This window comes from Nocardia sp. MH4, assembly GCF_019266065.1.
Classification (GTDB): domain Bacteria; phylum Actinomycetota; class Actinomycetes; order Mycobacteriales; family Mycobacteriaceae; genus Nocardia; species Nocardia canadensis.
The window spans coordinates 1-54,910 of sequence record NZ_LPNR01000080.1 but is presented as its reverse complement, the minus strand read 5'-3'; the positions used below and the strand labels follow the sequence as shown (position 1 = coordinate 54,910).

Below are 54,910 nucleotides of genomic sequence, written 5' to 3'. Positions count from 1 at the left end.
CCGGCACCGGATCGGGACCGGGCCGGAGCGCCGCTACGGCACGGTTTCCGGTCGGCACCGGGCGCCGGGCGGGTCGGCCCTCGGGATCGACCGGCGCCGGGTCGGTCCGGGCCAGGCAGGGCCGCCCCACCCCGACGACACCGGGCGACGTGCGCGCCTCGGCGACACGCGACGCCGCTGCGGCGTCGGGGCCGTTGGTGACCGGCCCGGCGTTCGGTCCACCCGCGGTTTCCATCGAGCCGATCTCACCGGCATCTGCCCAGTTCACAGGCCCGCGGTGCCCGCGTCACAGTGTCGGTGATCCGCGGCGTCGATAGGCTGGGTCGCATGAGCGCACTCCCTGCCACGTTGGTGCCGGTCGCCGAGGACCTGGACACGGTGACCACGATCGGCCACGAGGACGACCCCATCGAGGCCGGCACGTCCGCCGTGGCGGTCGCGCGGCTGTGGGATGCGGTGCGCGACTGGTACGCGCTGGGAACTTCGCCGGCGATCCAGGTGTGCCTGCGACGCAACGGCAGGATCGTGCTGAACCGGACGATCGGTCACGGGTGGGGCAACGCGCCGAGGGACGCTCCCGACGCCGAGAAGATCCTGGCGACACCGGACACCCCGTTCTGTGGCTTCTCCACCGCGAAGGGCGTCGCCGCGACGGTGATGTCCATGCTGGTCGAGCAGGGCGCGTTCGCGCTCGACGACCGGGTGTGCGACTACATTCCGGAGTTCGCCGCGCATCGCAAGGACAGGATCACTATCGGTGCTGTGCTGTCGCATTCGGCGGGGGTCCCGTTCATCACGCCGCCCTACCGGGGCAGCGAGGTCGTGCCCGACGAGGATCTTGCCGTCGCGGCGCTCGCCGATCTCGTGCCGAGCTGGCCGCCCGGCCGCTTCCGGGTCTACCACGCGCTGACCAGCGGCCTGATCCAGCGACTGCTGGTCCAGCGGGCGACCGGCAAGCGCATGCGCGAGCACCTCGCCGAGCAGGTCCTGATCCCGTTCGGCTTCCGCTGGAACAACTTCGGCGTCGACCCGGCCGATCTCGACAAGGTCGTGCCGAGCGTGAAGACCGGTCCGCCACCGTCGCGGCTGTCGCTGTTTCTCGCGCGCAAGGCGCTGGGCGGGCGGATGGACAAGGCGTCCAAGGCCGACAACGACGCGTTCCTCACCGCCGAACTGCCCTCCGGCAACCTGGTGACCACCGCGTTCGAACTGTCCCGCTTCTACGAAATCCTCACGCGGGGCGGCGAACTCGACGGCATCCGGATCATCGACCCCACTACGCTCGCCGACGCGATCCGGCCGGCCGACCGGATTCCCGGTGCGGCGGGCCGGGTCAGCCGCGCAGGCTTCGAGTTGGGCGGTCGCCGATCGAAATTCGGCCGCGACACCCGATTCCACTTCGGCCGTAGCGGTCTGACGACCCAGTACGGCTGGGCCGACCCCGAACGCGGCCTCGCGGGCGCGATCCTCACCAGTGGCAAGGCCGCCACCGACACGAACCGCCCCTGGCAGCTGGTCACGCAGATTTCCGACACCTTGCCGCGCCTGGATCGCGCACCGGAGTGGCTGCGTCTCAGGTGAGCTGTAGCTCCCGATACGCGGTTCTCACAGTTCGATGTGATGGCTTCTATGGCATGGCGGTGACGTCCTCGGCGATCGCGGCGAAGGCGCGGGCGGCCGCCGAGTGATAGACCGTGCGGCGGCGCAGCAACTCCACCGTCCGGCTCGGGAGCGCGGGCACGAGCGCGACCGGGCGCAGGTCGGGGTGGGCGCGAGCGATGGCATCGGGCAGGACGGTGCCGAGCGTGCCCCGCCGGGTGAACTCGACCAGCGCGCTGATCGAATTCGCCTCGATCGCGACACGCGGGGCCACGTCATGGTCGGCGAGGTAGCCGTCGATATGGACGCGGGTCGCGAAATCGCGGCTGAGCAGCGCCAAGGGCTGGACCGCCAGATCGGCGATCGGCAGCGGCCCCGCGTGCGTGGCGAGGGCGTGGTCCGCGCCGACCACCAGGCTCAGGTGCTCGGTGAACAGGGCTGTGGCGTCGATCCCCGCCGTGTGGGTGCCACTGAACGCGATGCCGAGATCGATGGCGTCGGCCAGCAGGTCCTCTTCCAGCCGATCCTGAGTGGTCTCGGTAACCGACACGGTGACCATCGGATGCGCGCGGTGGAACCGATCCATCAGCGGACCGATGAGATAGGCGGTGAGCGTGGGCGTCATCGCCACCCGCAGGTGCCCCCTGGTCAGGTCCTGCACGTCGTGAACGGCGCGCTCCCCGGCTTCGAGGTCGCGCAACGCGTTACGCGCGTGTTCGGCGTACACCAGGCCGGCGTCGGTGAGGGTTACCGTCCGGCCGGAACGGTCGAGCAGCTGCACATCGAGCAGCCGCTCGAGCTGCTTGATCTGCTGGGACAGCGTCGGCTGGGAGATGTGCAGCGATTCGGCGGCCCGGGTGAAGTTCCCGTGGTCGGCGACGGCGAGCAGGTACCGGATATGACGCAGCTCCATGGCCATCATGATAGATAGCTTCTATCGAACCGCCGCAGGTCTGCGCGTTCGTCTATTGCGGCTCGGCGACGACCACCGTCCCGGTGGGCGCGTCGAGCAGTGCGACCGTGCGCGCGGCGGCCGCGTCGACGTGGACGCGCGGATGCTGCGGCGGGGTCGACTCGTAATACGTTCCGGGACCGTAGAACTGGCCGTAACGCAGCACGACACCACCCGCGCCGAGCACTGCGGCCTCGTGCGCGGCGATCACCGCGCCGCGGCCCGCGGGCGGCTGCCAGGCGATGCTCTGGGCGAGAAAGCGCTCCGCGCCGGCGGAGGCGGCCGCGGCCAGCAGATTCGCGGTGCCTTCGGTGCGGATGCGCGCGTTCGCCTCGCCGGAGCTCGCCAGCTCGGCGACATCGTCGGGGAGGTCGGTGAGCTGGTGCATGACCAGATCGGGCGCGAAGGCGGTGACCGCCGCGGCCAGGCCGGGCGCGTCGTAGACGTCGTGCACGATCGGTTGGGCTCCGACGGTGCGGATCGCCGCCGCCTTGCCAGGGGAGCGCGTCAGGCCGGCTACCTCATGGCCCGCGCCGATCAGCAACGGCAGCAATCGCGTTCCGATGACGCCCGTGGCGCCGGCGAGGAAGATACGCACGCCCCGACCCTAGCCGGGGCCGCGCGCCACGGGGCCGGTGGTCAGGCCCCGATCACGGCGTTCATGATCGTGCCCGCACTGGTCGCCACCGCGCCGCCCGCCATGGCGCTGGCGATCATCTTCGGCGACTGCAGACCGCCGCCGCTCCACTTCTCCCAGGCGAACCGGCCGCCACCGTAGGTGATGGCGGTGACGCCGGACAGCAGGATCATCCAGGTGAAGTACCGGCCCAACTGCAAGATCTTCTCCGCCATCGGCGGGGCTTCCGGCGTGGGATTGCCGACCTGCGCGAGAACAGCGCCGTCCAACACAGCCAGGATCATGCTCACGATCGTGCTCCTTCGTCGGATGTTCGTGGTGAAGCCGATGTCGAGAACTCGTGACGCGGTAGAACCCCAGATCCATTGAACATTCAACCTCAGGCCGCTTCGATGGGGTAGCCGACACTCCGCGACGATCATGACCGGCGTCACACTCGTCGGGCCGTGTCACCGTCGCGCCGTGCCCCTACTATCGACAGCGCGGGGCTTGTCCGGAATCGGCGCGACGAGGCGCTGACCACCACCTTCATCGCATATCTACCGTACCGCGAGGAGGGCACATGGCTTTCCTGATTTCCTTGATCGTCGCGTTTCTTCTGGTGACCGCAGCAGTGGTCGTGGCTTCCTACGCCACCGTCTCCCTGACCTATTGGTTTGAATCTCGACGGATCCGTCACGATCGGACGGACCCACACCCCGCACACTGATCACCGCCCCGCCGACCCCGATGCCCCCGCGACCGACACCGGTCCGCGGGGGCATCGCCGTAGCGCGGTCAGGACGGTTCCAGCCCCGCCTGGGTGGCGATCACCGCGGCTTGGACGCGCGATTGCACACCGAGTTTGGTCAGCACCCGCGAGACGTGGGTCTTCACGGTGGCTTCGCCGATGTGCAGGCGGCCGCCGATCTGCTGGTTCGACAGCCCGGCCCCCAGACCGGCGAGCACCTGTCGTTCGCGGTCGGTGAGGGCGGACAGGTCCGGCGGCGGCGCCTGTGTCGTCGCCGGGGGCAGCGCGGCGATCACCGCGCGGGTCACCTTCGGGTCGAGCACCGCGTCACCGTCGGCGACGGCGAGGACGGCACGCACCAGCTCGTCGCCACCGACGGATTTGAGCAGGAAGCCACTGGCCCCCGCCGCGAGCGCGCCCAGGACGTAGTCATCGATGGCGAAGGTGGTGAGCACCAGGACCTTCGCGGCCGTCTCGGCGACGACCGCCGCGGTGGCCTCCAGTCCGTCGACGCGCGGCATGCGCACGTCCATCAGCACCACGTCCGGACGCAGCGCGCGGGTCTGGCGGAGCGCGGCGACACCGTCGCCGGCCTCGCCGACGACCCGGATCTGCCCGGACGACTCGAGCAGCATGGTGATCCCGGCCCGGATCGTGGCGTGATCGTCGGCCACCACCACCGTGACCGTCATCGCTCCCCCAGCGGCAGCCGCGCGCGCACGCGCCAGGTGCCGTCCTCGGCGCCCGCGGTGAGAGTGCCGTCGATCGATTCGGCGCGGAAGATCATGTTGCGCAATCCGTTTCCTTCCCCCTCGGGCCGACCCGGCGGGATCGGATTCGCGGCCGTCACGACCACCCGGCCCGCGTCGCGGCGCACGTCGATGGCCAGTGGCGCGCCCGGCGCGTGCTTGGTCGCGTTCGCGATCGTCTCGCTCAGGATGCGGGTGAGCACCGCTTCCACCGCGGTGGACAGCGGCAGGTCGGGTTGGCGTCGCAGGGTCACTGTCCCGCCCGCCGCCTCGGCGGCGTCGATCAGCCCGTCCAGGGAGGAGAGCCGCGCCGTGACGGCGGTGTCGCCGGGGGAGGTCAGCAGGTCGATCGTCGCGCGCATCTCGTCGAGCGCGGCCAGGCTGCCCGCGCGGATCGATTGCAGGACGGCGGTATCACCGGGCTTCTTCTGCGCCACCTCGGCCAGGATCGCGACCGCCGACAGGTGACCGGCGACGGTGTCGTGCAGGTCCCGGGCGACCCGTCTGCGTTCGTCACCGAGCGCGGCCGATCGCTCGGCGTCGCGTGCCGCGAGTTCGGCTCTGGCCGCGGCGCGTTCGACCCCGACCATGCGGCGCGAGGCCCGCACCGACCGGGCGTAGCCCACCGGTGACCAGGTGATCGCGACACCGATCAGGACGGTGTAGATGGCCGCCCTGAGCCCCAGTACGGTCAGCGCCAGCAGAGCTCCGCCCGCGGTCACCGCGAGCGCGAACCCGGCGACCACCGCGCCGAGCCGATCCGACCCGGTGCTGACGGCCAGGTAGATCACGTCCGACAGCGCGATCCACAGCGGCAACGACGGTCCGAGTACGAAGTCACCGGCCAGCAGCACGACCATCAGCCCGAAGGCCAGGCCCGGCCTGCGTTGCGCGGTCAGCTGGATCGCGAAGGCCGCGCACAACAGCGCCAGCTTCGCGGCGGCCGGATACAGATCGCGATCCATCACCACCGGCCAGCCGCCGGCGACCCACAACAGCACCCCGACCAGGAACACCCCGACGGCGGCCGCGGTCGCGGTGTCGAACACCGCCACGAGCCGGGACAGGGACGGGCGGGCAGCGGGCATGCCTCATTTCAGCACACCGCGACCGCGCCTCGGGTCCCCCGAAAGGTGGACCACACCCGCGCCGTCAGCGGGACGACGACGCACCGGTGGGCCCGGCACAGTAGGGAAATGGACGCATTGAACAACCCCGTACTGCTGACGATCGCCGCGTGCGAGGTCGGTTTCTGGGTGCTGGTGGTGGGTGGTCTGCTGCTGCGCTATGTGGTGCGGCTGCGCCGCGCGGGCCTGATCACGCTGGCGCTGGTTCCGGTGCTGGACGTGGTCCTGGTGGTCGCGGTGGCCATCGATCTGCACCGCGGCGGCGAGGTGGGTTTCGCCCACCGGCTGGCCGGCATCTATCTCGGCTGCACGGTGATGTTCGGGCATCGGCTGATCGAGTGGCTCGACGCGCGCTTCGCCTACCGCTTCGCCGGTGGACCGCCGCCGGTGAAGGTGCCGAAGTACGGTCCCGAACGCACCCGCAAGGAGTGGGCCGACTTCGCGCGCTGGCTCGGTGCGGCGGCCATCGCCGGCGCGCTCACACTGGCGCTGAGCTACACGGTGGCCGACGCCCAGCAGCGCGAGCAACTCATGGGCGTGTTCGGTTCGCTCGGGGTGATCACCGTGATCTGGCTGCTCACCGGACCGGTGTGGGTCACCGGCGCACAGCGCGACTGACCCACACCGACCGATGCCCCGGGACCGATTCGGTTCCGGGGCATCGTCGGCTCGGGCTCAGACCGCGGCGGGCGCCTTCTCGGCCAGGATCTCCCCGATCCACGGCAGGACCGCCGAGCGCACGTCGACCGCGCGCGGGAGCAGACCGTTGGCGGCGAGCAGGTCGGCGGCGCGCTGCTGTTCGTCGAGGAAGTCCTCGCTCACCGGGTGCACGCCGAACGGGCGGCCGCGCAGCGCGGCTTCCCAGGCGTCCAGGTCGGCGGGCAGGTCGCGAGACCGCGCGTCGTCGACGAAGTACTGGGCGGCCGCGCGCGGGTCGGCGACGATCCAGGCGTCGGACTCCTGCAGCGCGGCCAGCACCGCCTCGACCGCGGCCCGGTTGTGCTCGGCGAGATCGCGGCGGGTGAACCACAGCGACGGGTGACTGAACACCGACGCGGTGTCGACCAGCGTGGTCAACTCCGTGGCGGCCTCGACCTCCCGCAGGCCGGGATAGGTGCCGACCCACGCGTCGAGTTCCCCGGACAGCAGCGCGGCGCCGCCACCGCGCACGTCGACGTCGACGGGCTCGACATCGGCCCAGCTGAGCCCGACCCGGTCGAGGGCGAACAGCAGCAGTGTGGTCTGCCACGAACCGTGCGCGATGCCGACCCGCTTGCCCTTCAGGTCGGCGGCGGAGGTGATGCCGCTCGCGGCGGTCGCCACCAGCCTGCCGTTCTCCACCCGCGGGCCGGAGATGCCGAGGTAGACGATGTCGCGCTGATTGGCCAGCGCGGTCAACGGCGGGGTGAAGCCGGTGCCGATGATGTCGTAGCCGCCCTCGGTGAACAGCCAGTCCGAGTGCTCGCCGGGCAGTCCGGTCGTGGGGTCTACGCGCTCGGCCTGCGGCAGGGCGCGCAGGTCGACCCACTCGACGTCGGGGATCGCGCGCTCCAGGATGCCCCGGTGGCGCAGGACGAACAGCGAGTTGTTGTGCGGGAAGTACCCGACGCGCAGGCTCATCGGGCGTCTCCGATCAGGCCGAGCCGACGGGCCTCCTCGGCCAGGCCGCTCCGGTGCCACTGCACCGCGAGATTGGAGGGATCGAATTCGACCGAGCCGCCGAGGGTTTCGGCGATGGCCTGATACTGCGCGCCCTCCTCGAGCAGGACGACGAACTCGGCCAGTTCCAGCAGTCCGGCCCGGCCGAGCACATTGGCACCACCGTTGGCCTCGAAGATCGCGACCAGGTGCGGGTCGGTCTCGAGCTTGTTCAGGATGAACTCGCCCGCCCCGATGGTGCGGTCGATGTGCGGCGGGATCTCCCGCGACAGGGTCAGCCGCTGGGAGGCGGCGTAGCGGATCGGCAGGGTGCGATGGGTCTGCGCCCAGCCACCGAGCCACGGGGTGTGGATGTGCACGACGGAGGTGATCTCCGGATGCGCGCGGAACACCTCGGCGTAGCCGGTCACGAAACCGGCGGATCCCTTGCCGGACAGCACGTGCCCGTCGAAGGTGGCGACGACGGGTTCGACGGTGCGCTCGGCCGCCCACGGGCCGGGCTCGTTGAGCGCGACGGCGATCTCCTCGCCCGGCACCCGCTCGACGAAGTTGACAGTGCCGTTGCCGGTGACGGTGCCGGTCTCGCGGAACACCCGGAACGCGGTCTCGGCGTCGCGGGTCGCCGCCGCGACGAAGGCCGCGACGGCCTCCGGCAGACGGGTTTCGGTGGTGGTCATCGAAGGACTCCTATGATTATCGGACCGTCGCGAGGACGGTGTCGGTGGACGGGGTGGTGAGCCGGGATCGGCCGAGCAGGGGCAGCACTTCCTCGCCCACCCGGTAGGCCTCCTCCAGGTGTGGGTTGCCCGCGAGGATGAAGGCGTCGACGTCGAGGTCGATGAGTTCGTCGAGCCGCTGCGCGACCTGCTCGTAGCTGCCGACGAGGCCGAAGGCGGGTCCGCCGCGGATCAGGCTGAAGCCGCACCAGACATTGGGCTGGACTTCCAGATCGCGGTAGCCGGTGATGGTCTCGGGCACCCAGCCGGCGATCCTGGCCGCGCCGACCGAGTCGCCCTGGGCGGCGCGGTTGGCGGCGTCGCGGTCGACGAAGGCCCAGCCCTTCTCGATCTCGGCCCAGGCCGCTTCCTCGGTGTGCCGGGCAACGACGTCGATGCGGACCGCGAACTTCGGTGTACGGCCGAGTGTTTCGGCGTTGCGCCGGACACCGTCGAACTTGGCGCGCAGGTCCGCGAACGGCTCGAGCCAGGACAGGTAGTAGTCGGCGTGGCGGCCCGCGGCGGCCACCGCGGCGCCGGAGGACCCCGAGAAGTACACCTCGGGGAAGGGCTGCCCGGCCAGACCGGGCGGCAGCGCGGCCCCGGCGGTGCGGAAGAAGCGACCGTCGTGGTCGAACGGTTCGCCGTCCCACACACCGCGCAGGACGTCGAGGAATTCGCTGGTGCGGGCGTAGCGGTCGTCGTGGGACACCTTGTCGCCCCACCACAATTGCGCCGGTCCCCCGCCGCCGCTGATGATGTTGTAGACCAGCCTGCCGCCGGTGGCGCGTTGCAGGCTCGCCGACATCCTGGCCGCCTGCACCGGGTGCAGGAACCCGGGCTGGAAGGCGACCATGAAGCGGTAGGTGGTGGTCTCGGCGGCCAGCGCGGACGCCACGGCCCACGGATCGTCGGTCACCGGGAACGACGGGAGCAGACCGCCGAGGAAGCCCGCCGATTCGGAGGCCTTGGCGACGGCGGCGACGTGGTCGAGATAGCTGTACTCGTCCAGGGCGCCGCCGCGGATGGCGGGGGCGAGATTGCCGGGACCGTAGCCGCCGGCGTTGCCGCGGTTGTAGCGGCGCGGGGTACGCAGGGAGGCGTGGTCGCCTTCCATGCCGATGCGCCAGTAGACGTCGATGGTCATGCGGTGAGCTCCTGCGCGGTGCTGAGGGTGCGGCCTGCCGGGTCGGCGAGGAACAGCAGGTGTTCGCCCGCGCGGTGGATCTCCTCGATCTGCGGATGACCGGACAGCACGAAGCTCTGCACGCCGGCGAGCTCGTAGACCGACAGCTGACGGGCCACCTGTTCGTAGCTGCCGACCAGGCCGATGCGCTGTCCGTAGCCGAGCGCGTCGAAGCCGGCCCAGCGGCCGTCGCCGAGAGCGTGCGCGGCCGCGGAATCGGTGCGGCCCAGCTCCTCCCACTGACGGTGCACGCGCGCCCAGGCCTCGTCCTCGGTCTCCCTGGCGATGATCGGCAGGTCGAGCGCCACCCGGACCCGGCGGCCCACGGCGGCGGCCCGCTCCCCCAGTTCCGCGGCGGCGCGGGAGATCCCGTCGAGCTCCTCGCCGAAGACGTGGACGTCGCCGTGCGCGGCCGACAGCTCCAGCGCGGCCGCCGAGGTGCCGCTCAGATGGACCGTCGGGAACGGCAGGCCGGACAGGATGCCACGGAACCCGCCGTCGATCACGTCGTAGTACTGCCCCGCGTATTCGAACCCGGTGCCCGCGAATCCGGCCGCGCCGACCTCGGTTTCGTTCCACACCCCGCGGGCGACGGTGAGGAACTCCGCGGCGCGCCGGTAGCGCTGGTCCCCGCCGACCTGGTCGCCGCGCGAGCGGGCCTCGGCGTCGTCGGTCTCGACCGCGAGCCGCCAGTTCAGCCTGCCCCGCGAATGCCGCTGCAGCGTGGCCGAGATCTTGGCCGCGTACACCGGTGTGCCGAAGGCGGGCTGGAATTCGACGGTGACCCGCGCGTAGCGGGTCGAGCGCAGCGCGGCGCCGGCGACGATCCAGGATTCCTCGCCGAGTGGATCATAGGGCGCGAGTACGCCGTCGAAGCCGTTGAGTTCCGCGGCGTCGACGATCTGGGCGAGATCGTCGAACGGGCCGAACCGGCCGGGACGCACATCGGTGGCCTCGGTGCGCGGCGCCTGCGGCCCGAATCCGCCACGACCGCGCAGCGCGGGGACGGCGCGGCGACCGTCGCCCCGACTGGGCAGGGTCCACACGAACTCGGTCATGCGGGCACCCGCTCGGCGGCGACGAGCTCCTGCGCCCGGGCCAGCGGCTCGGCGGCGACCCAGGATTCGAGGTCGAAGTCCGCGGCCAGGAAGCCGTGGGTGTAGAGGAACTGCTTCTGCACGCCGAGCAGTTCGATGCGTTCCTCGCTCAGCGACGGGTGCAGCCCACGATGGAACTCGTCGCCGTAGGCGGCGACGACACCCTCGGGGCCGGACAGCGTTTCGCGTTGCAGCACCGCGCGAACCCCGTCGAGGTCCCCGGCGGCCCAGTCGGCGGCGCGCAGGCTCTGCGCGAGGAAGCCGACGACGACCTCGGGCCGGGATTCGAGCAGGTCCGCGTGCACCGTGATCGGTCGCGGGGTCCCGTTGTTGACGCGCAGGTGCTTGGTGGCCGAGGCGTCCAGGTCGACTGCGACGCGCAGCCCGTGCTCCCGCGCGACCTCCTGCGCGCGGGCGCCCTTGACGTAGACGGCGTCGACCGTGCCCGCCAGCAGTTCCTCGACACCCCAGGTGCTGGACCGGCGGGCCGACTGGATCGCGGTGCGTACCTGCGGATCCCGGTCGACGTCGAGTTCGGTGACGCGCACGTCGGCAAAGGTCAGCCCGGCCGGGCGCAGCGCGTTGGCGAAACCGTGCAGCGCCATCGCCCGCGGGAAGCTGCGGGCCTGGTCCTGCGCCCAGGCGGGCACGCCGACCCGCAGTCCGGCCAGGCCCGCCGCGTCGGTGACCGGCGAGTCGGGGCCGACGAGGATCGCCTGGGATTCGTCGATCCAGGTCAGGCCGATCAGCCGGGTGGGCGAGCCCTGCGCCCGGGCCGCCAGCGCGGGCACGTTGCCGCCCTCGCGGATCAGTCCGGACAGATCGTGCAGGAAGTGGTGGCCGGCGAGTTCGGGGCCCGCGTCCTGCAGGACACCGAAGTCGAGGCCTGCGCTCGCGGCGGTCTCGCCGAGCCAGCCGAGGCTGTGCGCGAGACCGCTCGCGGTCGGCACGGGGCAGCGGGTGTACCACAGGGTTTCGGTCATGACAGGCTCCTGATGTGTGGTCCGACGCCGAGTTGGGCGAGGAATTGCGTTCGGTAACCGAGGGTTTCGGGTGCCGCGTGGTCACGCGGCCGGGGCAGGTCGATGGCCTCGTCGACGGCGAAGCGACCGTGGTCGAGGATGATCACCCGGTCGGCGAGCCGGATCGCCTCGTCGACGTCGTGGGTGACCATGAGGACGGCGGGGCGGTGCCGGGCGACGAGATCGCCGACCAGGTCCTGCATCTGGAGCCGGGTCAGCGCGTCCAGCGCGGCGAACGGCTCGTCGAGCAGCAGCAGTTCCGGTTCCCGGACCAGGGCCCTGGCCAGGGCGGCGCGCTGGGCCTCGCCGCCGGACAGGGTGGCGGGCCACTGGCCCGCCTTGCCGTCGAGGTGCACTTCGCTCAGGGCCCGCAGACCCGCTTCGCGCTGCGCTTTGGTGCGGCGCAGACCGACGAGCACATTGGCCAGCACCCGCTTGGACGGGATCAACCGGGGCTCCTGATAGACCGTGGTGCGGCGCGGCGGCACCAGCACCTCCCCGGCATCGGGCACCTCCAGGCCGGTGAGCAGGCGCAGCAGCGTGGTCTTGCCGGTGCCGCTCGGACCGAGCAGCACGACGAACTCGCCGCGCCGGATGGTCAGGTCGACGCCGTCGAGCACCGTCTTGTCGCCGAAGGCCTTGCGCAGCCCGGTGATCGAGACCGCCACCGGCGCCTGCTGATCGACCGCAGGCTCGACGGGCGCGGCCGCTGTCGTGGTCATCGGATCGCCACCTGCTTGCGCCAGGGCATCGCGTAGCGTTCCGCGAGCCGTACGAGTGCGTCGAACACCAGACCGAGCAGCGCGTAGAGCACGACGCACAGCACCATGTAGTCGGTGCGGTTGTATTCCTGGGCCAGCGTCACCAGATAGCCGACGCCCTCCTGCGTGCCGACCTGCTCGGCGGCGATGAGGCCGGTGATGCTGATCGACAGGCAGATCCGCAGCGCCATCAGGATGCCGGGCAGCGCGGCGGGCACGATCACCTCGGCGACCAGCCGGGTGCCGGTGAGTCCGAAACTGCGCGCGGCCTCGACCATCTTGCGGTCGACATTGCGCACGCCCAGATAGGTGTAGGCATACATCGGCGCGGTGGTCGCCACCGCGATGAGCAGCACCTTGTAGAGCTCGTCGATACCGAACCACGAGATGAACAGCGGGACCAGCGCGAGGAAGGGCACCGCACGCACGATCTGCATCGTCGAGTCGACCAGTTCCTCGCCGAGGCTCGACAGCCCCGACAGCAGCCCGAGCACCAGGCCCACCGAGACGCCGATCGCGACGCCGGCGGCGGCCCGGCCGAAGGAGGCCAGCGCGAAGTCGATCAGCCGGCCGCCGTCGAGCAGTTCCAGCAAGGCCGCCCAGACCGCGCCGGGGCTCGCGATCACCCGGGGCGAGATCGCCCCGCTCGCCGAGCCGACCCACCAGGCCGCCACGATGGCCGCGGGCAGCGCGGCACGCAGGCCGAGGGACAGCCACCGAGGACGCTGCCCGGTGACCCGGGCCCGCGGCGGCGCCAGTTCGAGGGTGGTCATGTCACTTTTCCTTCAGTGCTGCCAGCTGCTCGGGGCTGAGCTTGGAGCGCAGGTCGTAGAAGATGTCGGCGGCGGTGATCCGACGGCTGATCACGCCGTTGTCGGCAAAGGTGTTCACCACGTCGGCCAGGGCGGCGGCGTCGGATTCGGCGGGCAGGCGCGGCACGGTGACCTCGGAGCCCACCCGCACGGCGTCGGCGAGGCGGTCACCGGTCAGCGCGCGCGGACCGGTCTTGTCGAAGACGTTTTCGAAGTCGGCGGGCGCGGCCTTCTGCTCGGCGGTGAGTCCCTGCAGCACTTCCAGGTACTTGGCGGCGACGTCCGGGCGCTGCTCGAGGACCTCGGTGCGGAACACGACCACGGTGTTGTCGTGCGAGCCGATGGCCTTCTCGGTGACGATCTCGCGGGCGCCGGCGGCCTTGGCCTCCTGGTAGGGCACCAGGAACGAGGCCCAGGCGTCGACCTTGCCGGTGGCGAAGGCCGAGGCGGCGTCCTTCTGCTGCAGCGGGACCCTGGTCACCTCGTCGGCCGGAATGCCGGCCTGTGCCAGGGCTTTCAGGGTGATGTACTCGCCCTTGCCCGCGGGGTTGACCGCGATCCGCTTGCCGACCAGCCCGGCGACCGAGGTGACCCCGGACTCGGGGGTGACGACGATGCCGCTCTGATCCTGACCGGCGGGATCGGCCACGGCGACGATCTTGACGCCGACGTCCTTGGACAGCGCCCCCACGACGGGGCTGAACGCGGCGCCGGAGACGTCGAGCTCCTCGGTGTTGAACAGTTTCAGCATCGAGCTGAAACCCGGTGTGGTGCTGACCCATTGGATCTTCGCGCCGAGCGGAGCCAGGGCCGCGTCGAAAGTGCCGTCGCGCTTGCCGACCGCGAGCGGTCCGGTATTGCCCGGATCGGTGACCTTGAGAACGAACGAGGCCTGCGCGCCCGGTTCGGGCGTGGAGCCGGAGCCACACGCCGCGACGAGGGCGACGACGGGGACGATCGCGAGCGCGATCCTCGAGAAGGCCGGCAGCCTGCGGGACATCGGGGCTCCTGTGTTCGGGGAAGGGCGGGTAGTGCTTTCGCAGCGTAGGAGCGGCCCTGTCGCCGAACGAGGTATGTCTTTCCAAGGATCGGAAAGCTTGACAGCCGCCGATCGGGCGATCTATAGCCACTTCCGCGACAGACCCCCATCCCTTTCCGAATATCGGAAAGATGACGAGGCGTCTCGCCGAACCGCTGTGTTACCGTCGGCTCCGTGGAGACCTCCAGCGTGCAGACCGTGACCCGGGCCCTGTCGGTACTCGATTGCTTCCGCGGCGGCGAGGAACGGGGCGTCTCCGAGGTCGCGCGCGCCCAGGGCCTGGCGGTGAGCACCACCCACCGACTGCTCAGCGCCCTCGTGCAGGCCGGATTCCTGGAGAAGGACGCCGAATCGAGCCGTTACCGCATGGGTGGCGCGCTGGCCGAGTACGGGCAGATCGCCTACCGCCAGCACAAGATCTACCTCGCCGAGCCGTATCTCGAGCAGCTCGCGGCCACCACCGGCGCCACCGGGTCGGTCGCCACCCGCCACGGCATCCACGCGGTGTTGCTCGGCACGAGCCGCTGGCGCGAGAGCGACGGGCACGAGCTACAGGGCGTGCGCCTGCCGCTGCACGCGAGCGCGCTCGGCAAGGCACTGCTCGCATGGTCCGACGTCGACAACGACGAATTGCGTTCCCTTCCTTACGAAGAGGGCACCGAGCGGTCGGTGTCGAACGCCGAGGAGATGCGCGCGGAACTGGTCGCGACCCGGGCCCGCGGCTACGCCTTCAACGACCGGGAGCTCGATCCGGGCTACCGCACCATCGGCATGCCCATCCTCGACCCGCAGGGCCGGTGCCGTTTCGCGCTCGGCCTGCGTGGGCCGGTCACGCTGATGATCGACGAACGGGTGCCGTTCTTCGTCGAACTCGCCAAGGTGACCGCGGCCGATATCGCCGCCACCTTCGCCGCCGCCGCGGACTGACCGCGCCCCTTGGGTCCGTTCGGGTGCACCCGAATTCCTGGGACGATACTTTGTATTTGTTTAGTTGAGCTCATGAAGGGAGCGGTGGTGGCGACCGATACCGCAGGTCCCGCGGTCGGGCTGCGCTCCGAACGCGGCGCGATCCTGGCCTCGCTGATGATGTCGACGAGTCTGATCGCGCTGGACTCGACGATCATCGCCACCGGCGTCCTGACCATCACCAGCGATCTCGGCGGATTCGCGCTGTTCCCGTGGTTGTTCTCGATCTATCTGCTCACCCAGGCCGTGACGGTGCCGATCTACGGCAAGATCGCCGACACCGTCGGCCGCAAACCGGTGATCCTGTTCGGCATCGCGGTGTTCGCGCTGGGCTCGCTGCTGTGTGGGCTCGCCACGAGCATGGTGGCGCTGATCGCGTTCCGGGCGATCCAGGGCATCGGCGCGGGCGCGATCCAGCCGATGACGATGGTCATCGCCGCCGACCTGTACACCCTGCCCGAGCGGGCCAAGGTACAGGGCTATCTGGCCGGGGTGTGGGCCGGATCGGCGGTGCTCGGCCCCCTGGTCGGCGGCGCCTTCGCCGATTTCGCCAGCTGGCGCTGGATCTTCCTGGTCAACCTGCCGCTGGCGGCGCTGGCCGGGGTGATGCTGCTACGCAACTTCACCGAGCCGGCCCCGCGCCGGGCGCGCGGACACGTCGACTATCTCGGCGCGGCCCTGCTCACCCTCGGCGCGGGCGCGCTGATCCTCGCGTTGCTCGAGGGCGGCCAGTCGTGGGCGTGGAACTCCCCCGTCAGCCTGGCGCTGTTCGCGGGCAGCGCCGTCGTGCTGGTCGTCGTCGGCGTCGTCGAGCACCGCACCGCGAATCCGATTCTGCCGCTGTGGATCTTCACCCGCCGGGTGGTCGTCGCGGCGAGCGCGGTGTCGATGCTGATCGGCGCGATCGTGCTCGGGCTCACCTCCTATGTCCCGACCTTCGCCCAGGGCGTCCTCGGCACCACCGCCACCCTCGCCGGCCTCACCGTCGGCGCCCTGACCATCGGCTGGCCGATCACCGCCTCCCAAGCAGGCCGGTTCTACCTGCGACTCGGCTTCCGCACGACCGCGCTCATCGGCAGCGTGATCGCGGTCCTCGGCTGCCTGACGCTGCTCCCGATCGGCGATCACGCGAGTCCGTGGCAGCTCGCGGGCGCCTGTTTCCTCATCGGCGCGGGCATGGGCCTGGTCGCCAACCCGACGCTGATCGCCGCCCAGACCGACGCGGCCTGGTCCGAGCGCGGCGTCGTCACCTCGGCGACCATGTTCGCCCGCTCCATCGGCAGCGCGGTCGGCGTCGCCGTCTTCGGCGCCGTCGTCAACGCGCGGGTCGACGCGGCCGACCGCCCGGACCCCGGCGAACTCGCCGACGCGATCCACCTGGTGTTCGTCACCCTCCTGGCCATGTCGGTCGTCCTGCTCGCCGCCGCGGCCACCATGCCCGGCGCACGGCCCACCGCCCCCGCCGACGTCCAGGTCGACTGATCCCCGCTACGCCGCACGAGCATTCGGTCGCGGCACCGAACCCTCACTGCCAGCGGCCACGACACACGCGCTAGATACTGGGCCGATCGAACCCGCTCGGCCACACGAGCTCTCGGCGCAGTGCCGAACGATCGGACGCCACCGGCGGAGCTGCGCTGCACCGCCGGGGTGCGCGCCGGTAGGGTCGAGACGGTGTGGGGAACAGGGGATTCGACGGATCCGGCGGGGCGACGGGCGAATCGGGCGAGGTCGTTCGGGGCGCAGGCCGCGGTGTACGCCGAGCACCGGCCGGACTACGCGGCGGCCGCGATCCGGTGGGCATTGGCCCGGGTCGGGCGGACAGACCCGGTGGTCCTCGATCTGGGCGCGGGCACCGGCAAGCTGACCGACGGATTGCTGGCGGCCGGAGCGACGGCCATCGCGGTCGAACCCGATGCGGCGATGCTCGCGGAGCTGGTGCGGCGGTATCCGGCGGTGAGGGCGCTCGCCGGTGCGGCGGAGGCGATTCCGCTGCCCGACGACTCGGTGGACGCGGTGGTCGCCGGGCAGGCGTTCCACTGGTTCGATCAGGACAGCGCGTTCCCCGAGATCGCGCGGGTCCTGCGGCCGGGTGGGGTGTTCGCGGCGTTCTGGAATACCGACGACGACAGCACCGAGTGGGTGGCCGGGCTCAAGCGGATCTCCCGGTCGGCGGTGTCGTTCACCCCGTCCGAGACCGAGGACCAGCTCCCGGCGCATCCACTGTTCACGGCATTCGAGAAGGCGGAGTTCACGCACGCACAGCGACGCACCGCCGAATCGCTGGTCACGACGATCGGCACCCATTCGCACACCGTGGTGATCTCCCCGGAGCAGCGCACCGCGCTGCTCGACCGCATCCGGGACTACCTGCGCGCGACACCGGAGACCGCACAGGGCGAGTTCGACTTCCCGTTGCGTACCGAGGTGATCCGGGCGGTGCTGCGCGGATCACCTCGGCACTGAGCGTCAGCTCGCGCGTTCCGCCAGGCCACGCACCACGTCGACGACCTCGCCCGGCGCGAACTCGACGACCCGGCGTACCCGTGAATTGGCCACGGGCGCCAGGTCGACGACGATCGGCGCGCCCGGGCCCTCCTGCGCGATCGCGGTGATCCGGTCCTGGAGGAAGCCGCCGTCGGGGACGCCGACGCGAATGACGTCACCGACCGTGAGCGCCTCGGCCCGGACCGGGCCGCCGAACGCCGCGGTGGGATCGAAGGTGCCGCAGCGGGTGTGGCCGGTGGTCGCGCCGAGGCCGCGCTCGGCAATGGTCCACCACACCGTCGATTCCGGTTCGCCGGCCCCGACGCGCGCGTGCCAGGCCAGCACCCGATCGCGTTCGGCCTCGGCGGCCGCGCGGGTCTCGTGCAGGGAGACCTGCCTGCGGATCGGGGCGTTGCGGGAGCGGGTGGTGCCCGCCGCGCCGTCGATCACCAGGATCCACCGGGCGCCGACGGCGTCGTCGCGGCGGGCCGAGACCCGCTTGGCCAGGGCCAGTCCCGGCGTCGCGCCCAGCTGGTCGGCCGCCTCCTCGATGCTCGCGACGAGCCCGAGCGAGCGCAGCAGCTCGGCCGCCGACAGCTCCGAGGTCCCCAATTCCTGCGCCAGCGCGGTCATCGGCGTGCGCCGGCGCCAGCCGATCCGGGCGCAGTGTTCGTGCCGGGTGAACCACAGCCCGCTGCGGGTGCGGCGGTGCTGATCGACGACCACCGCCCACCAATCCCATTCGGGCTCGGCGACCAGCCTGCCGCGAATCCAGCGTTCCCGCTCGGCCGTCGGCACCCGTTCCTCGGGTGGCACGAAATTGCGGAGGGCGGCGCGCACCGCGGACTCGGTGCGCCCCACCGTCCTCGCGGTGCGCGCCAGGTCGGCCCCCGCGCGCAGATCGTCGGCCAGGACCCGGTATTCCGATTCGCGCCAGGTGGTCCCATGCCTGCTCGGTGGCTGCAGATCGCCACGGTCGTCGTCACTCATCCCCGTGCCCCCGTTCTCGCACCGCCCGGCCACACTCGCGCCGGGCTCGTTTGTGTGACCCTTCGACGATACCGGTGGGGTATGACAGAAAACGCTTGTCTGCCAGCGGCTTTCCAGCAAACGGAGGTGGTGCTCAGCCGGTGTGTGTGACGCCGCGGCGGCCGAAGGCGTAGTAGCCCAGGCACACCAGCGCCGCCCAGACCGCGCCGACGACCAGCGCGGTGCGCCCACCGTCGGTCCACAGCAGCAGCACCACGACCAGGCCGAGGAATCCCAGTGCGGCCCAGGTCGTCACGGGCGCGCCGGGCAGCCGGTAGTCACTGGCGGGCAGCTCCCCCGCCCGGACCTTGGCGCGATACTTCAGGTGGCACATCAGGATCACGCCCCACACGACGATGATGCCGACGGTGCTGACCGAGGTGATGTAGGCGAAGGCCTTGTCCGGCGAGATCAGGTTGACCACGACGCCGATGACCATCGCCGCGGCCGAAGCGCAGATGCCGGTGAACGGCACCGACTGCTTGCTCAGCTTCGCGAAGCCGACGGGCGCCTCGTCGCGCAGCGCGAGGCTGCGCAGCATCCGGCCGGTGGAGTAGATGCCGGAGTTGCACGACGACAGCGCCGCGGTGAGCAGCACGAAGTTGATGATGCCCGCGGCGGCGGGAATACCGATCTGCTCGAACACCTCCACGAACGGGCTGCGGCCCGCGTGGAAGGTCCGCCAGCTCGCCACCGACATGATCACCACGAGCGCGCCGACATAGAACAGGCCGATGCGGAACGGCAGCGTATTGATCGCCTTGCGCAGGGTGGCCTTCGGATCGCGGGCCTCCCCGGCCGTCACACCCACCAGTTCCACACCCACATAGGCGAACACGACGATCTGCAGCACCAGCAGGGTCTGCCCGAAGCCGTGCGGGAAGACCCCGCCGTCGGCCCACAGGTTGGTCACCGTCGGGTTCGCGGCATGGCCGAAGCCGAACACGAGCACGCCGATGCCGATCAGGATCATCGCCAGGATCGCGGTCACCTTGATGGCCGAGAACCAGAACTCGCCCTCGCCGAAGATCCGGACCGAGATCAGGTTCGCGGCGAACAGCACCGCCAGCACCACCAGCGCGGTCACCCACTGCGGGATGTCGAACCAGTACTGCACGTATTTGCCCGCGACGGTGATCTCGGCCATGCAGGTCGACACCCACACCGCCCAGTACGACCATCCGGTGGCGAAACCGGCGAAGCGGCCGAGGAATTCGTGCGCGTATTCGGCGAAGCTGCCCGACACCGGTCGATAGGTCAGCAACTCACCGAGCGCGCGCATGATGACGAAGATCGCCAGGCCCGCGGCCAGGTAGGCCAGGATCAACGACGGCCCGGCCTGCTCGATGGCGGCGCCGGAGCCGTAGAACAGGCCGGTGCCGATCGCGCCGCCGATGGCGATCATCTGGATGGTGCGCGGGCTCAGCCCCCGCGCGTAGCCCTCCGATTCGGTCGTCGGAGTGGGCGCCTGCACGGCTGCGGTGGATAGCCCGGGGCCGTCAGCTGACATGGATCGTGTCCTTCCGTCGCGTCGATCAGTCCTGCACGCTACCGCCCGGCAAGCGTGGCCCCAGTCACCCCCACCGCGGGCACGGAAATACCGGCCGCCGCGCACGAGTTGCCCCTTGCGGGGGTTCGTCACGGTCGAGGAGGCTCATGAGCGCGGTCACGCTGTCGGTTCTGGATCTGGCGCCGGTGCAAGCCGACGTGAGCGCGGGCGATGCCCTGCGCGCCACCACGCGGCTGGCCCAGCACGCCGAGGAACTGGGCTTTCGCCGATTCTGGGTGGCCGAGCACCACAACATGCCCGGCATCGCCAGCTCGGCGCCCGCGGTCGTGCTGGCGCATCTGGCGGCCTCGACCTCGCGCATCCGGGTCGGTTCGGGCGGGGTGATGCTGCCCAACCATCCGCCTCTGGTGGTGGCCGAGCAGTTCGGCACGCTCGAGGCGCTGCATCCCGGCCGGATCGATCTGGGGATCGGCCGTGCCCCCGGCACCGATCCGGTGACCGCGCGTGCCCTGCGCCGCAGCGCCGAAGGGCTCGGCGGCGAGTCGTTCCCCCGCGAGCTCACCGCGCTGATCGGGTTCTTCCGCGGCGCCGACGGCGAAGGCATCGTCGCCAGCCCCGGCCGCGGCACCGAACCGGCGGTGTGGCTGCTCGGCTCGAGCGGCTACAGCGCCCAGGTGGCGGCGGTCCTCGGGCTGCCCTTCGCGTTCGCCCATCACATCGCCCCGGACAACACCGCCGCCGCGCTGGCCCTCTATCGCGACAACTTCCGGCCCTCGGACGTGCTGAGCGAGCCGTACACGATCGTGGCCGCCTCGGCGATCTGCGCCGACACCGATGCCGAGGCCGACCGGCTCGCCGCGCCGCGCGACCTCGCCTTCGCCCAACTGCGCGCGGGCCGCCCGCAGGCACTCGCCACGCCGGCGCAGGCCGCCGCCTTCCCCGGCAGCGACGCCGAGCGCCGCTTCGCCGGGCAGCGCAAGGCCGGTCAGCTGCAGGGCTCGCCGGACACGGTGCGCGAACAGGCGGCCGCGCTGCTTTCCGCCACCGCGCCCGACGAGCTGATGCTCAACACCCTCGTCTACGACATCGACGCCAGGATCCGCTCGCTCGAGCTCAGCAGCAAGGCGATCAACGGCTGAGCCGGACCCGGCTCACAGCAGCCGGAATCCCCGGGTCTGCAACGACTCCCGCAGGCGGTGGCGGCCGTTGAGCGAGGCCACCGAGGCGAGCCTGGCCAGCACCCGCTCGGTCCAGGAAAACGGCAGACCCTGGTCGGCGTAGATCTCGCCGATCCGCTCCTCGTAGGTGTCGATCGGGGCGCGCTGACCGGCCAGGTCGTAGGTCTCCTGGTGCAGGACGGCGGCCTGCGGCAGGCGCGGCTTCACCCGGGTTCCCTCGGCCGGGTCGGGATGGCCGACGACCAGGCCGAAGACCGCGAACACGTGGTCGGGCAGCCCCAGCTCGGCGGCCACCCGCTCCGGATCGTTGCGCAGCGCGCCGATGTAGACGGTGCCCAGGCCCAGGGATTCGGCGGCGACCACCGCGTTCTGCGCCGCCAGTGCCGCGTCGATAAAACCGACATAGCTGGATTCGAGGTAGTCGGCGCCGTCGAGCGGCACGCCGCGATCGTCGGCGAGCTGGCGCAGACGGGCGAAGTCGGCCGTCCACACCAGCAGTACCGGAGCCTGCACGATGTGCTCCTGCCCACCGGCGACCTCGGCGAGACGGGCCTTGCGCGCCGGATCGCGCACCTCGACAACGCTCCACACCTGCAGATTCGACGACGTCGCCGCGGACTGCGCGGCCGAGACCAGCAGCCGGATCGTCGCGGGCGGCACCGGATCGGGCAGGTAGCGGCGCACCGACTTGTGGCTGTGCAGCACCTCCAGCACCGGGTTCCACTGCGCGGGAACCTCGGTCGCCGGATCGGCGTAACGCTGCTGCACGAGGTGGACGGGGCTGGGGGCGGTCTGCGTCATCTCGCCATCGTCGCCGCACGGGCCGCGCACGTCTGCGGTAACCCTCAGCGTGAACCGAACGACGACCCCGGCACGGCCGATCGATACAGTGGTGCGGGGGAACCCACCGACGGGTGGGACGAGGGAGTGCGTCATGGGCAAGGTGTTCGATCGGATCGACGACAGACTACGAACCTTCATCGGCGAGCAGCCGATGTTCTTCGTCGGTACCGCGCCCTCGGCCGGCGGCCACGTCAACGTCTCCCCCAAGGGCTACCGCGACACCTTCGCGGTCCTCGACGATCACACCGTCGCCTATCTCGATCTGTTCGGCAGCGGCTCCGAAACCATCGCCCATCTGCGCGACAACGGCCGGATCACCGTGATGTTCTGTTCGTTCACCCGCACCGCCCGCATCCTGCGGCTGTTCGGCACCGGCCGCGTAGTGCGGCCCGACTCGGCCGAATTCGCCACGCTGCGTGATCATTTCGGCACCGACCACCCCGGCATCCGGGCGGTGGTCGTGGTGTCGGTGGAGCGGATCGCCGACTCGTGCGGCTGGTCGGTGCCCTATCTCGACCTCGTCGAGGAACGCTCGATCCTCGACGAGGCGCACACCCGCCGCACCGACGCCGATTTCGCCCGCCGCATCGCCGGCGACAACGCCACCAGCATCGACGGCCTGCCGGCGCTGGAACCGGATCATCCACTGCCGTCCCAGCTCACGCGCGAACCCACGCCACCCGCCGTGGACGGCTAAAGTGCGGCGGTGAACACCGGATCCGCCAGCTCGCTGCTCGATCGTCTCCTCGCCACCCAACCCGCGCCCGCCTGGTGGCTGGTGCTCGCCACCGCCGCCGTCGCGCTCTTCCTGGTCGGTTACCGGCCGCTGTGGCGGCTCACCAGGGCCGCGGTCACCGTGGCGCACGAGGGCGGCCACGCGCTGGTCGCCCTGCTCACCGGGCGCAGGCTGCACGCGATCACCCTGCACACCGACACCTCGGGCCTGACCGTGTCCAGCGGCAAGCCGACCGGTCCCGGCATGATCCTCACCGCCGCCGCGGGCTATCCGGCGCCCGCGCTGCTCGGGCTGGGGTACGCGGCGCTGCTCGGGTCGGGCCGGGTGACGCTGATGCTGTGGGCGACGCTGCTGATGCTGGCCGCCGTGCTGATCAAGGTCCGCAACATCTATGGGCTGCTGACCGTGGCCGTGCTCGGCGCGCTGGTGTTCGGGGTGTCCTGGTTCGGTACCGACCAGATGCAGGCCGCGTTCGCCTATCTCGCCGCGTGGTTCCTGCTGGCCGCCGCGGTCCGCCCGGTGATCGAACTGCAGCGCAGCCGCCGCAGGCAGCCCGGTCACACCGCCTCCGACGCCGACCAGCTGGCCCGGCTCACCCATCTGCCCGCGCTGCTGTGGGTGGGGATCTTCGCGGTGCTGTGCCTGGCCGCGCTGGTGGTCGGCGGTGCACTGCTGCTGGCGCCGGTCCAGCAGCTGCACCCGCTGCTTCAGCGGTGAGCGGCGCGCCAGGCCTCGACGGCCTCGGTGACGAGGACGGTCGGCGGCTCGAGCGCGTTGAGGGTGATCCCCGCTTCGTCGGGCTGTAGTGGTTCCAGCGTGGCCAGCTGGGAATCGAGCAGCGCCGTCGGCATGAAATGGCCGAGCCTGCCGGTCATCCGGCGCAGCAGTTCCTCGCGGCCCGCGGCCAGGTGCACGAAGTAGGTGTTCGGGGCGCCGCGGCGGAGTCGGTCACGGTAGGTGCGCCGCAGAGCCGAGCACGCGGCGACACCGCCGGATTCCTGATGCTCACCGAGCCAGCCCGCGACGATGTCGAGCCAGGGCGCGCGGTCCTCGTCGGTCAGCGGGATCCCCGCCGCCATCTTCTCGATGTTCTCGATGGGATGGAAGTCGTCGCCCTCGGCGTAGGGCACCCCGAGCCGTTCGGCGGCGAGCGCGCCGACGGTCGTCTTCCCGCATCCGGACACGCCCATCACCACGATGACGGGTTGCACCACACCGACCTCCTCGTCCGAGCCACTGCCCTACAGGCTCACACACCCCGCCGCGACCGGGTTCGGGAAACGCCGGACCGGCGGTCGATCCGTGCGTCGTTTCAGGGAATCGGGCGGTCGGTGGGCAGGTTGACGAAGCTCGGCGCGGCCGGATCCAGACGCAGGTGCTGGGGTTCCATGCCGCTCGCGTTCAGCATCGGCCGGAACGGCAGCGCTTTGGGCGCGTTGCCCGCGTAGACATCGATGCGCAGCCGATGCCCCGGCGCCAGGACCGCCTGCGTCGGGATGACGGCGACGTCGAGGTCGGTGGGCGCGCCGGGCACCACGGGCAGCAGATCGTCGACGGTGAGCGGATTGAACGGCGCGGTGAGGTCGCCGTTGACCGAACGGGCACTGCGCCGTTCGTCGATCGCGCGCATCGATGTGGTGAGCTGACCGGTGGTCAGCACCGTCGAGGTGCCGTCGGGCGATACGTCGTTGACGGTGACATTCCAGAAGCCGTCGGTCGTGTCGTGCACGGTGTTGAGCCGCACATTGATCGGACCGGAGATCACCGTCTGCTCGGTGAGCGGGGCGCTGGTGAAGGTGAGCCCGTTGCGTTCGGCGATCCGGGAGTCCTTCGCGCAGGTGTCCAGCGCGGCGGCCATCCCGGCCGAGCCCTGCGCCGCGTCGCGCGAGCAGATCGTGCTCAGACCGGGTGCGACGGTGAGGTTTTCGGTCGTCGTCGGCCCGGTGGCACTCAACGATCCGTCGTGGAGGCTGTCCTCGGTACTGCCGCTGGGCGCGGCCGAGAGATAGACGCGACGATGGGTGACACCGGGCATCGGGAACTCCGGCAGCGTGATCCAGCTACCGCCCTGCTGCTTGACCGTGACCGGCCCGAAGGTGTCCACGCCGCTGTCGATGTCCTTGAGCCACTTGTCGAACCAGGCCCGCTGCAGTACGTCCAGACGCGGCGGTGCGCCCGGAACACCGGTCCCCGCACCGGGATTGGCGTGATAGGTGTCGCCGACGACGAGCTGTTTGCGCCCGACGGGCAGCGGGATCTGCTCGTAGAGTTTGGTCGCGCTGTTGGCGAAGATGTCGTGCCAGCCGCCGTAGACGAAGGTCGGCACGGTGACCTGCTCGGGATGCCCCATGATCGCCTCGCGGAACGCGGAGGTGTCGTCGAGGGCGCCGTCGAGCGCGGGCGGCATATTCGACAGCGAGGGGGTGAGCAGGGACTGGGCGAGCAGGTCGAAATTGGTGGTCGGGTCGGCGAGGCGATCGTGGAACCAGGTCCAGTCGAAGGTGCCGTCGGCCATCGAGGCGACATCGGGTACGAGTTTGAGCTGGTTGACCGAGTTCAGCCACAGCGGCAGGAAGGTGGTGCCGACGCCGCCGCCGGGGGCGACCACGTCGCGCATCAGGTCGCTGCCCGGTTCCACAGGGAAGATCGCCTGCAGCGCGGCGGGGGCGTTCTCGGCCGCGCGCAGCTGATTGATGCCGGAATAGGAGCCGCCGCTCATCCCGATCCGCCCGTTCGACCACGGCTGGCGGGCCGCCCAGTCGATCACCTCGCGGGTGTCGAGCTGTTCGCGGGCGCCGAGGGTGTCCCATTTGCCTTGCGACAGGCCGGTTCCGCGCACGTCGGCGACGACGACGGTGTACCCGCTGCCGATGAGCTTGCGGTCGACGCCGAGCATGGTCTGGATCATGCCGCCGTCGAGTGCCTGCATCAGATCGCCGAACCCGCTGATCGGCGTGGCCGACAGGTTCAGCCTGCGCACGATGTCGACCGCCGTGGCCTGCAGGCCCGGGATGGCGGCGGCGGATTCGATCAGGCCGGTCATCAGTTTCGAGTAGGGCGTGAGGCTGACGATCGTCGGCAGCGGCTGCTGCTCGATCTCACCCGCGGCGTTCGCCGGCCGGTAGACGTCGGCTTTGAGCACGACGCCGTCGCTCATGGTGATCCGCACGCCGCGCTCCACTCGCACCTCGGGATAGGCGCCCGGCCCGTCGTGCAGGGCCGTCCACCGGGCCGCGGGCGGTTCGGCCGGGTCACCCGCCGCCGGTCCGCCGCCGCATCCGAGCACGAGCATCACCGCGAGGATCGTCACGAGCATCCGGACGAACCCACGTTCGGAACCTCTCACTGCCATTGCGTCGCTCCCCGACCGGTTCGTTCGTCTCCACTGTTGACCTAGCCACCACACGATCGAGCGCGGAAACTGTAACAGGGGTAACGACCTGGCGAGCCGAGCGTCGGCCCGCTCGGACTGTCGCAGTGAATACCCGTTGTTCCAGTTCAGCGCGCTGTGCGGGTCGCACGACTGTCGGAGGCTGATGGTTGACTGGCACCCGCCGGCGCGGTTCCGGCCGGCTTCCATCCATCACCGAGGAAGGACGTTCGACAATGCCGACACGTGACGAAGCTTGGCCGCAGGGCACGCCCTGCTGGATCGACTGTCAGGTCGACGACACCACCGCCGCCCGTGACTTCTACAGTGCCCTGTTCGGCTGGGACATCCAGGACGGGCCCGCCGATGCGGGCGGTTACCTGATGGCGACACTGGACGGCAGGCCCGCCGCCGGCATCGGCCCGAAGCCCGACGGCATGCCGATGCCCTCGGCCTGGACCACCTACTTCGCGGCCGAGCGCGCCGACGAGATCGCCGAGAAGGTGAGCAAGGCGGGCGGCCAGGTGTTCATGCCCCCGTTCGACGTGCTCGACGTGGGCCGCATGTTCATCGGCGCCGATCCGACCGGCGGGGTGTTCGGTGTCTGGGAGGCGAAGGCGCACACCGGCGCCGGCGTCTACAACCAGCACGGCGCCTACTGCTGGAACGAACTGCACACCGGCGGCTACGACCGGGCCCACGACTTCTACAACGCCGTCTTCGGCTGGCACTACACCGAGATCGGCGACGGCGAGAACTTCGTCTACTCCACCTTCGCGCTGCCCGGCCAGACCCACACCATCGGCGGGATGATGGACGCGTCCGCGCTTGGCACGCCGACCTACTGGCTCACCTGGATCCAGGTCGACGGCGCCGACGCCGCGCTGGCCAAGGCCACCGAACTGGGCGCCTCGGTGATCATGGGCCCCGACGACAGCCCGTTCGGGCGGATGGGCATCCTGCAGGCGCCCCAGGGCGAGGTGTTCGGCGTCATCGATCCGGCCGAGGCCGTGGGCGAGGTCCCCACCGGCGCCTGACGGCGAATCCGCACTGCCGTTCGCTTGCGCATAGTCCCCTATCGGCGAACGATGAGCTGTGCGGTGGCTGCCGTCGCGGGCCGAGCGCGTGGACGCGCCCTGGTGGACACGACTCCTCGGCCACCTTCGACAACACAGGAGCCGATGATGTCCGCCCTGACCCGCAAGAATTTCGACGCACCCGAGGAAACCCGGCCCTTCGAGCAGGACAAAGGCCGGCTCGATCTCGTGAATCTCGACAGCGGACCGGTGGGCCGCGCCGTGTTCGAACCGGGCTGGCGGTGGTCACTACACGTCAAACCGATCGCCGGGACCGACAGTTGCCAGGCGCCGCACATGGGCTACTGCCTGTCCGGGCGCATGGTGGTGGTGATGGACGACGGCGAACAGCAGGAGTTCGGGCCGGGCGACCTGATGCTGGTGCCGCCCGGCCACGACGCCTGGGTGGTCGGTGACGAAGCCTGCGTGATGCTCGATTGGCAGGGCGTCGCCGACTACGCCAAGCGGTAGCGGCTAGGGCGTCACGATGGCGAAGTTCGGGTCCGGCTTGTCGATCAGGCCGGGCAGCTTCGTCAGCGCGGTGACATCGCCCTCGACGACGATGTCACCGCTGAGCACTGCCTTCTTCAGATCGCCGCCGCCGGCCAGGCTGCGGATCAGCACGGGCCGTGTCAGGGTGAGGGTGGCCTCCGGCGCGGGCAGCTCGTCGCCGGGGAACCGGTCGTAGTGCACGAGCACGCCGTTGCGCAATTCCACGCGGTGGATCCGGTTGCCCTCGTCGCTGATCCGCCAGTCGCTGGTGAGCTTCACGTCCCAAGCCTTGGGCCCGTCGATGCGCAGGGCCATCGCGTCGAACACCTGCTCCACGCTCAGTGCCGCCGCCAGCGCCGCCGAGTTCGCCGCGGTCGGGGTGCCGAAGGCGCCGTGGCGTAGTTCATGGGCACCGCTGAGGTAGAAGTTGCGCCAGGTGGCGTTCTCCGCGCCGTAGGCGAGCTGTTCGAAAGCACTCGCCTGCAACGCTTTCGCGGTGTCGTTGCCCGGCTCGGCGAAGATCGCGTAGTTCAGCAACTGCACCGCCCAGCGGAAGTCGGCGGCGTCGTAGGCCCGCTGCGCCTGCTGCAACACCGCGGCGATCCCGCCCATCGCCTCGACGTGGCGGCGGGCGTTGTCCACCGGCGGATGCTCCCAGAGGTGGGCGGGGTTGCCGTCGAACCAGCCCATGTAGCGCTGATAGACGGCTTTGACATTGTGGCTGATCGAGCCGTAGTAGCCGTGCGTGGACCAGGTGGCGGTGAGCGCGGGCGGCATCGTCATCATCTCGGCGATCTCGGCGCCGACGTAGCCCTTGTTCAGCAACCGCAGCGTCTGGTCGTTGAGGTAGGCGTAGAGATCGCGTTGCAGCGACAGGAACTCGACGATCCGGTCGGTGCCCCAGATCGGCCAGTGATGAGAGGAGAACACCAGCTCGGCCCGGCGACCGTACCGGTTGATCGACTCCGTCAGGTATTTCGCCCAGACGTGGGGGTCGCGGACCAGCGCGCCGCGCAGGGTGACGATGTTGTGCATGGTGTGCGTGGCGTTCTCGGCCATGCACAGGATGCGACGGTCGGGGAAGTAGATGTTCATCTCCGCCGGCGCCTCGGTGCCCGGCGTGAGCTGGAAGACCATCCGCACGCCGTCGACCGTCTCGACCTGGTCGGTGCGGGTGATGTCGAGCGTGGGCGGGATCAGGCTGACCGTGCCGGTCGAAGTGGTCTGCCCGAGACCCGAGCCGACCTGGCCTTTCGGCCCGCGCGGCAGCGCGGCGCCGTACATGTAGGCGGCGCGGCGGGCCATCGCGGTGCCGGTGTAGATGTTCTCGGCGACCGCGTGTTCCAGGAAGCCGACAGGCGCGAGCACCGGGCAGCGGCCCGCCGCGACATCCTGCGGGGCGAGGACCCCGTAGCTGCCGCCGAAGTGGTCGACATGGGAGTGCGAGTAGATCAGACCGGTCACCGGCCGGTCACCCCGATGCTCGCGATACAGCGCCAGCCCCGCGGCCGCGGTTTCGGCGGACACGAGCGGGTCGATGACGACGACCCCGGTGTCGCCCTCGATCAGCGTCATGTTCGATAGGTCGAAGCCGCGGATCTGATAGAAGCCGGGCGCGATCTCGTAGAGTCCCTGTTTCACGGTGAGCTGGGATTGCCGCCACAGGCTCGGATTCACCGATCGCGGACAGGCACCGGCCAGAAAGTCGTAGGAGTCGGTGTCCCACACCACCTTTCCCGAGGCGTCGGTGATCTTGCCCGGCTCGAGGGAGGCGATCCAGCCCCGATCGGCATCGGCGAAATCGGCAGTGTCGCCGAAGGGCAGATTGTCGGCCAGCGCGCGATTGGCGTCCGCGACGGCCTCGGTCGGGTCCGTCTGCGTCCTCGACGGTGTGATCGCGCCGGTGTCGTCGCCGCAGCTGGTGACGGTCAGGCCGACAGCCAGCGCGGCGGCCGTCCCGGCTCCGACGCCGAGCATGCCGCGGCGCGACACCTCGAACCGCTGGGTATTCGTCCCGTCCACCACGACAACCTCACTCAGGTGCTCACGTCCCGCCGCGGCGGTGCGACCAGGCGTCGCTATTGCAGCATAACTGCAATAGCCGAGTTAGGGCGCGGCGATCGACACCGCGGCCAGCTGGATCTCGAGCAGCAACCGGTCGGCGGGATCGGCCAGGTCGATGCCGAGCACGGACTCGGCTCGGCGCAACCGGTACCGCAGCGTGTTCGGATGCACGCGCAGCACGGCGGCCGCGGCGCTGACCTCGCCGTGTGCCCGCAGGTAGGCCAGTACCGAGCGGCGCAGTTCGGCGGCGTGTTCGCGGTCGTAGGCGTCGAGCGCGCTCAGCCGGGGATCGTGCAGGTGTGGGCGGTCCCGGACCAGCCCCACGATCTCGGCCAGCAGCACCGCCGTCCTGGCCTCGGCCAGCGTGGCGACCCGACTGCCCGACGCCGCGGCGGCCGGGCTGTCCAGGACCCGATCGACTTCGGCGCGGGCGCTCGCGACCGCCGTCAGCCCGGCCACCGGAGCCGCGACGGCCGCGCGCACCACCAGCCCGCGCGCCTGTTCGAGCTGCTCGACGAGCTTGCGCAGCCAGGAGCCGACGCTGCGCTCGGAGTGATACGACGGCAGCAGCACATACACCCGGTCATCGATCGCCTCGGTCACCGAGTCGTCGCGAAAAGCACTGGCGTGCAAGCGGATCAGGGCGCTGGAGGCGGCCAGGTCGGCGCCCGGGCCGACCGGCGCGAAGCCGATCACCGCGGCGGGGCCGGTGGTCGGCAGGTGCAGCGCGGCCGCCACGGACGGGACGTCCACGCCGTCACCGTGCGCGCCGAAGAGCCTGCGCACCAGCAGGGCCTCGGTCGAGGGCGCGTCCAGTCCGCGCGCGATGATCCGCGCCGCGACCGCCGACGCGCCGCGCAGCACCTGGGCGGCATCGGGGCGCAGCGGGCGGTGACCCTGTTGCAGCCAGATGGTGCCGAGCATCCGCGGGGGCGTGCCGCGCCGGATGCCGACCACCAGCCTGCGCCGGATGTCGAGCTCGGGATGTTCGGGCACGTCGACGACCTCGTCGCTGCGCCGCACCCGGTCGAACACACCCCATTCGCGCAGGATCCGCAGGTAGTCGCCGGGTCCCTCGCGGCCGAGGATGGACCGGATGCGCAGTTGATCGGCGGAGGCGTCGGAGGCCGAGTAGGCCAGCACGTGTGAGTGCGGGTCCTCGATGGAGACCATCCCGCCGGTCTCCCTGGCGACCACCTGCGCGAGCCCGAACAGGTCGGTGTCGGGGGCGAGCAGGTCGTGGTCGTCGGCCGCGGCGCGCTGGCCGGGCGAGCGGGCCAGCATCCGGCGTACCAGCGCGAACACCTGGTCCCAGCGTGCCTGCCGGTGCACATGCACCAGGGCGATGCCCGCCGTCGACGCCGCGACCCGCACGGCGGGCGAGTCGTTGGCGCTCTTGGTCATCAGTACGCGCGGGCGCTGGCCGGGATCGCGGGCGCCCACCCCGCGCAGCCATCGCACCATGGCCTCGGCGTCGACGCCCACGAGCAGATACACCTCCGGCAGCGGGCCCTCGGTGTCGAGCTGGTCGGGCAGATCGGCGGGTTCGGCGAGCGCGACCGAGCGCAGCGGGACCGATTCCCCCGCCGGCGCGGCGACGAGGGTGGCGACGGTGTGGTCGAGGGCGGCGAGCAGCTCACCCAGGGTAGTGGCGTCCTCCGGCATCACGAACCTCCCGTTGCTTTGTCCGATCGGACGAACATCGGTCGGGTTCTTCGTCCGATCAGCCGATTATGCCGCCTCCCCCTCGGTGTTGACTACGTCACATCCCGCCCCTACTCGACGCAGGAGCCGCCTTCATGGACGCCATCGCGACCACTCCGCCGCCGGTCAACGAGCCTGTCGGCACCTTCGCCCCGGGGACCCCGGAGCGCGCCCGGCTGCGTACCGCACTCGCGGACCTGTCCGCGACACCCACCGAGATCCAGCACGTGATCGGTGGCCGTCACCTGCGCGGCGACGGCCCGAGTTTCGAGGTCGTCCAGCCGCACCGGCACACCGCCGTGCTCGGCACCCTGCACGACGCGACCGCCGCCGAGGCCGCCGCCGCGGTCGAGGCGGCCGACGCCGCGGCACCGGCCTGGCAGGCGATGTCGTTCGACGACCGGGCCGCGATCTTCCTGCGCGCGGCGGACCTGCTGGCCGGACCGTGGCGCGAGCGGATCTCGGCCGCGACCATGCTCGGCCAGTCCAAGTCCGCCTATCAGGCCGAGATCGACGCGCCGTGCGAGCTGGTCGACTTCTGGCGCTTCAACGTCTCCTTCGCCCGCCAGATCCTGGCCGAACAGCCGATCTCGGCGCCCGGGGTGTGGAACCGGATGCAGTACCGGTCGCTGGAGGGTTTCGTCTACGCGGTCACGCCGTTCAATTTCACCGCCATCGCGGGCAATCTGCCGACCGCGCCCGCGCTCATGGGCAACACCGTGGTGTGGAAGCCGGCCCGTTCCCAGGCTGTGGCCGCCTACCTGACCCTGCGCCTGCTCGAGGCCGCGGGACTGCCCGCCGGGGTGATCAACCTCGTCCACGGCGCGGGACCGGAGATCTCCGAGGTCGTGCTCGCCGATCCGCGGCTGGCGGGCGTGCATTTCACCGGGTCGACAGCCACCTTCCAGCACCTGTGGCGCGAGGTGGCGCAGCGCATCGACCGGTACCGCAGCTACCCGCGCCTGGTCGGCGAGACCGGCGGTAAGGACTTCGTGCTGGCCCATTCCTCGGCGGACCCCGCCGTGCTCACCACGGCGCTGCTGCGCGGCGCGTTCGACTATCAGGGCCAGAAGTGCTCGGCCGCGTCGCGCGCGTTCGTCCCGCGCTCGGTGTGGGCGGCGATGTCGGAGGATCTGATCGAACGCACGACGGCGCTGCGCTACGGCGACGTCACCGACTTCACGAATTTCGGTGGGGCGCTGATCGACCGGCGCGCCTTCGAACGCAACGCCGCCGCTCTCGAGCGGGCCAAGGCGACACCGGGGCTGACCGTGGTGGCCGGTGGCCACAGCGACGACAGCGTCGGCTGGTTCGTCGAGCCGACCGTCGTCGTGGGCGACGATCCCGCCGACGAGATCTTCCACACCGAATACTTCGGCCCGATCCTGGCCGTGCATGTCTACGACGACCGCACCCCCGACGGCTTCGCCGCGGCCATGGACCTCGTCGATCGCGGCAGCGCCTACGGGCTGACCGGGTCGATCATCGCCGAGGACCGCGCCGCGATCACCGCGGCCACCGAGCGGCTCACCTTCGCCGCGGGCAATTTCTACATCAACGACAAACCGTCCGGCGCGGTCGTCGGCCAGCAGCCCTTCGGCGGTGGGCGCGCCTCGGGCACCAACGACAAGGCGGGCTCGGCGCAGAACCTGCTGCGCTGGACCTCGGCACGCACCATCAAGGAGACCTTCACCCCGCCGACCGAGCACCGCTATCCCCATCAGGCACCCGACCCGGAGGTCCGCTGATGTCCGCCCTCCTGCGCTCGACCCTGCTCGCCGCCGCCCGTTCACCCCGGCTGGAACGCGCCGTCACCCGACTGCCGGTCAGCCGGGCCGTGGTCGCCCGTTTCGTCGCGGGCACCACCACCGACCAGGCGGTGCGCGCGGCCGAAACACTGCTGCGCTCCGGCCGCTTCGTCAGCGTCGACTATCTGGGCGAGGACGCCACCGACCTGGCGAGCGCGGAATCGACCGTCGCGCAGTACCGGACCCTCATCGCCGCGCTCGGCCGGCTTTCCCAGGCCGAGGTCGCGGCGGGCGCCGTTCGGCCACTGGAGGTCTCGGTGAAGCTGTCCGCGCTGGGTCAGGCCCTCCCCCGCGACGGTCACGCGATCGCCCGCGACCACGCCCGCCAGATCTGCGCGGCCGCCGAGGCCGCGGGACTGTGGGTCACCGTCGACGCCGAGGACCACACCACCACCGACTCGACGCTCGAGATCGTGCGCGAGCTGCGCGCCGACTACCCGTGGCTGGGCACCGTCCTGCAGGCCTACCTGCGCCGCACCGAGGACGACTGCCGCGCGCTGGCGGGTCCCGGCTCGCGCATCCGGTTGTGCAAGGGCGCCTACGACGAACCCGAGTCGGTCGCCTTCCGCGACCGCGCCGAGGTCGACGCGTCCTATCTGCGCTGCCTGGCGATCCTGACCGCGGGCGGCGGGTACCCGATGATCGCCTCGCACGATCCGGCGGTAATCGCGGCGGCCGGGGTGGCGGTGCAGTCGGCGCAACGCAAGACCGAGGAGTACGAGTACCAGATGCTGTTCGGCATACGCGCCGACGAACAGCAGCGACTCGCCGCCGCGGGCAACCACGTTCGCGTCTATGTCCCCTACGGTGACCAGTGGTACGGATATTTCATGCGCAGGCTGGCCGAACGGCCGGCCAACCTGGGGTTCTTCCTGCGCGCGCTGGTCGGCGGGCGCGGGTGACGACCGGCTGTCCCTTCGGGCACCACCGCTGAACAATATTCACTCTCGGCGCCCGCGGCCCCGACGTGGCGGTGTACTCAGCTGAGCCTCCCGGCAGGAGGTCGGCTCGTACATCGCGACGCGGCGGTGTGCGCCGACGGAAGGAACGCGAATGTCTTTCGCACAGTTGCGCGCCCAGATGCTGCGCCGTAAACCCCTCGTCGACGTCGAGGACGAGATCCCGAGCGACGAACGGCTCGCCAAATCGCTCGGCCTGTGGCAGCTGACGGCGATCGGCGTCGGCGGCATCATCGGCGCGGGCATCTTCACCCTGGCTGGTTCGGTCGCCCACTCGGTCACCGGTCCGGCGGTGCTGATCTCGTTCTTGATCGCCGGTGTGGCCAGCGCGGCGGCGGCGCTGTGCTACGCCGAGTTCGCGGGCATGGTGCCCAAGGCGGGGTCGGCCTATACCTACGGCTACGTCTCGCTCGGTGAGCTGGCGGGCTGGTTCATCGGCTGGGATCTGCTGCTCGAGTACATCGCCGTGGCGGCGGTGGTCGCGATCGGCGTGTCCGGCTACTTCGGGTTCCTGCTCGACCAGGTCGGCCTGACCCTGCCCGAATGGATGCTCGGCGCGCCCGATACCGGCGAGGGACGGGTCGTCGACCTGTTCGCCGTGCTGTTCTGCCTGGGCACCGCGTGGGTGCTCTCGCGCGGGATCGGCAGCGTCGGCCGGTTCGAGACGATCGCGGTCGGCATCAAGGTCGCGCTGGTCGTGCTCATCGTGGCGCTGGGCGTGTTCCACATCGACAGCGCCAACTACGACCCGTACTTCCCGTTCGGGACCGGCGCGGTGTGGACGGGCGCGGCGACGGTGTTCTTCGCGGTGTTCGGCTACGACGCGATGAGTACCGCCGCCGAGGAATCGGTGGACGGACGCAAGCACCTGCCCAAGGCGATCATCTACTCCCTCGCCATCGCCATGGTGCTCTACGTGCTGGCCACGCTGGTGCTGACCGGCATGCAGAAATACACCGAGATCAGCCCGACCAGCGGCTTCTCCACCGCGTTCGAGTCGGTCGGGATGCCGGGTGTCGCCAACATCATCGCGGTGGGCGCGATCGTGGGCATCGTGACCGTGGTGCTGACGTTCATGCTCGGTGTCACCCGGGTGTGGTTCGCGATGAGCCGCGACGGCCTGCTGCCCGCGTGGTTCGCCAAGACCCATCCGACCCGCAAGGTCCCGACCAGGGTCACCTGGATCGTCGGTGTCGGCGCGGCGATCCTGGCCGGCGTGCTGCCGATCAACACCGTCGCCGAGCTCACCAACATCGGCATCCTGATGGCCTTCATCGTGGTGTGCGTCGCGGTGATCGTGTTGCGGCGCACCAGGCCCGACGCGCCGCGCTCGTTCCGGCTGCCGTTGATGCCGGTGATCCCGCTGGTCGGCATCGGGTTCTCGGCGTACCTGATCTACTCGCTGCCGTGGGAGACGTGGGTGCGGTTCCTGGTGTGGCTGATGGTGGGTCTGGTCGTCTATTTCGGCTACTCGCGCACGCATTCGGTGATGAACCGGACGGCGGTCCCGCCGAGCGCATAGCCCGGGTCCGGGCGGTCTGTGCTGTGATGGGCCGATGAGTTCAGGGCACGAAGTCGAGGCGGCGGGCGAGCGTACGGCGCGCCCGCCGCGGCGGCGCGATCCGGAGAAGACCCGCGAGGCCATCATCGACGGACTGCTCGCCGCGCTCATCGACGGCGATTTCGCGCCGACCACCCGCGCGATCGCGACCAGGGCGGGCACCTCCGAGCGCAGCATCTTCGTGCACTTCGCCGATCGCGAGGCCCTGCTCGTCGCCGCGGTAGAGCGCCAGTCGGCGACGGTGGAGGCGTGCCTGATCACCCCCGATCCCACACTGCCGCTGGATGATCGGATCACGCTGGCGGTCCGGCAGAGCGCGGCGATCTTCGAGCTGCAGCGCTCGCCGCGGCTGCCCGGCCTGCAGGAGTCCCGCTCGGTGCCCGCGATCGACGCGCGGATGCGCCGCACCGACGAGCGCATCCGCGACACCCTGGCGGCGCTGTTCGCCCCCGAGCTGGCCGGTGACGATCAGCTGCTCGACCTGGTCGACGGCGCGCTGGCCTGGCCCGCCCACCACCATCTGCGCGATCGGCGCGGCCTGTCTCGCGAGCAGACCGCGGCCGCGATCGAGCGGGCGGTGCGGCGGCTACTCGCTCAGGGCTGACTCCGGGCGCACCAGCACCCGTTTGAGGATCTTGCCGGTCTCCCCGCGCGGCAGCGCGGACAGGAAGGTGACATCGCGCGGGACCGAGAAGCGGCTGAGCCGGTTGCGGATATAGGTCCGCACCATGTCCGAATCCAGACCCGCCCCTTCGCGTTTCACCACGAACGCGGCCAGCCGTTGCCCGAACTCCCGATCCGGCACGCCGACTACGGCCACCTCGGTGATCTGCGGCAGATGGGCTAGCGCCTCCTCCACCGGGCGGGGGAAGACGTTCTCGCCGCCGGAGATGATCATCTCGTCGTCGCGGCCCGCGACGAACAACCGGCCCGCCGCGTCGAGGTAGCCGAGGTCGCCGGTGTCGAGCATCCCATCGGCTTCCTCCGGCGGCGCGGCGTTGACATAGCCGTCGAAGAGCATGTGGTTGGCGACGAAGATGTGCCCGGTTGCCCCGACCGGCACCGGGCGCAGGTCGGGACCGAGCACCGCCACCCGGGTGCCCAGCGGCGGGCGACCGGCGGTGGTCGGCGAGACTCGCAGGTCGGCGGGGGTGGCGACGCTGGCCCAGGACACCTCCGTCGAGCCGTACACGTTGTAGAGCACGTCACCGAAGGTGTCCAGGAAGCGCAGCACGGTGGCCCCGGCCAGGGGCGCGCCGCAACTGACGACGTGGCGCAGGCTCGACAGGTCGAAGCTCGCGCGGACCTCGTCGGGCACGTCGAGCAGCCGCTCGACCATGGTCGGGACGACGATCAGCGTGGTGATCCGGTGCGCGACGATCGCGCGCAGGCAGGCGAGCGCGTCGAACCCGTCGGTGAGCACCACGGTCGCGCGCAGCGCCGTGCTGAGCTGCAATCCGGCCAGCCCCCAGGTGTGGAACAGCGGCGCCGGGATGAGGACGACCTCCTCGACCCGCATCGGAATCCGCGACAGCAGCGCCGCGATGGTGCCGAAGCCCTTGGGATGCGGACGGCGCGCGCCCTTGGGCGAGCCGCTGGTGCCCGAGGTGAGCACGATCAGCCGTCCGGGGTGGGCCGGTACCGGAAAGTCGTTCTGCGCCAACGCGATCAGACCGTCGATGGTCGTGCGTTCCGGGTCCGGCGGCTGGTCGTCGGTGGTGAACCGGGGTACGTCGCTGTGCAGGTAGCGGATCAGGGTCTCCAGCGGCCCGTCGACGTAGACCGCGCTGAGCCGGTGCCGCTGCACGATCTCCTCGATCCGCCGGCCCGACAACCCGGCGTTGAGCAGCGCCACGTCGACACCGAGTTTGCCCGCCGCGACCATGGTTTCGACCATGCCCGCGTGATTGCGCGACAGCAGGCCGATGGCGTCGCCGGCCCGCAGGCCCAGGGAGTACATCGCCCCGGCCAGCGCGGTGGAGCGCGCGTCGACCTCAGCGAAGGTGCGGGTGCCGTGTGGGTCGATCAACGCGAGCCGCGTCGGGGTGTGCGCCGCGCCCGCGGCGTAACCACCGGCCAAGTTGAAGCCCCACTTCGCCAGGGAGCGAAGCTGTTTCACGATCGAGACGGGCTCAGGACGCATCAGGCCGGTGGCCGCGATGCTGCGGACCACTCCGGTATTGCGGCGCAGCACCGAGCGCTCGGCGTTGATCACGATCGAGGATCTGGTGCCCGCGATGATGTCGGCGGTCCGGCGCAGACCCGCCTTCACCCAGTCGGTGACCACGGAATTGCTGCGCGCGTCCAGCATCGGGTGCACCCTGGCCGCGGCGAACAGGGTGATGTCGAGGCGGGTGCGCTGCTCGTCTCCGCGCAGGCGGATCGCGGCGAAGCTGCCCAGCGCGGAGCTACGCAGTTCGAAACTCTCGTACCAGCGTCCGATCTCGAGCACGAACTCGTGGGTCTGGATGCCCGCGGCGGCCGAGCCGACCCGGACCTGCCAGACCACCGAGCCGTCGGGTCGCTCGACCCGTTCGCAACTGCCGATGCCGGTGAACATTCGTGGGTAGCTCTGTGGGTCCAGCAGTACGTCCCACAGTGATTGACGCGCGATCGTGAAATCCGCGGAGACATCGATGACGTCGGTGACCAAACTCCGTGCTCTTCCCGTCGGCCTGTTCGACCAGTCGGTCGGCGGGCAAATCTGGGCGCCGCGGTCGATACCGCGGCGCGGGTCGTCACGCTACCCGTCCGTGCCGCTCCTCGATCCAGAATCAGACAAAACCGGTGGTTTCGGACCGCTTCCGCCGGACTTTGGTTTGCGCGCCACACCTCACGACGTTGTAGATGTGAAACTGTCCAATCGCTTGCACCCCACCCGGGGATGCCGAAGTATTGCTAGCAGTACCGACCCGATCTGCAGAAGTCGCCGCCCCGCGCGGCACGACGAGCGAAGAGGTGTGGATATGACAGCGAGCTGGCCAGGTTCGATGAACTCCTTCGACGACATCTTCCAGCGATTCTTCGGCCCCGGGATGTCGGCCAAACCCCCCGTGCAGCGCATCGACCTGGGCAGACTGATGACCGACAACGCCAAGTTGCTCATCGGATCGGCGCGCGAGGCCGCCCAGGAGTGGGGCAATACCGAGATCACCCCGGAGCATCTGCTCTACGCCGCCACCGAGGCCGAGCCGGGCCGCAGCATCGTCGCCGAGCTCAGCCTCGACCCCGACCAGGTTGCCGAGCAGATGCAGGACTTCCTCGACACCGGCTCGCCCAGCGAAAACGACCTCTCCGACATCACCCTCAGTCCCGGCACGAAGATGGCGCTGCGCGCCGCTCAACGCCAGGCCGCCCAGTCCGGCAGCAGCTACATCGGGCCCGAGCACATCCTGCTCGGCATCGCCTCGCTGCCCGACTCCGTCGCCGCCCAGTCGCTGATGGCGGGCATCGCCGCCACCCAGAGCGGCACTTCCTCGGGTCCGGCCACCACGGGCGCACCGGCCAAGCGGCAGCAGAAGACCGACACGCCGACCCTGGACGAGTACGGCCGTGATCTGACCGCGGAGGCCCGCGAGGGTTTGGTCGACCCGGTGGTCGGGCGGGCCGAGGAGATCGAGCAGACGATCGAGATCCTGTCGCGGCGGCGCAAGAACAACCCGGTGCTGATCGGTGATCCCGGTGTCGGCAAGACCGCCATCGTGGAGGGTCTGGCGCAGCGGATCGTCAACAACGACGTGCCATCGACCCTCACCGACCGCCGCGTCATCGCGCTCGACGTCGGCACGCTGGTGGCGGGCAGCAAGTATCGCGGCGAGTTCGAGGAGCGGCTGACCAAGATCCTCGACGAGGTCCGCGCGCACAAGGACGAACTGATCGTCTTCATCGACGAACTGCACACCATCGTCGGCGCCGGTGGCGGCGGGGAGGGCTCGATGGACGCGGGCAATCTGCTCAAGCCCGCGCTCGCCCGCGGGGAACTGCACGTCGTCGGCGCGACCACGATCGACGAGTACCGCAAGTACATCGAGAAGGACGCCGCACTCGAACGGCGGTTCCAGCCCGTGATGGTCTCGGAGCCCTCGGTCGAGGACACCATCGAGATCCTGCGCGGCCTGGCCGACGTCTACGAGGAGCACCACCAGGTGCGCTACTCCGACGACTCGCTCATCGCGGCGGCCCAGCTCTCGGATCGCTACATCACCGATCGGTTCATGCCCGACAAGGCGATCGACCTGATCGATCAGGCAGGCGCGCGGGTCCGGTTGCGCTCGGGCACCCCCGATCCGGAGGCGAAGGCCAGAGACGAGGAGATCGCGCGGCTGTACCGGGAGAAGGACGCCGCCGTCGACAACGAGGACTACGAGAAGGCCAACGCCATCAAGGCCGATATCGCGGCCAAGGAAGAGGAACTCGAGGAGTCCGGCGTGCGATCCGGCGAGCCCGAGGTCCAGGTCGTCGACATCGCCGAGGTGATCTCGCGGCAGACCGGCATCCCGGTCGCCGACCTGACCGCCGAGGAGAAGCAGCGCCTTCTCCAGCTCGAGGACGTGCTGCACAAGCGAGTCATCGGGCAGGACGAGGCGATCGTCGCGGTGGCCGAGGCGGTGCGCCGGGCCAGGGCCGGGCTCAAGGATCCGAACCGCCCGATCGGCTCGTTCCTGTTCCTCGGCCCGACCGGTGTCGGCAAGACCGAACTGGCGAAAGCGTTGGCGGAGGCCGTCTTCGGTGACGAGGACCGGCTGATCCGCTTCGACATGAGCGAGTTCCAGGAGAAGCACACCGTCTCCCGGCTCGTCGGCGCCCCACCCGGATACGTCGGCTACGACGACGCTGCCCAGCTCACCGACAAGGTGCGCAGGCAGCCGTACTCGGTGATCCTGTTCGACGAGGTCGAGAAGGCGCACCCCGATGTGTTCAATGTGCTGTTGCAGCTGCTCGACGACGGCCGGGTCACCGATTCCAAGGGCCGCACCGTCGATTTCAAGAACACCATCGTGATCATGACCTCCAACATCGGCTCCGATCTGATCCTGAAGGCACCCGAGGGCGATCTGGACTCGATCGTGCCCGAGCTGGAAGAGCGCCTGCGCCAGCACTTCCGGCCCGAGTTCCTCAACCGCATCGACGAGCAGATCGTGTTCCATCGCCTCGACAAGACGCAGCTGGAACGGATCGTGAACCTGATCCTGGACAAGACCCGGCGCATGCTGGCGGCGCAGGACATCGGGCTCGAGATCAGCGACTCGGCGGTGGACTGGCTCGGCGAACGCGGATTCCAGCCCGAGTTCGGTGCCCGGCCGTTGCGCCGCACGGTGCAGAAGGAACTCGACAACCGGATCTCGCGGCTGCTGCTCGACGGCGGCCTCGACCCGGGCGCCACCGTGCAGGTCGACACCGCCGACGACGACCTGGTCGTCACCGCCCAGGCGGCGGCGAACACCGCCGCCACCAACGGGTCCGCGCCGAAGTCGCAGGCGAAGAAGCCCGCCAAGAAGTCGGCGAAGAAGGGCGAGGACAAGAAGCTCGCCTCCTCGAAGAAGTAGCGGCGAACGACGATGGCCCGGTCCGCGCGGACCGGGCCATCGTCGTTCGCCGCGGGTCAGCCGCCGGTGACCACGCAGGATTCACCGAAGCGGTAGCCCTTGCCGACGCGGACGTCGGCGCCGCGGCCGATCCCGCCCTGCAACGCCGCCAGACTGTGTGGACCGCTGCTGGACGGGATCCAGTCGATGCTGGCGGTGCCGTCGAGCGGGACGACCACGGCCAGCAGAGTGCCGTTGTCGTAGAAGGAGACAGGTTCGAGGTCGACGCTGAGCCGGGCGACCAGGTGATGGGTGCACCCGGTGCCGTAGTTGGTTGCCATCCCGACGCTGAGTCCGGGGTCGACCGTCAATTGCGAGACCGCCGCGGAGGCGGACGGGGAGCCGGCCGTCATGGCCAGCAACGCCGTCCCGGTGGCCGCGATGGCGAAGGCGAATTTCCTGTCACTCATATCTCACGTCCTTGTGCTGCGGGGCCGGCCGAACGCGAGGCCGGCGAGTCGAGGTCAATCCTCACCCCATCGCGCGACCGATGGTGGGAGAACACACGAAACGTTTCCCGGCCCGGTCCACTACACGCGCGACCAGAGGGCGGGAGTGTTCGGCGGCGTCCAATTCGGGTCGTGCACGGTATGGGCCTGTCGGCAGCTGTAGGTGACGCCCTGGTAGGTGACTTTGTCGCCGATCGCGTAGGTGGCGCCCTGGCGCCACCCGGACACGGCCGGGGCCGTGGTGGTCGGGTGCTGGTGGGTGGTGGTGGCGGGCGGTGTCGTGGTGGCCGACGGCTTGGTCGTGCTGGTCGGCGATGTCGTCGTGGACGGTGTCGTGGTGGTGGTCGGTTTCGGTGCGGTCGTCGGTGTTCCGCCGCCGCCGATTTCGAGGTCGACGCAGCTGTAGAAGGCGGCCGCGGTATCACCGATATTCCAGACCGCGCGCAATTTCTGGCGGCCGGAATAGTTCGACAGGTCGATGGTGTGACTGACCTCCATCGGCGGCTGCTCGTTGCGCCCGTCGATCACCGCGATGCGGGTAGTTCCGATGAAGTACTCCCAATTCAGGGTGCGATGGTTGGCGGTGTTCTTCCAGGTGAAGGTGGCGCGTCCGGAGACATTCTGCGGAACCCAGCCGAGACTGTCGTCGTCGAGTTCGGGATATTTGTTCGCACTGCAATTGTTCAGCCCTTTCGGACCCTCGACACTCTGCGGTTCATATTTCACCGCACCGCAGGACACCGATCCGCGGGCACATTGTTCCTGCCTACTGGCCGGGCCGGTGACCCAGCCGTGGGCATTCGCATTCGCGGTGGGAACCAGCAGGGTGGTGAGGGGTGCCAGGACAATGGCTCCGGCGATGGACAGAATTCGGCTTCGCACTGTCAATACTCCTAGGAAACGCACACGGAGGGCGGCAGGGGCCGGCGTGCCGTCCGGGAAACCATTCGAGCGATGTCACGAACACTTCGATATCGAACCGTGACAGGGACAGTAGGGCGAGGAAGATCACTCGTCAACCATCGCCAATAGCGAAAAATGCGACTACTCACGGGTATTCGACTCCGCGACACACTCGATGCGAAGACAGCGAATAATCACCGATCAGGACCGACCGGTTCGCACATCCGGCAATCATCCGGTTATCAGCCCAGCTCTGGACTTCCGGCAAGTTTGCCGGAAGTTGCCGAAATGCCGTCGAGTTGGCAACAAGGATGCTTACCGGGAGTCGGCGGCACCGCTGGGCGGCGAGCCCGGCGAACGTTGCGCGACTCCTCGAAATTCGTCCGGCGGGCTGTGTCGCTCAGCCGAGGAAGGCCACGATCCCGGCGGCGATGAGCTCGGCGTAGCTGGCCCGGCCTGCCGGCGTCTCGATGAGTTCGGCGTCGATGCCGGAGCGCATGTTGCCGCATTCGACCAGGGCGGACGGGCGTTGCGCGAGGTTGAGACCGGCCAGGTCGGCGCGCGGGTCGAGTCCGGCGGAGCCGACATAGGTGGCGGGCACCGCGCCGCCGTCCACCATCGCGTCCCGCAGAGCCGTCGCCAGCCGCACGCCCGCCTCGGCCTGGACCGGATTCAGCGGCGGGTCGGCATAGGCGATGTGGAAGCCGTGCGCGTCCGCGCCGGTATTGCCGTCGGCGTGGATGGAGACCACCGCGTCGGCCATCGCGTCGTTGCCGATCGCCGCGCGCCGGTCGACGCACGGGCCGACGCCGGTGTCGTCGTCGCGGGTCAGGATCACCCGCACGCCGCGCGCGCTCAGGGCCTCGCGCACCCGCTGGGTGACGTCCCAGGTGAACTCGTGCTCGGTGTATCCGCTCGCCGCGGCGGTGCCGGTCGTGTTGCAGGCCTTGGCGCCGCCGCGGCCGTCGGGCACCTGCGCGGTGATCTGGTCGAGGTGCGCGGCATTGGCGCCGTTGTGTCCGGGATCGAGGACGACGGTGCGGCCCGCCACCGGCGGCGCCACCGACGACACCGGTGACGCGGACGGGACCGCCTGGGCGGGGCCGGTTTTCGTCAAGGATTCGACCGCCACGGGAGCGGGCGCAGACGCCGGGGTGGTGGCACATCCGGCTAACAGCACGGTAGCCGGAAGCAGGCAGACGGGCAGGAACAGCGTGGTGCGCACCCCGCCACGGTGCCACACGCGGCATCGCGGGTCGCCGGACACCCGTCAGAGCGTCCGCTCTGCGCCGCAGGGCACCCCGCCGCCGGCACGGGGCACCCGGCGTCGCGCCCGTCCGCCACTCCCGACACCCTGCGTGGTGCCCTTCCGCCGGCCACTACCCCGCACCCGGGACCTCGTGTCGGGCAGTCACGTGGTCCGGCGCGAGGCCGCCGCGGGATCGCCCGATCCGCACGGCCGGTCGATCAGCGCACGACCACCCGCATCGGCAGACTCGCGTGCCGCCGGACGAACAGACTCGGCACCCATCGGGGCGGCGCATCCTCGACGAGGGTGAACCTCGCGGTGCGCTCGAGCAGCAAGGTGAGCGCGGCGGTCGCCTCGAGTCGGGCCAACGCCGACCCGATACAGAAGTGCGCGCCCGCGCCGAAGGCCGCGTGCGCCCGACCGCGTGGCCGGGCCAGATCGACGATGTCCGGTGCGTCGAACATCGCCGGATCCCGATTGGCCGCACCCCACAGCAACAGCAGGTGACTGCCCGCCGGCAGCGCCACCCCGGCCAGTTCGGTGTCGGCCGTCACGTGCCGGTGGTGACCGCGGAAGGGCGACTCCACGCGCAGTGCCTCGTCCAGGAAGGCCGGCACCAGCTCGGGACGCTCGCGCAGCGTGTCCTGCAGGTCGAGGTCGGTCGCCAGCAGCCGGGCCGCCGAGGCGATCAGGCCCGCGGTGGACTCGCCCCCCGCCCCGATCAGCTGGACCACGATCAGCACCGCCTGCTGCTCGTCGATCCGGCCCGCCGCCACGGCCGCGGCGAGCACGTCGACCAGTGTCTGCGGCGCCCGCTGCTTGCCGGCCCGCGCGATGGCCGCGGTCACCGCCAGGTAGGCGTAGTGGGCCAGTGCGGCGGCCGAGGTGACCAGCTCGGTCATCCGGCCCTCGGCGACCACGCCGCCCAGCATCTCGGTGGAGTCGTAGGCCCATGCCAGCAGCCGCGGCACATCGGCGCGCGGGAAGCCGACGAGGTCGGCGATCAGCGCCAGCGGCAGCCGGTCGGCGATGCCGGTGGCCCAATCGATCCGGTCGCCGTCGAGTTCTTCCGTCCAGAGCTGTTCGGTGAGGTCGGTGACCACGGGCCCCAGCGTCCGGACCCGCTTGACCAAGGCGGGGCCGACGACGCTGCGGTGCGCGACATGCACCGCGCCGTCCGCGGTCGCGAGCACGTGCACGCCCGCGCCGGTGGCGTCGAGGTCGAAGGCGAGCGGCGCCGCGCCCGGCTGGGCGACCAACATGGCCGTCAGATGGGAGGAGAAGTCCTGGGTCCGCGCGGTCGCTTCGGTGACGGCGGCCCACGATGCGACGAGGTAGAAGTCGGTGCCGGGCACCCGGTGGACCGGGGCGTGCTCGCGCAGCGCGTCGTAGAGCGGGTAGGGGTCGTCGAGTACTGCCGCGTCGAACAGATCGATCGCCCCGAGGTCCGTGGTCATCGTCGCCGCCTTTCCTGATCAGGTTGTCGCGCTCACAGTTCCCCGGGGTGATGAGGAGGTCAACATCTGTCTCAGGGTGAGACGGCGGATGCGGAGAACAGGGGTTCACCCGATACACGAAAGGGCCTTCTTCCTGCGCGAGATGAGGTAGACAAAGTGGCGAAACCGTCTCACCTCGAGACAGCGAAGGAGACCGGGATGACCACCGACTGGCTGGCGGGCGGCGACCGCCGCGCCGTGGCGATCGACCGGATCGAGCGGGCCGCGCTCACCCTGTTCCTCGAACGCGGCATCGACGACGTCACCGCCGACGACATCGCCGCCGCGGCGGGGTGCTCACGCGCGACGATGTATCGCCATGTCGGCGGCAAGCCACGCCTGGTCCGCGCGGTCATGGTCCGGGCGGCGGGCACCGTCGCCGGCCGGGTCGAGGCGGCGGTCGACCAGGTGCCCGCCCGACGACGTCCGGTCGAGGCGATCCTGGCGGCCGTGGCGGCGATCCGCGCCGATCCCGTGCTGCGGCAGTGGCTGGTCCGGCACCGCTCCCCCGACACCGACGAATTCCTCGCCGACGCACCGGAACTGGGCCGGATCGCGACCGCGCTCACCCGCATCGCCCCCGACGACGCGGCGGCGGGCTGGATCGTGCGGGTCGTGCTCTCGCTGCTCACCTGGCCGCTGCCCGACGCCGCGGCCGAACGTCAGCTCGTCGAACGGTTCGTCGGCCCGGCCCTGCGCCCGCGCTGAGCGCGGATCACGGCAGCGGCAGCGGCGGCGTCTTCGGGAACTCGACCGGCAGCGCGGCCAGCGAACGATGGAACGGGCCGGGCCGCCACACCAGTTCCTCGGCGGGCACGGCCAGCCGCAGTTCCGGGAGGGCGTCGAGCAATTGGTCGATCGCGTCCTGCACGATCAAGTACGCCACCGACTTGGCCGGGCAGCCGTGCGGGCCCGCGCTCCACGCCAGGTGCGCCCGGTTGTCCACCACGTCGCGCCCGGCGATGGCCGGGTCGTTGTTGCAGGCAGACATGCTGATCACGACCGGTTCGTTGGCGGGCAGCCACATGTCGTCGACCAGGATCGGCTGGCGCGGGTAGGTCATGCAGAAGTTCGCCAGCGGCGGGTCGGTGAAGAGCACCTCGTCGAGCGCGTCGCGGGTCGACAGGCTGCCGCCCAGGACATTGCCGGCGAAGCGGTCGTCGGTGAGCATCAGCCGCAGCGTGTTGACCACCAGATTGAGCATCGGCTCGATGCCCGCGCCGTAGAGCACCAGCAGCTGGTGCACCATCTCCTCGTCGGTGAGGGCGGCCGGATGGTGCAGCAGCCGGGTGGCGACGTCGTCGCCCGGCTCGCGCTGGCGCAGCGCGACCAGGTCGGTCAGCGCCGAGGCCAGCAGGTTGTTGCCCGCCTCGGCGTCGTCGCCCTCGAAGATCTGCGCCATGCCGGTGGCCACCTGCTGACCGATCTCGGGCGTGCAGCCCAGCATCGAGTTCAGCGCCTGGAACACCAGCGGAAACGCGTACTGGCTCAGCAGGTCCGCCGAGCCGGTCGTGCAGAAGCTGTTGATCAGCGGGATCGCGAACTGCTCGATCGTGGCGTGCATCGAGTACAGGTCCACGCCCGCGATGCCGGCGACATTGGCCTGCCGGTACCTGGCGTGCTCGGCACCGGTGGTGCGCAGCGCGGCCGGGCGGAACTGCAGCATCGGCAGCACCGGGCAGTCCTGCGGGATGTTGCGCTGCCACATCCGCGGGTCGGCCGGGAAGTGCTCGGGATCGTTGAGGATCCGCACCGCCGTGTGATATCCGATGACCAGCGTCGCGCGGATCCCCGGCGACAGCTCGACCGGCACCACGGAACCGAACCGGCGTCGCATCTCCCGGTAGGCCGCCTGGGGATCGGCGGCGAACTCGGGGGCGTACATCGGTACCCGCTCGTCGGCCGCGAGGTCCACTGTCATGACGCTGTTGCTTCCTGCCTGCGGAACAGATACTCCGCCAACGTGATCAGCGCGCGCAGACCGTGGTCGCGCCGCCGGGCGTCGACCGCGACGACCGGCGTCTCCGGCGCCAGGTCCAGCGCCTCACGCACTTCCTCGAGCGGGTAGCGGCGGAAGCCCTCGAACTCGTTGACCGCCACGGCGTACGGCACCCCGCGCTGTTCCAGCGCCGAGAGCACGTCGTCGGCCTTCTCGATGCGCCGGGTGTCGACGAGCACCAGCGCGCCCAGCGCGCCGCGGGCCAGCTCCTCCCACAGCGGGGCGAAGCGTTCCTGGCCGGGCGTGCCGAACAGGTACAGCGCCAGTTGCGGATTCAGGGTGAGCCTGCCGAAATCCAGCGCGACGGTGGTCTGCACCTTGCTGCCCAGCCCGGCCAGATCGTCGACGCCGATGCTGGCCTCGGTGATGGTCTCCTCGGTGCGCAGCGGCCGGATCTCGGACACCCCGCACACGAAGGTCGTCTTGCCGACGCCGAAATTGCCCGCGACCAGAATCTTCACCGATCGCGTCACGGTCTCCGCGACGTAGTCGACCTCACCCCGCGATGGCACGGAGACCATGCAGCACCTCCTTGATCAACGCGAGTTCCGGCTTCACTTCGGCCGGAGTCGGGCACTGTAGATGGCCGCTGTCGAGCAGATCGGACACGATGATCTTCACGACCGACGCGGGCAGATCCAGATACGCCGACAACTCCGCGATCGAGAGCGCACCGCGGCGGCTGGTGAGCGCGAGGACCCGGCGCTCGTCGGGACGGTGATCGGGTCGCGCGTCGGCGACCGAGCGGACCAGGGTCACCAGGTCCAGTTCATGGGCGGCCCGAACCCGGCCACCGGTGCGCACATACGATCTGACCAGGTCGGGATCGCGCCTGCCCCGGCTCATTACCTGCCACCGTGCCGCGGCGCGCTGCCGATCTCGTGGCCGACCCGCGAGGCGAGCTCGTTCATCCGGTGCGCCACCAGCGCGACGTCGACATCGGCGGTGGTGGCGACGCCTAGCAGCGCGCCGGACCCCGCGGCGGTGATCATCACCATGCCCTCGTCGTATTCGGTCATGTTCTGGCGCACCGTGTTCGCGGGACCACCGCAGAACTCGCCGAGGGCCTTGCCGAGCGAGCGCAGGCCGGAGGCGGCCGCGGCGAAGCGTTCGGCGTCGTCCTTGGCCACGCCACGGGAGTGCGCGATCCGCAGACCGTCATCGGAGAGCAGCACCGCGAAGCGGACGCCCGGGATCTCCAGATCCTCGAGCAGCCACGCCAATCGGTTCGTGCTATCGGCTACCGGTGTGCTCATCGGCTGTTCCTTCCGTGGTTCGCTCGGCCGCAGCGAGGCGACCGCTGCGGGAGCCGCTGTGCCAGGCAGCGGCGAGGTCGGGGCGAGCCTGCCCCGCTTCTTCGGCGGGTACTCCCGCCGAATCCGGCGCGACCGGCCTGCGGCGGCGCTTGGGTAGTCCCCCACTGGTGATCTCGTGTACCTCGGCGTGCGGCGCGTCGTCCTCGACGAGCGCGGGGACGGGCACCGGAAGATGCGCGGGCGCGGCGAGTTCCGGTTCGGGCAGCCGCGGCGCGGCACCGCTGACCAGCAGCGCCGACGGCACGTAGACCATCGCCCGCATGCCGCCGAAGATGTTCGGCCCGTCGACGTGGACGGAGAACCCGTAGCGCCGCGCGAGCGCCGCGATACCGGGGAAGCCGACCTTCGGCGCGGGTCCCAGATCGTGGATGTCGACGGCGCGTTCGCCGCTGAGCACCTGCCGCGCGTCCTCGAGCTGCTCCGGACTCATCCGCATGCCCGCGTCGTCGATGATCACGGTGACGCCGTGATGCCCCTCCTGGAACCCCACCTCGACGAACGACGACGGGGGCGAATAGCGCAGCGCGTTGTCCAGCAGCGTGGCCAGGGTGTGCACGAGCGGTTCGACCGCGCGGCTGATCACCACCCGGTCCGACTGTCCCGAGCGCACCCGCAGGTACTCCCGGACACGGCCGGTGGCGCCGCCCGCCACATCGGTGAGCGACTGCTGCGGCCAGCGCCGCCCGGGCAGACCACCGGAGACGATCACATAGGACTGCGCCTGCCGGATCATCTGCTGGACGGTGTGGTCGATCCTGGTCAGCGTCTCGTAGATCGCGTCGTCGCGGTGTTCGCGCAGCGCCGCGCTCACCACCTGGCCGAGGTCGGTGCCCAGGCTCACCACGGAGGTGCCGAACGAGCGCACCGCGGCACTGGTGGCGGCCCGCGAGGTGGCCGACAGTTCGTCGCGCGCGGCCTCCTGGGCGGCCTGCACCTCGCTGATGCGCCGCTGCTCGCCGTAGCGTTCGACCATCGCCCTGGTCTCCTCGGCGACCACCCGCAGATCCTCCGCGTGACCGGTGGCGATCATCTGCAGCACCTGGCCGATCTGCGACTCCTGCAGCTCGGGGGGCAGATCGACAGCGACCGAGGGGATCTCGTGCCTGCGCACGGCCGTGGTGATCGCCGGCAGCGTCGTCTGCGCCAGCTGGATCAGCGCGTTCTCACACGCGACACGCTCGCGGATAGCGGCATCGGCCCGCAGCCGCTGCTGGCGCTCGTTGCGCATGGCGAACACCGTCACGGCCAGCGCGAGCAGTAACAGCGGCGCTCCGATGACGAGTAACAGCACCGCGATTCCTGAGTTCATCAGATCTTTCGTCGTCGTCGACCACACCACGCCCTGGCCGGTGGGCCCTCACCGGCCCGCCCGGGAGGCATTCGCCCGGGGGCGCGGTGGGGTCGGATATCCGATCCACACGCCCCGCTTCCAGCGACCCGCACACAGTAGCAGCACCATGATCGACTTCGGCGCGGATCGTCCTGTCCGGCATCAGAATTCCCGCCCGTCCACCTGGGCGCTTGATCTATTCTGGTTTGCTATGCCGCGGTCCGGTCGAGTCGGAACCTCGGGTACCGGATACCATCCCGGCGTGGCGAAACTGAAGCTCTCCGTCGATGTCCCCGTCCCGCCGGACCAGGCGTGGGCCCACGCTTCCGACCTGCCCGCACTCGGCGACTGGCTCACCATCCACGAGGCCTGGCGCGGCACCCTGCCCGAGGACCTCACCCCCGGCACCGTGCTGGTCGGCATCGCGCGCGTGAAGGGATTCCGCAACAAGGTCACCTGGACCGTGCGCACCGCCGAGCCCCCGCGCCGTCTCGCGCTCACCGGCGCGGGCATCGGCGGCACCAAGTTCGGCCTGGCCCTGCTGGTCGAACCGAAGGGCACCGGCTCGAAGGTCAGCGTCGACATCGACCTCGGCGGCGCACCGCTGTTCGGCCCGATCGGCTCGGCCGTGGCCAAGGCACTGCGCGGCGACATCGAACGCTCGCTCGAGGCATTCGTGAAGCTCTACGGCTGAGGTGGTCCGCCCGACCGGCGGTGCCCTCGGTCACGTCGGCGCCTGCCGTGGCGTGGGTCCGGCGCGAGCGCGCCGACCGATGCCGCGACGACGCGAAAGCCCGGGTGGACCATCGTGTTCCACCCGGGCCTTCCGGTTCGATCGGCCGATCAGACCAGGAGCGAGGCTTCGGCGTCGACCGGGGCGGCCGGCTTGGTGCGCGGCAGGAAGAACGCCGGGATCAAGGTCAACCCGGCCAGGATCACCGCGACCCAGTAGGTGTGGCTGAACGCCTCGGCGGCCAGGTCCAAGCCGTGCTGGATCACCTCGGGCGGGAACTGCGCCGCGAGTTCGGGCTTGGCGTTGGAGGCGATGCCGATCTGCGTCGCGGGGTGATCGTTGAGCTGGGCGGCCAGCACCACCGACATCGTCGCGGTGCCGATCGAGGCCGCGGTCTGGTTGATGATGTTCATCAACGTCGAGCCGCGCGCGACCTGGGCGTGCGAGAGCGTCTGGATGGCGGCGGTCATCACCGGCATCATGGTGCAGCCCATGCCCAGACCCATCACGAACAGCGCGCCGCCGATCATCAGGTAGGACGTGTCGGCCTCGAGCTGGGTGAACCCGGCCAGGCCGACGGTGATGAAGGTGATGCCGAACAACACGATCTTGCCCGGCCCGATCTTGTCGACCAGGAAGCCGGCGATCGGCATCGTCAACATGGCGCCGATACCCTGTGGCGCCATGAGCAGACCGGAGTCGAACGCCGTCTCACCGCGCACCTGCTGCAGGTAGTTGGGCAGCAGGAAGCCTGCGCCGAAGAACGCCGTCGCGAACAGCGACATGGTCAGCACCGAGAAGCGCAGCGACCGATTGCGGAACAGGCGCAGGTCGATCAGCGGATGTTCGGTGCGCAGCGCGTGGAACACGAACGCCACCAGCAGCACCGCGCCGATGAGCGCCGGAACGAGCACGCGCGCGGCGAGCACCGTGCCCTTCTCGGGGATGGAGGAGACGCCGAACAGGAACAATGCCAGACCGGGCGAGGCCAGCAGCATGCCGAGGAAGTCGAACGATTCCGACGGCTTGGGCTTGTCGGGGGCGAGCACGAGGTAGGCCAGGACCAGAGCGACCAGGCCCAGCGGCAGATTGATGAGGAAGATCCAGTGCCAGCTGAAGGAGTCGATCAGCCAGCCGCCGAGAATCGGGCCACAGATCGGGCCGAGCAGCATGGGCACACCGAGGACCGCCATCACTCGCCCGATCCGCTGCGGGCCGGCGGCGTGGGTCATGATCGTCATGCCCAGCGGCATGAGCATGCCGCCACCGATGCCCTGGATGACGCGGAAGGCCACCAGCGACTCGATACTCCACGCCATCGAACACAGCACCGAGCCGAGGATGAAGAAGCTCAGCGCGGCCATATAGAGGCGTTTGGTGCCGAAGCGGTCGGCGGCCCAGCCTGTCATCGGGATGACCGAGGCCAGGGCCAGGGTGTAGCCGGTCATGGTCCAGGCGACGACCTCGACGGAGGCGTTGAAGTCCGCCATGAACGTCGGAATCGCGACGGTGACCACGGTGATGTCGAGGATCGACATCACCGCGCCGAGGACGACTACGCCCGCCACTTTGAGTACGGCTGCGTCCAGCTTGTCGGAGGTGGGATCGGCGGCGCCGATATCCGGAGGTTTCGTCACCGCTTGAGCCTGGCACCTTTCGACGCCGAAGACCAGTGGAATTTTTCTGCCACCTCGGCCGCCCGCAGCGCCGCCACCAGGGACTCGGACGAAGCGGGCAACAACGGCAATCGGACCGCCGCACTGGGGATCTGCCCCCGCTCGGCGAGCACCGCTTTGATCACCGTCGGGTTGGGTTCGGCGAACAGGGCGGCGCCGAGGGCGTCGAGGCCGTGGCCGAGGGCGCGTCCTCGGGCGACGTCATCGGCGAGCCAGGCGGCGACCAGCTCGGCGTAGGCGGCGGGCGCCACATTGGCCGCGGCCAGGATGCCGCCGCGCGCACCGAGCGCGAGCAGGGCCGAGGCGAACCGGTCGTCGCCGCCCAGCACCGTCGTGGTCTCCCCCGCCCGCGCCATCAGCTCGACACTGGCCGCGTCGATACCGCCGACGGAATGCTTGAACCCGGCGATGTTCGGAATCCCGGCGAGGCGCACCAGGGTCTCGCCACTGAGCGGACGCGCGGTGCGGTAGGGCACGTCGTAGACGTACAGCGGGGCCGGACTGGCCGCCGCGAGCGCCGTGAAGTGCGCGATCACGCCCTCCTCGCTGGGCCGCACGTAGTACGGCACCACCGCCAGCACGCCGGCGACCGGCTGCCGGAGTTCGCCGACCGCCCGCACCGAGTCGGCGGTGGCATTGCCGCCCGCGCAGACGATCAGCGGCGCGTCCCGGTCGGCGCACACGGCGGCGCAGCGATCCAGCACCCGTGCCCGTTCCCCGGCCGTGAGCGCCGAGGGTTCGGCGGTGGTGCCCAGGGCGACCAGCCCGGTCGCACCCGCGTCGAGCACGTGGTGCGCGTGCTCGTCCAGCGCGGTGAGCGCGAGCTCGCCGTCGGCGGTGAAGGGGGTGATCATGGGAACGAACAGTCCCTGCAGCGATGTCATGGGTCCATCGTCGAGCCACGGATTCATCAGGTCCAGTTCACGTTCGTGACGATAAACGTAAGCTGATCTGATGCTCGACGTCCGCAAACTCCGTCTGCTGCGCGAACTCGCCCATCGCGGCACCATCGCCGCGGTCGCCGACGCGCTCAGCTACACGCCGTCGGCGGTCTCCCAACAGCTCACCGCCCTCGAACGCGAAGCGGGCGTCCCGCTGCTCGAGCGCACGGGCCGACGCGTCCGGCTCACCCCGGCGGCGCACGTCCTCGTCGGCCACACCGAGACCGTGCTGGCCGCGCTCGAACGCGCTGATGCCGAATTGGCCTGCGCCCGAAACGAACTCGTCGGCACCCTGCGCATCGGCGCCTTCCCCACCGCCGCCCGCACCCTGCTCTCCCCCGCCCTGGTCACCCTGAGCACCGATCACCCCCGCCTGGAACTCACGGTCACCGAGATCGACCCCGCCGACGTCCCCGACGCCCTGCGCGCGAGCACCCTCGACATCGCCCTGACCCACGACTACGACCTCGTCCCCGCCACCACCGACCCGGCCATCCACACCGAGCCCCTGCACACCGAGACCGTCTATCTCGCCACCAGACACCCCACCGTCACCACCGAGGCCCTCCGTGCTCACCGCGATGCCCCGTGGATCGCGGGCACTCCCGGCACCCTCTGCCACACGGTCACCCTGCGCGCCTGCCAGGCCGCAGGTTTCACGCCCCACATCCGCCACCACGCCGACGACTTCAACACCGTCCTGGCCCTGGTTGCCGCCGACGCGGGCACCGCGATCGTCCCCGCCCTCGCCCTGCACTCCCCACCCGGCGACATCGTCCTCACCCCGCTGACGACCCGCCGCCACACCCATCTCGCCTACCGCAACGGCACCGCCGACCACCCCGCTCTCCACGCGGCTCGCACCGCCTTGCGCGCGGCGGCAAGCGCCGCGGACATCGCCTGAACGCCGGGCCCGGTCAGCCGTTCCGGCAACCGATCACGTACCACCCGCGGCGGTCTTCTCCCGGTGCGGAGTCCGCTGGCGGGTGCGGGTGGCCGAGACCGGGTCGATGGCCGGCATAGACCACTGGGCCGAGAGGGCGAGGCTGGGTTCGCGGCCCGAGGCGACGTGACGGTAGGCGATCTCGGCGGCGGCGTCGGGGTCGCCCGCGGCGATGGCGGCGTAGAGGGCTTCGTGCTCCTCGCACTGGGTGCCGGGGTCGCGCTCCTTGGTGAGATGGAACAGCCAGCGGACGCGAGATTCCAAGGGGCGCAGCAACGATTGCAGCAATGGATTGCCGGAGACCTCGACGATGAGCGCGTGGAATCCGGCGTTGGCGGCGGCGATCGCGGCCTGGTCACCGGCGGCGGTGGCGCGGCGCGCGGCGTCGAGCTGGTCGCGCAGCGCGGCGCGGTCGGCGGGG

General features: G+C 70.4%; 53 protein-coding genes. 19 read left to right on the top strand and 34 right to left on the bottom strand.

What is annotated here, in order from left to right; translation table 11 throughout:
* The coding region (locus ATM97_RS08710; RefSeq protein ID WP_374104841.1) for a hypothetical protein at positions 1-268 on the bottom strand (268 nt) is incomplete at its 3' end.
* 59 nt (positions 269-327) lie between these two features.
* On the opposite strand from ATM97_RS08710, the gene ATM97_RS08705 reads away from it, so the two are divergent.
* Positions 328-1,581: a serine hydrolase gene (locus ATM97_RS08705; RefSeq protein ID WP_218717439.1), complete on the top strand. Its 1,254-nt coding sequence runs from the start codon at positions 328-330 to the stop codon at positions 1,579-1,581.
* 46 nt (positions 1,582-1,627) lie between these two features.
* Here ATM97_RS08705 and cynR read toward each other — a convergent pair whose 3' ends face one another.
* The 3 genes from cynR to ATM97_RS08690 are packed head-to-tail and all read right to left on the bottom strand — an operon-like array spanning position 1,628 to position 3,472.
* Positions 1,628-2,512, bottom strand: a complete 885-nt coding sequence (cynR, locus tag ATM97_RS08700) for a transcriptional regulator CynR (RefSeq protein WP_218717438.1) — start codon at positions 2,510-2,512, stop codon at positions 1,628-1,630.
* 52 nt (positions 2,513-2,564) lie between these two features.
* The gene (locus ATM97_RS08695) at positions 2,565-3,149 is read right to left on the bottom strand and encodes an NAD-dependent epimerase/dehydratase family protein (protein ID WP_218717437.1); all 585 of its coding nucleotides are present in this window, start codon (positions 3,147-3,149) and stop codon (positions 2,565-2,567) included.
* Between the two features lie 41 nt (positions 3,150-3,190).
* Positions 3,191-3,472, bottom strand: a complete 282-nt coding sequence (locus tag ATM97_RS08690) for a hypothetical protein (RefSeq protein ID WP_218717450.1) — start codon at positions 3,470-3,472, stop codon at positions 3,191-3,193.
* 278 nt (positions 3,473-3,750) lie between these two features.
* On the opposite strand from ATM97_RS08690, the gene ATM97_RS08685 reads away from it, so the two are divergent.
* Positions 3,751-3,897: a hypothetical protein gene (locus ATM97_RS08685; RefSeq protein WP_218717436.1), complete on the top strand. Its 147-nt coding sequence runs from the start codon at positions 3,751-3,753 to the stop codon at positions 3,895-3,897.
* A 68-nt stretch (positions 3,898-3,965) separates the two neighbouring features.
* Here the strand turns inward: ATM97_RS08685 and ATM97_RS08680 are convergent, their stop codons facing one another.
* Together ATM97_RS08680 and ATM97_RS08675 are read right to left on the bottom strand one after the other, a co-directional pair.
* Complete coding sequence (locus tag ATM97_RS08680) at positions 3,966-4,610, bottom strand: response regulator transcription factor (RefSeq protein WP_218717435.1); 645 nt, start codon at positions 4,608-4,610, stop codon at positions 3,966-3,968.
* Entirely contained in the window at positions 4,607-5,755 is a 1,149-nt protein-coding gene (locus tag ATM97_RS08675) for a sensor histidine kinase (RefSeq protein WP_255587418.1), read from the bottom strand. Before ATM97_RS08675 ends, ATM97_RS08680 begins: the two co-directional genes overlap by 4 nt.
* 108 nt (positions 5,756-5,863) lie before the next feature.
* Between ATM97_RS08675 and ATM97_RS08670 the strand changes: the two genes are divergently transcribed.
* Entirely contained in the window at positions 5,864-6,412 is a 549-nt protein-coding gene (locus ATM97_RS08670; RefSeq protein ID WP_218717434.1) for a hypothetical protein, read from the top strand.
* A 57-nt stretch (positions 6,413-6,469) separates the two neighbouring features.
* Here ATM97_RS08670 and ATM97_RS08665 read toward each other — a convergent pair whose 3' ends face one another.
* The 8 genes from ATM97_RS08665 to ATM97_RS08630 are packed head-to-tail and all read right to left on the bottom strand — an operon-like array spanning position 6,470 to position 14,047.
* Positions 6,470-7,414, bottom strand: coding sequence for an ABC transporter substrate-binding protein (locus ATM97_RS08665; RefSeq protein WP_218717433.1), 945 nt, complete (start codon positions 7,412-7,414; stop codon positions 6,470-6,472).
* Entirely contained in the window at positions 7,411-8,130 is a 720-nt protein-coding gene (locus ATM97_RS08660) for a class II aldolase/adducin family protein (protein WP_218717432.1), read from the bottom strand. Before ATM97_RS08660 ends, ATM97_RS08665 begins: the two co-directional genes overlap by 4 nt.
* Before the next feature lie 16 nt (positions 8,131-8,146).
* Positions 8,147-9,316 (bottom strand): LLM class flavin-dependent oxidoreductase, encoded by a 1,170-nt coding sequence (locus ATM97_RS08655; RefSeq protein WP_218717431.1) that lies wholly within the window; start codon positions 9,314-9,316, stop codon positions 8,147-8,149.
* Complete coding sequence (locus ATM97_RS08650; protein WP_218717430.1) at positions 9,313-10,413, bottom strand: LLM class flavin-dependent oxidoreductase; 1,101 nt, start codon at positions 10,411-10,413, stop codon at positions 9,313-9,315. Before ATM97_RS08650 ends, ATM97_RS08655 begins: the two co-directional genes overlap by 4 nt.
* Positions 10,410-11,435 carry an ABC transporter substrate-binding protein gene (locus ATM97_RS08645; protein ID WP_218717429.1) on the bottom strand — a complete coding sequence of 342 codons (1,026 nt, stop codon included), beginning with the start codon at positions 11,433-11,435 and terminating at the stop codon, positions 10,410-10,412. Before ATM97_RS08645 ends, ATM97_RS08650 begins: the two co-directional genes overlap by 4 nt.
* A complete protein-coding gene (locus ATM97_RS08640) occupies positions 11,432-12,196 on the bottom strand; it encodes an ABC transporter ATP-binding protein (RefSeq protein ID WP_218717428.1) in 765 nt (254 codons plus the stop codon). Before ATM97_RS08640 ends, ATM97_RS08645 begins: the two co-directional genes overlap by 4 nt.
* Positions 12,193-13,008 (bottom strand): ABC transporter permease, encoded by an 816-nt coding sequence (locus ATM97_RS08635; protein ID WP_218717427.1) that lies wholly within the window; start codon positions 13,006-13,008, stop codon positions 12,193-12,195. Before ATM97_RS08635 ends, ATM97_RS08640 begins: the two co-directional genes overlap by 4 nt.
* Before the next feature lies 1 nt (position 13,009).
* The gene (locus tag ATM97_RS08630) at positions 13,010-14,047 is read right to left on the bottom strand and encodes an NrtA/SsuA/CpmA family ABC transporter substrate-binding protein (RefSeq protein WP_218717426.1); all 1,038 of its coding nucleotides are present in this window, start codon (positions 14,045-14,047) and stop codon (positions 13,010-13,012) included.
* A gap of 213 nt (positions 14,048-14,260) precedes the next feature.
* On the opposite strand from ATM97_RS08630, the gene ATM97_RS08625 reads away from it, so the two are divergent.
* The 3 genes from ATM97_RS08625 to ATM97_RS08615 all read left to right on the top strand — a co-directional run bounded on the left by ATM97_RS08625 (position 14,261) and on the right by ATM97_RS08615 (position 17,518).
* Complete coding sequence (locus ATM97_RS08625; protein WP_218717425.1) at positions 14,261-15,013, top strand: IclR family transcriptional regulator; 753 nt, start codon at positions 14,261-14,263, stop codon at positions 15,011-15,013.
* An 87-nt stretch (positions 15,014-15,100) separates the two neighbouring features.
* On the top strand, positions 15,101-16,534 hold the full coding sequence (locus ATM97_RS08620; RefSeq protein ID WP_218717448.1) for an MDR family MFS transporter: 1,434 nt from the start codon (positions 15,101-15,103) through the stop codon (positions 16,532-16,534).
* Between the two features lie 120 nt (positions 16,535-16,654).
* Entirely contained in the window at positions 16,655-17,518 is an 864-nt protein-coding gene (locus ATM97_RS08615; protein WP_308248419.1) for a class I SAM-dependent methyltransferase, read from the top strand.
* Positions 17,519-17,521: 3 nt separating this feature from the next.
* Here the strand turns inward: ATM97_RS08615 and ATM97_RS08610 are convergent, their stop codons facing one another.
* Positions 17,522-18,529 (bottom strand): hypothetical protein, encoded by a 1,008-nt coding sequence (locus tag ATM97_RS08610; protein WP_218717424.1) that lies wholly within the window; start codon positions 18,527-18,529, stop codon positions 17,522-17,524.
* 133 nt (positions 18,530-18,662) lie between these two features.
* On the bottom strand, positions 18,663-20,078 hold the full coding sequence (locus tag ATM97_RS08605) for an amino acid permease (RefSeq protein WP_255587416.1): 1,416 nt from the start codon (positions 20,076-20,078) through the stop codon (positions 18,663-18,665).
* A 146-nt stretch (positions 20,079-20,224) separates the two neighbouring features.
* Here ATM97_RS08605 and ATM97_RS08600 point away from each other — a divergent pair, with 146 nt between their 5' ends.
* Positions 20,225-21,217 (top strand): LLM class flavin-dependent oxidoreductase, encoded by a 993-nt coding sequence (locus ATM97_RS08600; RefSeq protein WP_218717423.1) that lies wholly within the window; start codon positions 20,225-20,227, stop codon positions 21,215-21,217.
* Between the two features lie 12 nt (positions 21,218-21,229).
* On the opposite strand, the gene ATM97_RS08595 is transcribed toward ATM97_RS08600, so the two are convergent.
* Positions 21,230-22,057, bottom strand: a complete 828-nt coding sequence (locus tag ATM97_RS08595) for an NADPH-dependent oxidoreductase (RefSeq protein ID WP_218717422.1) — start codon at positions 22,055-22,057, stop codon at positions 21,230-21,232.
* Positions 22,058-22,190: 133 nt separating this feature from the next.
* Here ATM97_RS08595 and ATM97_RS08590 point away from each other — a divergent pair, with 133 nt between their 5' ends.
* Positions 22,191-22,796: a pyridoxamine 5'-phosphate oxidase family protein gene (locus ATM97_RS08590; protein WP_218717421.1), complete on the top strand. Its 606-nt coding sequence runs from the start codon at positions 22,191-22,193 to the stop codon at positions 22,794-22,796.
* A 9-nt stretch (positions 22,797-22,805) separates the two neighbouring features.
* Positions 22,806-23,552: a M50 family metallopeptidase gene (locus ATM97_RS08585; RefSeq protein WP_218717420.1), complete on the top strand. Its 747-nt coding sequence runs from the start codon at positions 22,806-22,808 to the stop codon at positions 23,550-23,552.
* Here the strand turns inward: ATM97_RS08585 and ATM97_RS08580 are convergent.
* Together ATM97_RS08580 and ATM97_RS08575 are read right to left on the bottom strand one after the other, a co-directional pair.
* Positions 23,543-24,025, bottom strand: a complete 483-nt coding sequence (locus ATM97_RS08580) for a gluconokinase (RefSeq protein WP_218717445.1) — start codon at positions 24,023-24,025, stop codon at positions 23,543-23,545. The genes ATM97_RS08585 and ATM97_RS08580 overlap by 10 nt on opposite strands.
* Positions 24,026-24,147: 122 nt before the next feature.
* Positions 24,148-26,187 (bottom strand): CocE/NonD family hydrolase, encoded by a 2,040-nt coding sequence (locus tag ATM97_RS08575; RefSeq protein WP_255587415.1) that lies wholly within the window; start codon positions 26,185-26,187, stop codon positions 24,148-24,150.
* A 254-nt stretch (positions 26,188-26,441) separates the two neighbouring features.
* Between ATM97_RS08575 and ATM97_RS08570 the strand changes: the two genes are divergently transcribed.
* Together ATM97_RS08570 and ATM97_RS08565 are read left to right on the top strand one after the other, a co-directional pair.
* Entirely contained in the window at positions 26,442-27,242 is an 801-nt protein-coding gene (locus ATM97_RS08570; RefSeq protein WP_218717419.1) for a VOC family protein, read from the top strand.
* Positions 27,243-27,305: 63 nt separating this feature from the next.
* A complete protein-coding gene (locus ATM97_RS08565) occupies positions 27,306-27,752 on the top strand; it encodes a cupin domain-containing protein (RefSeq protein WP_308248418.1) in 447 nt (148 codons plus the stop codon).
* Positions 27,753-27,755: 3 nt separating this feature from the next.
* Here ATM97_RS08565 and ATM97_RS08560 read toward each other — a convergent pair whose 3' ends face one another.
* Both ATM97_RS08560 and ATM97_RS08555 read right to left on the bottom strand, forming a co-directional pair.
* Positions 27,756-29,798, bottom strand: coding sequence for an alkyl sulfatase dimerization domain-containing protein (locus tag ATM97_RS08560; RefSeq protein WP_308248417.1), 2,043 nt, complete (start codon positions 29,796-29,798; stop codon positions 27,756-27,758).
* 81 nt (positions 29,799-29,879) lie between these two features.
* Positions 29,880-31,502, bottom strand: a complete 1,623-nt coding sequence (locus ATM97_RS08555) for a CdaR family transcriptional regulator (RefSeq protein WP_218717418.1) — start codon at positions 31,500-31,502, stop codon at positions 29,880-29,882.
* A gap of 134 nt (positions 31,503-31,636) precedes the next feature.
* Here ATM97_RS08555 and pruA point away from each other — a divergent pair, with 134 nt between their 5' ends.
* The 4 genes from pruA to ATM97_RS08535 all read left to right on the top strand — a co-directional run bounded on the left by pruA (position 31,637) and on the right by ATM97_RS08535 (position 36,473).
* The gene (pruA, locus tag ATM97_RS08550) at positions 31,637-33,289 is read left to right on the top strand and encodes an L-glutamate gamma-semialdehyde dehydrogenase (RefSeq protein ID WP_218717417.1); all 1,653 of its coding nucleotides are present in this window, start codon (positions 31,637-31,639) and stop codon (positions 33,287-33,289) included.
* A complete protein-coding gene (locus tag ATM97_RS08545) occupies positions 33,289-34,251 on the top strand; it encodes a proline dehydrogenase family protein (RefSeq protein WP_218717416.1) in 963 nt (320 codons plus the stop codon). The genes pruA and ATM97_RS08545 overlap by 1 nt, the downstream gene beginning before the upstream one ends.
* Positions 34,252-34,402: 151 nt before the next feature.
* Entirely contained in the window at positions 34,403-35,830 is a 1,428-nt protein-coding gene (locus tag ATM97_RS08540) for an amino acid permease (protein ID WP_218717415.1), read from the top strand.
* A gap of 34 nt (positions 35,831-35,864) precedes the next feature.
* Complete coding sequence (locus ATM97_RS08535; RefSeq protein WP_218717414.1) at positions 35,865-36,473, top strand: TetR/AcrR family transcriptional regulator; 609 nt, start codon at positions 35,865-35,867, stop codon at positions 36,471-36,473.
* On the opposite strand, the gene ATM97_RS08530 is transcribed toward ATM97_RS08535, so the two are convergent.
* Positions 36,456-38,522 carry an AMP-binding protein gene (locus ATM97_RS08530; RefSeq protein ID WP_218717413.1) on the bottom strand — a complete coding sequence of 689 codons (2,067 nt, stop codon included), beginning with the start codon at positions 38,520-38,522 and terminating at the stop codon, positions 36,456-36,458. The two genes, ATM97_RS08535 and ATM97_RS08530, sit on opposite strands and share 18 nt — an antisense overlap.
* Before the next feature lie 313 nt (positions 38,523-38,835).
* On the opposite strand from ATM97_RS08530, the gene ATM97_RS08525 reads away from it, so the two are divergent.
* Positions 38,836-41,415, top strand: coding sequence for an ATP-dependent Clp protease ATP-binding subunit (locus tag ATM97_RS08525; protein WP_255587414.1), 2,580 nt, complete (start codon positions 38,836-38,838; stop codon positions 41,413-41,415).
* Between the two features lie 56 nt (positions 41,416-41,471).
* On the opposite strand, the gene ATM97_RS08520 is transcribed toward ATM97_RS08525, so the two are convergent.
* The 4 genes from ATM97_RS08520 to ATM97_RS08505 all read right to left on the bottom strand — a co-directional run bounded on the left by ATM97_RS08520 (position 41,472) and on the right by ATM97_RS08505 (position 45,512).
* Positions 41,472-41,864, bottom strand: coding sequence for a hypothetical protein (locus ATM97_RS08520; protein WP_218717412.1), 393 nt, complete (start codon positions 41,862-41,864; stop codon positions 41,472-41,474).
* 120 nt (positions 41,865-41,984) lie between these two features.
* Positions 41,985-42,785, bottom strand: coding sequence for a carbohydrate-binding protein (locus ATM97_RS08515; RefSeq protein WP_308248416.1), 801 nt, complete (start codon positions 42,783-42,785; stop codon positions 41,985-41,987).
* Between the two features lie 421 nt (positions 42,786-43,206).
* On the bottom strand, positions 43,207-44,031 hold the full coding sequence (locus ATM97_RS08510) for an N-acetylmuramoyl-L-alanine amidase (protein ID WP_218717411.1): 825 nt from the start codon (positions 44,029-44,031) through the stop codon (positions 43,207-43,209).
* 242 nt (positions 44,032-44,273) lie between these two features.
* Positions 44,274-45,512: a cytochrome P450 gene (locus ATM97_RS08505; RefSeq protein ID WP_218717410.1), complete on the bottom strand. Its 1,239-nt coding sequence runs from the start codon at positions 45,510-45,512 to the stop codon at positions 44,274-44,276.
* Between the two features lie 198 nt (positions 45,513-45,710).
* Between ATM97_RS08505 and ATM97_RS08500 the strand changes: the two genes are divergently transcribed.
* The gene (locus ATM97_RS08500) at positions 45,711-46,259 is read left to right on the top strand and encodes a TetR/AcrR family transcriptional regulator (RefSeq protein ID WP_218717409.1); all 549 of its coding nucleotides are present in this window, start codon (positions 45,711-45,713) and stop codon (positions 46,257-46,259) included.
* 7 nt (positions 46,260-46,266) lie between these two features.
* On the opposite strand, the gene ATM97_RS08495 is transcribed toward ATM97_RS08500, so the two are convergent.
* The 5 genes from ATM97_RS08495 to ATM97_RS08475 are packed head-to-tail and all read right to left on the bottom strand — an operon-like array spanning position 46,267 to position 50,175.
* Positions 46,267-47,472, bottom strand: coding sequence for a cytochrome P450 (locus ATM97_RS08495; RefSeq protein ID WP_218717408.1), 1,206 nt, complete (start codon positions 47,470-47,472; stop codon positions 46,267-46,269).
* Entirely contained in the window at positions 47,469-48,071 is a 603-nt protein-coding gene (locus tag ATM97_RS08490) for an ATP/GTP-binding protein (protein ID WP_218717407.1), read from the bottom strand. Before ATM97_RS08490 ends, ATM97_RS08495 begins: the two co-directional genes overlap by 4 nt.
* Positions 48,046-48,396 (bottom strand): DUF742 domain-containing protein, encoded by a 351-nt coding sequence (locus ATM97_RS08485; protein WP_218717406.1) that lies wholly within the window; start codon positions 48,394-48,396, stop codon positions 48,046-48,048. Before ATM97_RS08485 ends, ATM97_RS08490 begins: the two co-directional genes overlap by 26 nt.
* Positions 48,396-48,806 (bottom strand): roadblock/LC7 domain-containing protein, encoded by a 411-nt coding sequence (locus ATM97_RS08480; protein ID WP_218717405.1) that lies wholly within the window; start codon positions 48,804-48,806, stop codon positions 48,396-48,398. The genes ATM97_RS08485 and ATM97_RS08480 overlap by 1 nt, the downstream gene beginning before the upstream one ends.
* Entirely contained in the window at positions 48,784-50,175 is a 1,392-nt protein-coding gene (locus ATM97_RS08475) for a sensor histidine kinase (RefSeq protein ID WP_218717404.1), read from the bottom strand. Before ATM97_RS08475 ends, ATM97_RS08480 begins: the two co-directional genes overlap by 23 nt.
* Before the next feature lie 283 nt (positions 50,176-50,458).
* Between ATM97_RS08475 and ATM97_RS08470 the strand changes: the two genes are divergently transcribed.
* Positions 50,459-50,890, top strand: coding sequence for an SRPBCC family protein (locus ATM97_RS08470; protein WP_218717403.1), 432 nt, complete (start codon positions 50,459-50,461; stop codon positions 50,888-50,890).
* Between the two features lie 149 nt (positions 50,891-51,039).
* On the opposite strand, the gene ATM97_RS08465 is transcribed toward ATM97_RS08470, so the two are convergent.
* Both ATM97_RS08465 and ATM97_RS08460 read right to left on the bottom strand, forming a co-directional pair.
* Positions 51,040-52,566, bottom strand: a complete 1,527-nt coding sequence (locus tag ATM97_RS08465; protein ID WP_218717402.1) for a DHA2 family efflux MFS transporter permease subunit — start codon at positions 52,564-52,566, stop codon at positions 51,040-51,042.
* Positions 52,563-53,489: a dihydrodipicolinate synthase family protein gene (locus ATM97_RS08460; RefSeq protein WP_218717401.1), complete on the bottom strand. Its 927-nt coding sequence runs from the start codon at positions 53,487-53,489 to the stop codon at positions 52,563-52,565. The genes ATM97_RS08465 and ATM97_RS08460 overlap by 4 nt, the downstream gene beginning before the upstream one ends.
* A 70-nt stretch (positions 53,490-53,559) precedes the next feature.
* On the opposite strand from ATM97_RS08460, the gene ATM97_RS08455 reads away from it, so the two are divergent.
* Positions 53,560-54,450, top strand: coding sequence for a LysR family transcriptional regulator (locus ATM97_RS08455; protein ID WP_218717400.1), 891 nt, complete (start codon positions 53,560-53,562; stop codon positions 54,448-54,450).
* Between the two features lie 33 nt (positions 54,451-54,483).
* Here the strand turns inward: ATM97_RS08455 and ATM97_RS08450 are convergent.
* The coding region (locus ATM97_RS08450; RefSeq protein WP_218717399.1) for an FCD domain-containing protein at positions 54,484-54,910 on the bottom strand (427 nt) is incomplete at its 5' end.

What these genes read in the sequence shown, in the direction of transcription:
- ATM97_RS08475 (WP_218717404.1), bottom strand. Translation starts at nt 50,175, where the DNA reads ATGAACTCAGGAATCGCGGTGCTGTTACTCGTCATCGGAGCGCCGCTG.
- ATM97_RS08505 (WP_218717410.1), bottom strand. Translation starts at nt 45,512, where the DNA reads ATGACCACGGACCTCGGGGCGATCGATCTGTTCGACGCGGCAGTACTC.
- ATM97_RS08675 (WP_255587418.1), bottom strand. Translation starts at nt 5,755, where the DNA reads ATGCCCGCTGCCCGCCCGTCCCTGTCCCGGCTCGTGGCGGTGTTCGAC.
- ATM97_RS08540 (WP_218717415.1), top strand. Translation starts at nt 34,403, where the DNA reads ATGTCTTTCGCACAGTTGCGCGCCCAGATGCTGCGCCGTAAACCCCTC.
- ATM97_RS08525 (WP_255587414.1), top strand. Translation starts at nt 38,836, where the DNA reads ATGACAGCGAGCTGGCCAGGTTCGATGAACTCCTTCGACGACATCTTC.
- ATM97_RS08630 (WP_218717426.1), bottom strand. Translation starts at nt 14,047, where the DNA reads ATGTCCCGCAGGCTGCCGGCCTTCTCGAGGATCGCGCTCGCGATCGTC.
- ATM97_RS08610 (WP_218717424.1), bottom strand. Translation starts at nt 18,529, where the DNA reads ATGAGTGACGACGACCGTGGCGATCTGCAGCCACCGAGCAGGCATGGG.
- ATM97_RS08665 (WP_218717433.1), bottom strand. Translation starts at nt 7,414, where the DNA reads ATGAGCCTGCGCGTCGGGTACTTCCCGCACAACAACTCGCTGTTCGTC.
- cynR (WP_218717438.1), bottom strand. Translation starts at nt 2,512, where the DNA reads ATGGAGCTGCGTCATATCCGGTACCTGCTCGCCGTCGCCGACCACGGG.
- ATM97_RS08485 (WP_218717406.1), bottom strand. Translation starts at nt 48,396, where the DNA reads ATGAGCCGGGGCAGGCGCGATCCCGACCTGGTCAGATCGTATGTGCGC.
- ATM97_RS08500 (WP_218717409.1), top strand. Translation starts at nt 45,711, where the DNA reads ATGACCACCGACTGGCTGGCGGGCGGCGACCGCCGCGCCGTGGCGATC.
- ATM97_RS08535 (WP_218717414.1), top strand. Translation starts at nt 35,865, where the DNA reads ATGAGTTCAGGGCACGAAGTCGAGGCGGCGGGCGAGCGTACGGCGCGC.
- ATM97_RS08645 (WP_218717429.1), bottom strand. Translation starts at nt 11,435, where the DNA reads ATGACCGAAACCCTGTGGTACACCCGCTGCCCCGTGCCGACCGCGAGC.
- ATM97_RS08635 (WP_218717427.1), bottom strand. Translation starts at nt 13,008, where the DNA reads ATGACCACCCTCGAACTGGCGCCGCCGCGGGCCCGGGTCACCGGGCAG.
- ATM97_RS08495 (WP_218717408.1), bottom strand. Translation starts at nt 47,472, where the DNA reads ATGACAGTGGACCTCGCGGCCGACGAGCGGGTACCGATGTACGCCCCC.
- ATM97_RS08480 (WP_218717405.1), bottom strand. Translation starts at nt 48,806, where the DNA reads ATGAGCACACCGGTAGCCGATAGCACGAACCGATTGGCGTGGCTGCTC.
- ATM97_RS08660 (WP_218717432.1), bottom strand. Translation starts at nt 8,130, where the DNA reads ATGACCACCACCGAAACCCGTCTGCCGGAGGCCGTCGCGGCCTTCGTC.
- ATM97_RS08690 (WP_218717450.1), bottom strand. Translation starts at nt 3,472, where the DNA reads ATGATCCTGGCTGTGTTGGACGGCGCTGTTCTCGCGCAGGTCGGCAAT.
- ATM97_RS08555 (WP_218717418.1), bottom strand. Translation starts at nt 31,502, where the DNA reads ATGCCGGAGGACGCCACTACCCTGGGTGAGCTGCTCGCCGCCCTCGAC.
- ATM97_RS08650 (WP_218717430.1), bottom strand. Translation starts at nt 10,413, where the DNA reads ATGACCGAGTTCGTGTGGACCCTGCCCAGTCGGGGCGACGGTCGCCGC.
- ATM97_RS08595 (WP_218717422.1), bottom strand. Translation starts at nt 22,057, where the DNA reads ATGACGCAGACCGCCCCCAGCCCCGTCCACCTCGTGCAGCAGCGTTAC.
- ATM97_RS08545 (WP_218717416.1), top strand. Translation starts at nt 33,289, where the DNA reads ATGTCCGCCCTCCTGCGCTCGACCCTGCTCGCCGCCGCCCGTTCACCC.
- ATM97_RS08520 (WP_218717412.1), bottom strand. Translation starts at nt 41,864, where the DNA reads ATGAGTGACAGGAAATTCGCCTTCGCCATCGCGGCCACCGGGACGGCG.
- ATM97_RS08580 (WP_218717445.1), bottom strand. Translation starts at nt 24,025, where the DNA reads ATGGGCGTGTCCGGATGCGGGAAGACGACCGTCGGCGCGCTCGCCGCC.
- ATM97_RS08575 (WP_255587415.1), bottom strand. Translation starts at nt 26,187, where the DNA reads ATGGCAGTGAGAGGTTCCGAACGTGGGTTCGTCCGGATGCTCGTGACG.
- ATM97_RS08460 (WP_218717401.1), bottom strand. Translation starts at nt 53,489, where the DNA reads ATGACATCGCTGCAGGGACTGTTCGTTCCCATGATCACCCCCTTCACC.
- ATM97_RS08590 (WP_218717421.1), top strand. Translation starts at nt 22,191, where the DNA reads ATGGGCAAGGTGTTCGATCGGATCGACGACAGACTACGAACCTTCATC.
- ATM97_RS08640 (WP_218717428.1), bottom strand. Translation starts at nt 12,196, where the DNA reads ATGACCACGACAGCGGCCGCGCCCGTCGAGCCTGCGGTCGATCAGCAG.
- ATM97_RS08455 (WP_218717400.1), top strand. Translation starts at nt 53,560, where the DNA reads ATGCTCGACGTCCGCAAACTCCGTCTGCTGCGCGAACTCGCCCATCGC.
- ATM97_RS08490 (WP_218717407.1), bottom strand. Translation starts at nt 48,071, where the DNA reads ATGGTCTCCGTGCCATCGCGGGGTGAGGTCGACTACGTCGCGGAGACC.
- ATM97_RS08685 (WP_218717436.1), top strand. Translation starts at nt 3,751, where the DNA reads ATGGCTTTCCTGATTTCCTTGATCGTCGCGTTTCTTCTGGTGACCGCA.
- ATM97_RS08600 (WP_218717423.1), top strand. Translation starts at nt 20,225, where the DNA reads ATGAGCGCGGTCACGCTGTCGGTTCTGGATCTGGCGCCGGTGCAAGCC.
- pruA (WP_218717417.1), top strand. Translation starts at nt 31,637, where the DNA reads ATGGACGCCATCGCGACCACTCCGCCGCCGGTCAACGAGCCTGTCGGC.
- ATM97_RS08705 (WP_218717439.1), top strand. Translation starts at nt 328, where the DNA reads ATGAGCGCACTCCCTGCCACGTTGGTGCCGGTCGCCGAGGACCTGGAC.
- ATM97_RS08670 (WP_218717434.1), top strand. Translation starts at nt 5,864, where the DNA reads ATGGACGCATTGAACAACCCCGTACTGCTGACGATCGCCGCGTGCGAG.
- ATM97_RS08570 (WP_218717419.1), top strand. Translation starts at nt 26,442, where the DNA reads ATGCCGACACGTGACGAAGCTTGGCCGCAGGGCACGCCCTGCTGGATC.
- ATM97_RS08680 (WP_218717435.1), bottom strand. Translation starts at nt 4,610, where the DNA reads ATGACGGTCACGGTGGTGGTGGCCGACGATCACGCCACGATCCGGGCC.
- ATM97_RS08605 (WP_255587416.1), bottom strand. Translation starts at nt 20,078, where the DNA reads ATGTCAGCTGACGGCCCCGGGCTATCCACCGCAGCCGTGCAGGCGCCC.
- ATM97_RS08655 (WP_218717431.1), bottom strand. Translation starts at nt 9,316, where the DNA reads ATGACCATCGACGTCTACTGGCGCATCGGCATGGAAGGCGACCACGCC.